The organism is Marinibacterium sp. SX1 (assembly GCF_050389775.1).
In the GTDB taxonomy this organism is placed as follows: domain Bacteria; phylum Pseudomonadota; class Alphaproteobacteria; order Rhodobacterales; family Rhodobacteraceae; genus Marinibacterium.
On record NZ_CP177144.1, the window covers coordinates 2007559 to 2062897 of the forward strand.

The window sequence follows — 55339 nt, forward strand, 5'->3', positions numbered from 1 at the left end:
GGCATCGGCGAAGGAAGCTCCCCCGCCGATGCCCATTAGGCTCTACTCCCCGTCGCCCGTCAGCAGCATCCGCGCCTGCGTGCCCCACTGGCCGATGAACAGATCGTCCACCCCGTCGCCATCCAGATCCCCTGCGTCCATGCTCCAGCTGCGGCCGATGGTTTCGGCGGGGATGACATCGGCGGTCACGTCCTCGAATGCGCCCGTTGCGTCGTTGCGCCATGCGCGAACCTGTTGCGGCACGAAGCCCGGCACATCGATTGCCCCGACGATCAGGTCCAGCGCACCGTCATCGTCGAAATCGATCACCTTGCCGCCCCAGCTGGAGAACCTGTGCTGCGGCAGGCTGTCCGTTTCATCGGTGAAATGGCCGGTGCCGTCGTTGATCAGCAGCCGCGTCTGCGGGTCCTTGTCCCAGTCGCGGTTGTTGCTGGTCAGGTTGAAGAAGACGATGTCGTTGTGGCCATTGCCCGTCGCGTCAAAGACGTGGACCTCGCGGGTCTCCATCTCGACGGGTTGCTCCATGCGATCGGTCGCGTCGGAGAACACCCCGGTGCCGTCGTTGAGCAGGATGCGGTTCGGCGGCGTCTGGTTGGCGACGACCATGTCCAGATGTCCATCGCCGTTCAGGTCGGCCAGGGCAATGTCCTGCGTGCCTTCGGAATGGTCCGGCAGGTTCGTCTGCGACACGTCGATGAAGGTGCCCGGCGCGTCGGGATCGTTGAGCCACAGGAAGTTGCGCGCCACCGAGCCGCGACGTTCAGCCGAGTTGCCCACGACGATATCCGGCAGGCCGTCCCCGTTCACGTCGCCGATCGCAAGGCCGTTGCCTTCGCTCCGCGCAGGCAGGCGGTCGCTGACATCCTGAAAGCCGCCGGTGCCGTCGCCCAGAAAGAACTGGTGGTTGAAATCATCCTCGGCCACGAACACCAGGTCGAGGATGCCATCCGCGTTCATATCCACTGCGAGCACATGTTCGCTGTCATAGGCGCCGCGGCCAAGGGCACCTTCGACATAGGTCAGCCGGCCGGTGCCGTCGTTGAGGTACAGCCGGTTGACCCCATGTTCGACGGCAAGGACGACATCGTTGATGCCGTCGCCGTTCGCGTCGAAGATCGCGACATCCAGCGCGTGCAGGTTCGGGGCTGCGGGTACATGCGTTGCGGTCGCGTCGGTATAGATGGTGTCTGCCAAGGCTGCGGATGCGCAGGCGAGCGAAGTAGCTGCGCAGAGGGGAATGGAGAGGTTCATCGTGAGATCCTTGTTGTCATCCCGACAAAAGATATGGCCGCTGACATACTGAACCGCCCCCTTGGACTATTGATGCGTCGATGAATGACGTTCATCATTCGGGCTGCGATGAAGACGTAAGAACTGTCTTTCTTCAACTTCAAGGCGTTGATTATCATGCGGAAGGTGTAGGGTTTCATGACGCCGAGGATGAGTGATTTCATGCCCTCGCAGCTACAGCCTATTGTGTGCAGATCGGCCCGGTACCGCGAGTTCCCCGCCCGTCGGTTTTGCGGAACTCGGAAGCCGTTCATGCCGTTCGAGAGGCCTTCAAGTGCGCAACAACCGATCTGACCTGCCGGATCTGACCTACTTTCTTGTCGTCGCGAAACATCAGAATTTCCGACAGGCCGGGGTCGAGCTGGGGATCACCGCCTCTGCCGTCAGCCATGCGATCAAGGGTCTCGAAGGACGTCTCGGCGTACGCCTGCTGAACCGGACCAACCGAAGCGTGACGCTGACGGTGGCCGGAGAGGAGCTGCGCCGCGACCTGGAGGAACCTTTTGGGGCGATTGGGCACGCGATGGAGCGTCTCAACCTCCATCGAGACGCGCCCACGGGCCACATTAGGCTGAACGTTCTGGTGGGGGCCGCCGACCTGCTGCTGGCGCCGGTCCTGCCCGAATTCATCCGGCGCTATCCCGACATCACGGTGGAACTGAGCGTCACGAACCAGATGCTGGACGTGGTGGGCGAAGGCTTCGATGCTGGTATCCGGTTCGGGGCCACGCTTCCCGCAGACATGATCGCGCGTCGCCTGTCCCCCGATGCTCGCTGGATCGTGGCTGGAGCACCCGATTATTTCGCCGAACATGGAACGCCCAAGACCCCGCATGATCTCAAGGCCCACCGGTGCATGCAGATCAGGCTGGGCAACCAGACGCTGTACCGTTGGGAATTCGAGCAGGATGGCAAGGATCTGGAGATCGATGTATCCGGGCCGATCATCCTCGATGAGGGTGCAACGGCCTTGAAGCTGGCTCTGCAGGGGGCCGGGCTGATCTACATGACCGAATGGGATGTCAAGCGCCATGTCGACGAGGGGCATCTCGTGACCGTCCTGGATGACTGGTCCGCCAGTGGAGAGGGCTTCCACATCTACTACCCCAGTCGCAGGCAGGTCCCCAACGGCGTGCGTCTTCTGGTCGATCTGATCCGGGAGCTGCGCCCGCTGGGATGACAGGGTGAACGCGCGGTTGTCTTGGGGTGCCGCTAGGGTGGTCAACGGGAGCAACTGCAAGTGCCAATGTCCGACGCCAAGAGCTGCCTGTGGTCATCCGCCTAGGTCAGTTATGGGTCGAGGATGTGTGAAAACGGGCCGCCAGGGGTTTTCAGCTGCTGGTTGGCCAGGCTGCTCGCTTTCAGCAGCCGCAGACATCGCCTGGTGCAGATGGCGACCCGCCAAGCCTTTGTAGGCAGTGCTGGGGCACCTAAACTCAAAACAGTAGTCCCCGATCAAGCGGCAATGGCCCGCATCAGGCCCTGGATGCCGACCAACGCGACCACCCGCTTGATGTCGTAGGCCAGTACATTCAGCGCCGATTTCGGTGCGGACGTTCTTCAGCCGCCGCGTCAGGAAATGGGTGTGCCCCATCCAGGCCTTGAGGCTGGGGAGCGGGTGTTCACCGGTGCAGCGGCGTAGGTCATCGGGTCCGCCTCCCCACCCCGGTCCTTTGCGCATCGCATCGACAAGGTGCTCATGCTCCCAGCGGGTGATCCCGCGCTCCTTGCTACTGGTGGGCCGGTGACGACCCGGACAATGCTGGCATTCATTGGTCCAGTAGCGGCCGGCCCGCAGCCCGTGCTCCTTGCACGTGTAGCGGCAGGTCAGCTCTGCTCCGGCCGGGCAGAGATAGGCATCGCTGGCCAGATCACGGGCGAAGTCAGCCTTCACATACATGCCCTATCCCCGGTTGCCCGATGTCTTTGGGCGCGGCACGGTCGTGCCGCGTTTGCCGCAGGACCTTGCCCGTTTGGCCCAGGTTCGGATCACGGGGCCGGACGATATCAACACGCTGCGGTTCCGAGGTGTCGGGGCGGTCGGGCATTCGCCGTCGGTGCATGCGGTCATTGGCGAGGCCGTGCGTGAGCTGGTGCTGGGGGATGGGCATCGTGGGGTCTTCGGATCGCAAGGTCGGCGGCGAGATCGGAGCAGGCCGGCTGGTGCCGCCGTTTCCCGACTGGCTGGAAGGACGCCGCACCGCTGTACATCAGGGCGCTCTACCTGACGCGGTCTTCGGGTCTGAGGCGGTTGAACGTGTTCCTCGACTGGCTGGGCGAGGTGCCGGGCCCGGGCGGTCATGCGGCAAGAGCGTTGATGGTGCGACCCGAGGCGGTAGGCGGGCCGGACACTTGGAGAACGAAAGAAGCAAGGTCTTGGCGCGATGATCAGCCGTATTGCGCCAGGAGCGCCTTCAGGTCGTCGAAATCGTTGGCCTCGGTCACGGGCTTGTCCCGGCGCCAGCGCGAGATGCGGGGGAAGCGCAGGGCGACGCCGGACTTGTGGCGCGGCGAGGGCTGGATGCCCTCGAAAGCAATTTCGAAGACATGATGGGGTGGCACCTGGCGGACCGGGCCGAAGCGGTTGAGGGTGTTCTTGCGCACCCAGGTCGTGATCTCGGCGAATTCGGCATCGGTCAGGCCGGAATAGGCCTTGGTGAACGGCACGAATTCATCGCCCCGGCGCACCGCAAAGGTGAAATCGGTGAACAGGTTGGCGCGGCGGCCATGGCCCGCCTGGGCATAGATCATCACCGCGTCGATGGTCAGCGGGTCCAGCTTCCATTTCCACCAATCGCCCTTGCGCCGGCCGGCGTGGTAGGGGCTGTCGCGGCGTTTCAGCATCAGCCCCTCGGCCTGGTGGTCGCGGGCGGTGGCGCGCAGGGTGGCCAGGTCGGACCAGTCGGCAAAGGCCAGGCCGGGCGACAGGCGCACCGGGGCATCGGCGGGCAGGTCGGCGGCCAGGGTTTCGAGCCGGGCGCGGCGCTCGGCAAAGGGCCGGTCGCGCAGGTCGTGGCCGTTGTCTTCCAACAGGTCATAGGCGCAGATCAGCACCGGCGCGCTGGCCAGCAGCGATTTCGGCACGCTCTTGCGGGTGATGCGTTTCTGCAGGGCCGAGAAGGGCAGGGGCCGGCCATCGGCCCAGGCCAGGATCTCGCCGTCGAGCACGGTGCCGGGGGGCAGGAAATCCACCGCCCGGGCCAGCTCGGGGAAGCGGTCGGTCATCAGCTCTTCGCCCCGCGACCAGGTGTAATGGGTGCCCCCGCGCAGGATCAGCTGGCCGCGGATGCCGTCCCATTTCCATTCGGCGTGCCAGTCGCCGGGCGGGCCGAGCGCCTCGGCCGGGCCGTCCAGCCCGTGGGCCAGACAGAACGGATAGGGGCGCGAGGCATCGGCGGCGGGGTTCTCGGCATGGACCAGCGCGTCCCAGGTCGTGGTGGTCGGTGTCCAGTCGCCCATCAGGCGGTGGGCCAGCTCGGCCTCGTCCCGGCCGGTGGCCCGGGCCAGGGCGCGGGTCATCAGCTTTTGGCTGATGCCGATGCGGAAGCCGCCGGTCAGGAGCTTGTTGAAGAGGAAGCGTTCGGTCGGGTCGAGCTGGTCCCAGGCGTCCAGCACGGCGGCGCGGCGCTGGTCCTCGGGACGGTCGGACAGGGCGGTCAGGGTTGTGATCCAGTGCGACAGCGACAGGTCGGAATGGCGCGAGGGCGGGGGCAGGATGAGGGCGATGGTCTCGGCCAGGTCTCCGACGACGGGGTAACATTCCTCGAAGAGCCAGAGGGGCAGGCCGGCCCGGGCGGCGGCCCATTCGCGCAGGCGGGTGGTGGTGACGCTGCGCCTGGGGCGGCGGCCGGAGAACAGCGCAACGGTCCAGAGCCGGTCGTCATCGGGTGCGGTGGCCAGGTAATCGGCCAGGGCGGCGACCTTGGCGGTGGTGCGCGTGGTCTGGTCGATGCGGGTGAAGAGCCGGGCGAAGTCCTTCATGAAACGGCCGGTGGTTTGGCGGCCCCGTGGGGGGAGGCGGCGGAGGTGTTGGTGTCGCCCGGGGCGGGGCCGTTGGTGTCGTCCCGGATGGGAGTGTCGGTGTCGCCGGCGGCGGGTGCGTCACTGTCGTGCGGGACGGGCGGGTCATTGTCGCCCGGGACGTGCGCATCAATGTCGCCCGGGACGTGCGCATCAATGTCGCCCGGGACGGGAGCGTTGGTGTCGCCCGGGACGGGAGCGTTGGTGTCGCCCTGGACACCTGCGGCCGGATCGACAGGCGCCGGCGCATCGCCATCTTCGTCCTGGCCGAACTCGGTGGGCAGGATGCGGGCGTCGTGGCCCTGGTCGACGAGCCAGCGGCTGAAGATCTCGGTATAGCCATGGGTGACATAGATCGTCTCGGCCCCGGTGGCCGTGATCGCCGCGTTCAGCCCGTCCCAATCGGCATGGTCCGAGATCACGAAGCCCCGGTCGGCCGCCCGCCGGCGGCGGATGCCCCGCAGCTGCATCCAGCCCGAGGCAAAGCCCGTCGAGACAGGGCCGAAGCGCCGGGACCAGCTTGTGCCCATGGCCGCCGGGGGGCAGAGAACCAGCGCGCCGGGGTGATCTGCCGGCCGGGTGTCGGGCGTGACGGGCACCGTCTCGGGCAGGTCATAACCCTGGTCGCGCAGGATGGCCGTCGTGGCCTCGACCGCGCCATGGGTCAGGATCGGGCCCTGGCCGGGGTCCAGCAGCGACAGCAGCCGCTGCGCCTTGCCCAGGGAATAGGCGCCCAGCACCGGGGTCTGGCCGGCCTCGCGGGCGGCCTGCCACCAGGCCGCGAGCTGGTCGGCGATCCGCGCCTGGTCCTGCCAGCGAAAGACCGGCAGGCCGAAGGTGCATTCGCTGATGAACGTGTGACAGGGCACCGGCTCAAAGGGCTCGGACAGCCCGTCGGGCGCGGTCTTGTAATCGCCGGAGACAACCCAAACCTCGCCGCCCACCTCGATGCGGATCTGGGCCGAGCCGGGCACATGGCCGGCGGGGTGGAAGGACACGCTTGCTCCGCCCAGACGGCGGGTCTCGCCATAGGCGATGGTATCAAGCGCGATGTCGCGGCCCAGCCGGTGGCGCAGCACCGGGGCGGCGGCACCGGTGGCCAGGTAGGCGCCCATGCCCGGGCGGGCGTGATCGGCATGGCCATGGGTGATCAGCGCCCGGGGCACCGGCCGCCAGGGATCGACGAAGAAATCGCCGGCCGGGCAATAGATCCCGCGATCGGTAAAGCTGAGGACAGGCGTGCGCATGGGGCGAAGCCTAGCGCCTTTGTCCGCCCGGTCCAGTGCGGGCCAAGGGGCCGGGTCAGGCCGTGCGCGCGGTGTCGGCCGGGGCCGGGGCGGAGTCGAAATGGGCGACCATGCGGTCAAAGATCATCCGGCGGGTGGCCGGGACTTCCATCATGACCTCGTGCTCGGCCTCGGGCACGACGACCAGCTCGCCGCCGGGCCAGGCGGCCATGCGCGTGCGGATGCGCTCGACGTCGACGATGCGCTCGGCCGCGCCGACGAAGGTCAGGCAGGGCAGGGCCGGGGCCGGGCGCGCGGCCATGGCCCGGGTGATGCTCAACGCCTCGCGCAGCCATGTCAGGGTTGGCCCGCCGATGGCCAGCTCGGGATGGGCGGCGATCTGGGCGCGCATCATGTCGTACATCTCGCGGTCCCGGGTCAGGGCATTGCCCTCGAAGGCCGTGTTGGTGACATAGTTTTCATAGCGCGTCGACGGCGGCAGCTTGTGGCCAAAGCCGACCTTGGGCGCCATGACGGCCAGGGTCCAGCCGATCTGGCGGACGACCGGCGCGATGGAAATGCCCCACATCGGCCCGGTGAAACAGGCCGTGGCCACGTCGAGCCCGTTCATCAGGGCGTTCAGCCCGATGGCCCCGCCCATGGAATGGCCGATCAGGTGAAACGGCCGGGGCAGGTCGAGATGGGCCAGGGCCTCGATCACGGCATCGGTGTCGATCTGGTAGTCGCTGAACCATTCCACGTGGCCCACGCGGGTGTCGGGCACCAGCCGGTCGGCCAGGCCCTGGCCGCGCCAGTCGATGGCCAGTGTGGCATAGCCCCGGGCGGCGAATTCACGGGCGGCATCGCCGTATTTCTCGACATATTCGGTGCGCCCGGGGAACAGCAGCACGGTGCCTTTTGCCCCGGCGCTTGTGCCGTTGTTCGGGGGGGTGTCGGCTGCGCCGACCGCCCCGTCCCTGGTTGCGCCGTCCGGCGTGATGTCGGCCGGGTCATCTGCCGCGCCATGCGCGGCATCGTCGGCTACGTCACAGGGCCAGGCGGCGATGCGGATGCGCACGCCGTCGGCCGTCTTGAGCCACCAGGCCGCCCCGCCCGCAGGTCCGGGGGCGATATCCTCGAAGAGCGGGGCGGCCTGGATCTGCATCAGCCCAGCACCGCGGCCAGCTGCATCGCCAGGCCCATGTCGCCGTCGATGGCCAGCTTGCCCGACATGAAGGCCGCGGTCGGGTCGAGTTCCTTGTTGAACATGGCCCGCACGGTGTCGGCATCGGTCGACATGGTCACGTCCGCATCGGCATCCGAGATCTCGGCACTGTCCGAGGTGAAGACGATGGCGCCTTCGTCCTCGATGGCCAGCTTGGCGCTGCCGTCAAAGCTGGCTTCTTCCAGGCGCGGTTTCAGCTCTTCCAGGATGTCCTGCAGGAATTCGCTCATGTTCAAGGGTCCCTCAAATTGACGCAGCCGTGTCTGGTAATCGCGGCGCGCTTGGTTACACTCAAATATGTTATGAAACCAACATATCCCAAACTCAAAGGAATCGTCACGGCATTTGCCACGGGCCTTGTTGCCCCGGCGCCGGCGATCCTTGTGGCCCTGGGTCCGGCTTTGCTGGTGGGGCAGGGGCCGGCGATGGCCCAGCAGGCCCCTGCAGAGATCCCGCCCGAGGCCCCCGGGGCCGGGCCGGACGGTGATCCGGGCAACGCGCCCTCGACCCGCCCGCAGGTGCCGGCCGAGCCGCAGATGGCCTTTCCCGAGGAAGACATCGCCGTGCCTTCGGGCCAGGCCGACGAATCCGCCCTGTTGCGCCGGCTGGCCCGGGCCGATGCGGCCGAGGCCATTGCCGTCGACCGCGAATTGCTGGCGCTCTGGCGCAAGAGCGGATCGCCGGCCATGGACCTGCTGTTCAAGCGTGGGCGCGACGCGCTTGAGGTCGCCGACCTGGACGGCGCCATCGAACACCTCACCGCCCTGACCGACCATGCGCCCGACTTCGCCGAAGGCTGGCATGCCCGGGCCACGGCCTATTTCCGCGCCGATCTCTACGGCCCGGCCGTGGCCGACCTGGAACGGGCATTGTCGCTCAATCCCAACAATTACCGGGCAATCTTTGGCCTCGGCACGATCCTTGAGACCTTCGGGGATGAAAAACGCGCCTACGAGGCCTATCTGCGTGCCAAGGCTATACATCCGCATTTCGAGGACGTAAGTGAAGCCCTGGACCGCCTCCGTCCCCGCGTCGAAGGCCAAACGCTCTAACCCGCCCGGCGCGGAGACGATGCGGAGACGATGAAGATGACCGGGTCATCCCGGGTTGTGGCCGTCCTCGGCCCGACCAACACAGGCAAGACCACCTACGCCATCGAGCGCATGCTCGGGCATCGGACCGGTGTGATCGGCCTTCCCCTGCGCCTGCTGGCCCGCGAGGTCTATGACCGCATCGTCGAGCTGCGCGGCCCGTCGGTCGTGGCGCTGGTCACCGGCGAGGAACGCATCGTGCCGCCGCGCACCCAGTACTGGGTCTGCACGGTCGAGGCCATGCCCGAGGGCATGGGCGTGGATTTTCTGGCCGTCGACGAGATCCAGCTGTGTGCCGATCCCGAGCGGGGCCATGTCTTTACCGACCGGCTGCTGCGCGCGCGGGGCCTGAGCGAAACGGTTTTCCTGGGCTCGGACACGATGCGCGGGCCGATCCGCGAACTGGTGCCCGAGGCCAGCTTTGTCTACCGTGAGCGGATGAGCCAGCTGCTCTATGCCGGGGCCAAGAAGATCAGCCGCATGCCCGCGCGCTCGGCGATCGTCGGGTTCTCGGTCGACAATGTCTATGCCATCGCCGAGCTGATCCGCCGCCAGAAGGGCGGGGCGGCCGTGGTGATGGGCGCGCTGTCGCCGCGCACGCGCAATGCCCAGGTGGCCCTCTATCAGAACGGCGAGGTCGATTACCTGGTGGCCACCGATGCCATCGGCATGGGCCTGAACCTCGATATCGACCACGTGGCCTTTTCGGCCCTGACCAAGTTCGACGGCCGGCGCATGCGCCCGCTGGCGCCCAACGAGCTGGCCCAGATCGCCGGCCGGGCCGGGCGGGGCATGAAGAACGGCACCTTCGGCGTGACCGGCGAGGCCTCGCCGCTGGACGATGGCGTGGCCGGGGCGATCATGGATCACCGGTTCACGCCTCTGAAGAAACTCAACTGGAGGAATGCGGCGCTGAGCTTCGGCTCGATCGAGCGGCTGATCGCCTCGCTCGAGGAATCACCCCCGGGCGAAACCCTGGTGCGGGCCCGCGAATCCGACGACCTGACCGCCCTGAAAATGCTGGGCAGCGTGGCCGAAGTGCAGGCCAGGGCGACCGACGGGCCGTCGGTCCGGCTGTTGTGGGATGTCTGCCGCATCCCCGATTTCCGGGGAATCAGCCATGCGGAACATGCCGGGCTGCTCGAGGTTATCTATGGTCATCTGCACGAACGCGGCGCGGTGCCCCATGATTTCATGGCCCGCCAGATCCGGCGCATCGATCGGACCGATGGCGACATAGACACACTGTCCAAACGGCTGGCCTTTATCCGCACATGGACCTACGTGGCCCAGCGGAAGGGCTGGGTCGAGGATGAAAGTCATTGGCGGGAGGAATCCCGCGCTGTAGAAGACAGGGTGTCCGATGCGCTGCATGAGCGCCTGACCCAGAGATTTGTGGACCGGCGTACATCCGTGTTGCTGCGCCGGCTCAAGCAGAAGGAGGCCCTTTTGGCCGAAGTGAACGACAAAGGGGAAGTGACGGTCGAGGGCGAATTCGTCGGCCGTCTTGATGGATTCCGGTTTGCGCCCGACAAGGCCGCCCAGGGACCCGAGGCAAAGACGCTCAAGGCGGCGTCGGTTCAGGCGCTGGTGCCGCATTTCCACCTGCGGGCGGATCGGTTCTACAACGCGCCCGACACCGAGATCGACTTTACCGAACAGGGCGGGCTGATGTGGGGCGATGCCGCCGTCGGCAAGCTGGTGGCCGGGGCGGAACCGCTCAAGCCGCAGGTCGAGGTCTTTGTCGACGAGGCCGCGGGCCCCGACGTGGCGGCCAAGGTCCAGCGCCGGTTGCAGCATTTCATCGACCGCAAGGTCGCCGCGCTGTTCGAACCGCTGCTGAACATGCAGAAGGACGAGGCGATGACCGGGCTGGCCCGGGGCTTTGCCTTCCGCATGGTCGAGAACCTGGGGATCATCCCGCGCGCCGATGTCGCGCAGGAGGTCAAGGACCTGGACCAGGATGCGCGCGGGCTGCTGCGCAAGCATGGCATCCGGTTCGGCCAGTTCACGATCTTCATGCCGCTCCTGCTCAAGCCCGCGCCGACCCGGCTGCGGCTGGTGCTGTGGGGCCTGGCGGGCGGTCTGTCCGAATTCCCCGAAGCACCGCCCCCGGGGCTGGTGACCGTGCCCGCCGACACCGGCGCGGCCGATGGCTATCACGCCATGGCCGGCTATCGCGCGGCGGGCGAACGGGCGATCCGCATCGACATGCTGGAACGGCTGGCCGACATGCTGCGCTCCGAAGACAGCCGCGGCGGTTTCGAGGCCAAGGCCGACATGCTGTCGATCACCGGCATGACGCTGGAGCAATTCGCCAACCTGATGGAAGGCCTGGGCTATCGCGCCGAGAAGGGCGAGCGGGTCAAGGTCAAGCCGGCCCCGGCGGCCGAAGCCCCCGCCGCTGCCGAAGGTGGCGAGACGGGCACGCAAGAGCCCGGCGAGCCGGCAGCCGCCGACGCCGCGCCTGACAACACCGAAACCCCGGCTGAAACCCCTGCCGCCGCCGCCGAGGCACCGGCAGAGGCAACCGAGGCCCCGGCAGATACCGCCGAAGCCCGGGCAGACGCCGCCGAAGTGCCCGCGGAAACGGCCGAGACCCCCGCGGAACCGGCCGAACCCCCGGCGGAACCCGCTGATGCGCCGGTGGAAACGCCCGAGCCCGCGGCCGAGCCCGTCGCAGAGCCGGCAGCCGAGGCCGCAGCAGATGCACCCGGCGACGCCACAGCCGAAGCAGCCCCCGAATCCGAGGTCTTCTATACCTTCACCTGGGGCCGTCAGCGCCCTTCCGGCCAGGGCCAGCGCGGCCAGCGCCGGGGTGGTGGTGACCGCGACCGGGATGCCTCGGGCGGCAAGCCGCAGGGCCGCAAGGGCGGGGGCAAACCTCGCCGCGACGGTGGCAAGCCCCAGGGCCGCAAGGGCCGCGACGGTCCGCGCGACCAGCAGAAGGGCGCCAAGACCTACAGCGCCCGCCCGCCGCGCCAGGAAAAGAAGATCGACCCCGACAACCCCTTCGCCGCCGCCCTGATGGCGCTGAAGGACGACAAGTCGGACAAGTGACCATGCGCGGGCGGGATCCTGCGGCTGGCCCCGGCCGGCCATGAGCGATCCCGCCCCGCATCCCCAGGATGGCACCCCGCCGACCGGCCCGACATTGCCCGGCGGCAAGCTGCGCATCGACAAGTGGCTCTGGCAGGCCCGTTTCTACAAGACCCGCAGCCTGGCCGCGCGCCAGGTCTCTGACGGCCATGTCCGGCTGAACGGCGACCGCGTGACCAAACCCGCCCAACCCGTCACCCCCGGCGATGTCCTGACCTTTCCCCAGGGCCGCGAAATCCGCGTCGTCCGCGTGCTGGCCCTGGGCCATCGTCGTGGCCCGGCCCCCGAAGCCCGGGCGCTCTATGACGATCTCACCCCCGAGTCGCCCCCCGCAGCCGAGCGTGTCGGCGCCCGGCCGACCAAACGAAATCGTCGTGCAATAGACGCCTTGAAGGACACAGGTTCCACGGATGAGGCTTTCTGAAGGTCAACGTTCCGACCGTGATTTTTCTGGCGGCCATTGCCTTGAACCCCCCCGAAACCTGTTCTAGCTACACTCCGTCAGCCGATACGGAAGCCCGAGCCAAATGACCTATGTCGTCACCGACAACTGCATCAACTGCAAGTACACCGATTGCGTGGAAGTCTGCCCCGTGGACTGTTTCTACGAAGGTGAAAACACGCTGGTGATCCATCCTGACGAATGCATCGACTGCGGTGTCTGCGAACCCGAATGCCCGGCCGACGCCATCCGCCCGGATACCGAGCCGGACATGGAAGAATGGGTCGAATTCAACCGCAAGTATTCGGAACTCTGGCCGGTGATCATCTCGAAGAAGGACCCGATGCCCGATTACGAAAAGCATGACGGCGAAGAGGGCAAGCTCGAGAAATACTTCTCCGAAGCCCCTGGCGAGGGCGGCTGAGCGATTCGCCCGCGGCGCCAGGTGCCGCAACGTTTCGGGCCCGGTTTGCCGCAAATCGGCGGTGAATCGCCCGTGGTTTGATCATATCCCGGCCTGCCGCCGGTCCACTCGCCTTTTCCGGGCGCCAATTTTGTGGTATAAGGCAGGTTCAACGAAGCCTACGGCCGGAGCTGTCCACATCTTGCTGCCACTCAGGGACGGCTAACATCGATCCATCAGAACCGCTGGACGGGATATCAAGTTTCCCGGCCTGCGGATCTTTGTCGCCTGCTCCGGCCGTCAAGCAAGGAAAAACTTGAATGAGTAAATCGAAGAAGCTCGAATTCCGCCCCAATGACTACGTGGTATACCCGGCGCATGGCGTTGGCCAGATCATGTCGATCGAGGAGCAGGAAGTCGCCGGCATCAAGCTGGAGCTTTTCGTTATTTCCTTCGAAAAGGACAAGATGACCCTGCGGGTGCCCACCGCCAAGGCCACCGAGATCGGGATGCGCTCGCTGTCCTCGCCGGACGTGATTTCCAAGGCCATGACCACGCTCAAGGGCAAGGCCAAGGTCAAGCGGGCCATGTGGTCGCGCCGGGCTCAGGAATACGAACAGAAGATCAATTCGGGCGATCTGATCTCGATCGCCGAGGTGGTCCGCGACCTGCACCGCACCGATGACCAGCGCGAGCAGAGCTATTCGGAACGCCAGCTCTACGAAGCCGCGCTCGAACGGCTGACCCGCGAAGTTGCCGCCGTGTCGGGCAGCGACGAGGTTGCCGCGGCCAAGAAGGTCGACGATGTGCTGATGTCGCGCGCGGCCTGATCCGCCCGCCGGCATAGCGCCGTCCGCAAAAACAAGGCCGCGCCCGGGCGCGGCCTTTGTCGTTTCTGCCCTGCTGTATTTCTGTCCTGCTGTGTCGCGCCGGCCCCGCCCTCAAGCCGCGATCAGCGCACCCAGCAACACGGCCAACGCGGTCAGCTGCTGAGTCGCCCCCAGGATGTCGCCGGTCTGGCCGCCCAGCCGGTGCATCGCGAGGCGCCCCAGCAAGGGGGCGACAAGCAGACCCGGCCCGATCAGCGCCCAGGCCAGCGCCGCCACCCCGCCCAGCCCGGCCGTCACCACCGCCGCCAGCCCCAGGGCCAGCCCCACCGGCCAGGCCGGCGGCTGGCCCACGTGGCGCGCCAGCCCGTCCTTGCGCGCATGGGGCAGGGCGGTCATCAGCACCGTCACCATCGCCCGCGAAACCACTTCGGCCAGAATCAGCGGCACGATCCCCATGGGCAGCAACACGGCCAGCGCCTGCCAGCGCAGCCCCACCGACAGCACGAGCGCCAGCAGCCCATAGGTGCCGATCCGGCTGTCGCGCATGATCTCCAGCCGCCGCTCAGGCGTCATCCCGCCCCAGAGCCCGTCCGCCGTGTCCGCCAGCCCGTCCTCGTGCATCGCCCCGGTGGCCATGACCTGCACCACCAGCACCAGCCCGGCGGCCACCCCGGCCGGCAGGCCGATGGCCAGCCCGGCCAGCCCGGCGCCCCCGGCCAGAAGCGCCACGACCAGCCCCACCAGCGGAAAGGCCCAGGCCGCCCGGGCCTGGCCGTCGAACGCTCCGTCGGGCAGGCGGGGCAGGGGCAGCCGGGTCAGCAGGGCCAGGGCCACGCCGATATCCATCAGGGGGCGAATTCTGCGCATGTTGCGGCTCGGCTCTTGTCGCGAGGATCTGGGCCGTTAAACACCTCGCACCGACAGGATGCAACGAGGTCCCCGATGACGGCTCCCTTCACCACGCTCGACGAATTCCGCACCCTGCTGTCCCGGGCCCCCGCGCCCGACCAGCCGGCCATCGATGGCGCCCGGGACCGCAACACCCAGCTGACCAAGCCCCCCGGCGCGCTCGGCCGTCTCGAGGACCTGGCCGCCTGGTATGCCGGCTGGCGGGCGGACCCGCGCCCGGTGATCACCGCGCCCCAGGTCATCGTCTTTGCCGGCAACCATGGCGTCGCCGCCCGCGGCGTCTCGGCCTTTCCGCCCGATGTCACCGTCCAGATGGTGGCCAATTTCCGGGCCGGCGGCGCGGCGATCAACCAACTCGCCCGCGAGGCCGGCGCCCGGATGGATGTCCATGCCTTGGACCTCGACCGCCCGACCGCCGATTTCACCGAAGGCCCGGCCATGACCGAGGCCGATTGCGTCGCCGCCCTGGCCCTGGGCTGGCAGGCCGTCGATCCTGCCAGCGACCTGCTGGTCGTGGGCGAGATGGGCATCGGCAACACCACTCCGGCCGCGGCCATCGCCCTGGCGCTCTTCGGCGGCGAGGCCGGTGACTGGACCGGCCGTGGCACCGGGGTGGACGATGCCGCCCTGGCGCTCAAGACACAGGTCGTGGCCGATGGCGTGGCCCGCCACGGTGCCGCCGGCGACGGGCTGGCCATCCTGGCTTGCCTCGGCGGGCGCGAACTGGCCGCCATGGCCGGCGCCATCGCCGCCGCCCGCGCCCATCGCATTCCCGTCATCCTCGATGGGTTCATCTGCTGCGCCGCGGCCGCCACGCTCGACGCTGCCGCGCCCGGCGCGCTCGATCATGCCATCGCCGGTCATTGCAGCGCCGAAGGCGCCCATGCCGCCGTGCTCGACCGGCTCGGCAAGACCCCTCTGCTGTCCCTGGGCCTGCGGCTGGGCGAGGGCTCGGGCGCGGCGCTGGCCATCCCGCTGCTCAAGGCCGCGCTGGCCTGCCATTCCGGCATGGCCACCTTCGCCGAAGCCGGCGTCTCGGCCGGCTGAACGGCCCAAAGCCCGGTCCGGCCCCCCTGATCGCGCTTGCCGGGCCTCCGGGCCCGGTTATGATCGGCCGGACTTCGAACACCACAATGGCCGGGGCAACGGCCGCGATCACGACAACGGGGCAGGCAACATGAAGATCAGAACCATCGCCTTGGCCTTGGGCCTGATGACCGCCCAGCTCCTGCCGGCGCCCACCCGCGCCGAAAGCCCGCTGCTCGACGTGCCCAATTTCCCCGATTTCGCCCTGCTGGGCGTAGGCCGCGGCCCGCGCTATCTCGGCTCGGACGAAGACACCGTTGCCGTGGCCCCTGCCGTCCAACTCGATCTCGGGTCGCAATATGTCAGCCTTCAGGCCAATTACCTCAGCATCAACCTGATGCACCATGGCCGCTGGCAGGCCGGCCCGGCCGGCATCCTGCGCTTCGGCCGGCGCAACGTCGACAACCCTCAGATCGACGCCCTGCCGGATGTCGACATGTCGGTCGATCTCGGCGGCTTCCTCGCCTATGAATTCGGAGGCCCCGATCCGCGCGACCGCTGGCGCTTCAACTTTGGCGCCCTTCAGGATGTCACCGGAGCCCATGGCGGGATGGTCGCCGATTTCGGCATCCGCCGCTGGCTGCCCGTCGGCCGCTACGGCGCCTTCGGCCTGGCCGCCGCCGCCTCATGGGGCTCCGAGGATTACATGGATACCTATTTCTCGGTCAGCCCCGCGGATGCCCTGCTCAGTGGCCTGCCGTCCTATTCCGCCGGCCCGGGCTGGCGCGATGCCCGCGCCATGGCCCTCTTCGTCCAGCCGGTCAGCCGGGAATGGGCCGTCGGCGCCGGGCTGCTCTATTCCTACCTGCTCCAGGATGCCGGCTCCAGCCCGGTCACCCTTTCGCGCGACCAGCTCTATTTCGGCATCGGCATCGCCCGCGCCTGGTAACCCTGCCAACCGCCTGGCACCCCGCCCTTTGCCCGGTTGCCCCCAACACGCCCCCCTCCGGCCAGAGCGCCACGCTCCTGCTTCTTTCTCTTCATAAATATCCGGCCGTCGGCCCGCCCTGGCGCGCAATATCCCAGAAAAGGGCGCTGCCCCTTTCGCCCCACGACGCAACACGCGGGACACGAGCGTAGCAATCCAGGACAGGGCGTGCCCACGGCGCAGAACCCCGGAAACGGGCGCCTCTGCCCACCACCGTGACGCAACAATCCAAAATGCGCGCTGCCCCGTCCGCTGCCGGGCACAGCACCCTGAACAGCGCGCCGCACCTACCGACCGTACCGCCAAGACAGCCTCTCGCCCCCTCAGGCCGATTTCTTCGTCGTCTCGCTGGCCCGCGACATCAGCGCCGTCTCCAGGTCCTTCTGCAACTCCCGCGCCCGCGCGATATAAGCCGCGTTCTGTGTTGTCGGCACCTCGGGGTCCCACAGGTCGGCCAGCTCGCGCACCGTCTGCCGGTCGTGGGTGTAGAACGTCTGTTCCGCCGTCGCCGCCTCGAACTCGGTCAACCCGGCGTTCTCCAGCACGTAACGCCCGGCCCGCAGGCTCGAATCGAACATCTCGCGCACGATGTCATTGGCCCCGGCCCGGTAGAGCTCGTAGACTTGGTTGCGGTCATAGGCCCGGGCGATGATATGCAGGTCGGGGCGCTCGCGCCGGGCATAGGTCACCAGCTGGGTCACCTTCTTGGGATCGTCCATCGCCGCGACCAGGATGCGCGCCTTGCCCAGCCCCGCCGCCCGCAACAGCTCGGGCCGGGTCGGATCGCCCAGGAACCCCTTGAAGCCGAACCGCCGCATCAGCTGGATCGTCTCCATGTCGTGGTCCAGAACCACCGTCTGGATCCCGCTGGCCTGCACCAGCCGGTTCACGATCTGGCCGAACCGCCCGATGCCGGCAATGATCACCGGGCCTTCGACGGTGATCGGATCGGGCTCCAGCACGGTCTTGGCCTCGGTCATCCGCCGCGACAGCCGGTCATACAGGATGAACAGCGCCGGCGTGATCAGCATCGACAGCGCCACGACCAGCAACAGCGTCTCGCCCACGGCATTTGTGATCACATTCTGCTGCAGCGAGAACGAGATCAGCACGAAACCGAATTCCCCGGCCTGGGCCAGCGACAGGGTGAACAGCCACAGGTCGCGCCGGCGCAGGCCAAAGGTGCGCCCCAGCAGGTAGAGGATCGCGCCCTTGGCCACCATCAGCAGCAGCGTCATGCCCAGGATGCGCAGCGGGTCTCCAAAGAGCACGCCGAACTGGATGCCCGCGCCCACGGTGATGAAAAACAGCCCCAGCAACAAGCCCTTGAACGGCTCCAGGTCGCTTTCCATCTCGTGCTTGAATTCGCTGTTGGCCAGCACGACACCGGCCAGGAATGTGCCAAGTGCCGGTGACAGGCCAACCAGCGTCATCAGGAAGGCAATGCCCACCACGATCAGCAGGGCCACGGCCGTATGCATCTCGCGCAGGCGCGAGACATAGATGAAATGAAACAGCGGCCGGACCAGGTAGATCCCGGCCAGGATCACCGCCGCCACCGCCGCCAGGGTCACCAGCGTCACGCCCCAGCCGGGCAGCCCTTCGACCAGCGACAGCTCGGCGCCATGACCCGCCCCATGGCCGGCGCCGTGTTCGGCGCCATTGGTCCCGGCCAGCTCGATCGTGCCGCTGTCGTTCACCCGCGCTCGCTGGGCCGGGCCCTGGTGCACGGCGGTGGCCGACAGCAGGGGCAGGAAGGCCAGGATCGGGATCACGGCCACGTCCTGGGTCAGCAGCACGGAAAACACGCTGCGCCCGCCCTGGGTCTGGGTCAGCCCCTTTTCCGACAGGGTCTGCAGCACGATGGCTGTCGAGGACAGCGCCAGGGTCAGCCCGATCGACAGCGCCGGCCCCCAGCCCTGGCCAAAGGCCATGGTCACGGCCATCAGCGCCAGCGCTGTCAGAATGACCTGCGGCGCGCCCAGCCCCATCAGCTTGGTCCGCATGTTCCACAGCGTGCGCGGGTCCAGTTCCAGCCCGATCAGGAACAGCATCATGACCACGCCGAACTCGGCCACGTGCTGGATGCTTTCTGTCTCGGACCCTACCAGCCCCAGCACCGGCCCGACGATGATGCCCGCCGCCAGGTAGCCCAGCACCGATCCCAGCCCCAGCCGCGCGGCGATCGGCACGGCCAGCACGGCCGTCGCCAGGTAGATCGTGGCCTGGTAGAGAAAGCTTTCCATGTCGTCGGGTCCTTTCGGGTCGGATGGGGCGGCGCGGGCAGGGGCCCGGGGTCAGGTCGGCAGGGGCGCGTCGCGCTTGAGCTGGTCCATGACGATCTGGCTCTGCACCCGGGCGACGGCCGGATGGGTCAGCAGGACCTCGTGCAGCAGCCGGTTCAGCCCGGCCAGGTCGGCGCAATAGACCCGCAGCAGGTAATCGGCCTCGCCGGTCATGGTCCAGGCGCTGGTGATCTCGGGCCGGGTGCTGACCAGCCGGGCAAAGCTTTTCGATTGTTCGGGCCCGTGGCGGGCCAGCTGGACCTGGACAAAGCCCTGCACCGTCAGCCCCAGCCGCGCCGGATCGAGCCGCGCGGCATATCCCTGGATGTAACCCTCGGCCTCCAGCCGCTGGCGTCGCCGGCCGGCCTGGCTGGGCGACAGGTTCAGCATCTCGCCCAGCTGGTGGGCGGTGAGGTGGGCATCGGTCTGCAGGGCGGCCAGCAGCCGCGTGTCGGTGGCATCAAGCATCTGCGCAAATTTCATCTGTCGCCCGGGTTTCATGCGGAGTTTAAGCGTAAATCCATGATCGTTGCATGAACAATGCGCAAAATACTCCCCGGCCATGACGTATTTTTGATCCAACCCGACGGTTGCCCGTCCGGCAAGGAGGATCAGGCCATGGGACCTTTCCCGCACGACGCCCCGAAATCGCAGATCACGGCCGACAACCCGGCCGGCACCGACGGGTTCGAATTCGTCGAATTCGCCCATCCCGACCCGCAGGCTTTGCGCGATCTCTTCAGCCGCATGGGCTATGTGCTGGTCGGCCGCCACAAGGCCAAGGAGGTCGAACTCTGGCAGCAGGGCGACATCACCTATGTGCTAAACGCCGATCCGCAATCCTTTGCCGCGCGCTTCGTGGCCGAACACGGGCCCTGTGCCCCGTCGATGGGCTGGCGGGTGGTCGATGCGCGCCATGCCTATGATCGGGCGATCTCCCTGGGGGCCGAGCCCTACGATGCGCCGGACAAGACGATGAACGTGCCGGCGATCAAGGGCATCGGGGGGTCGCTGATCTATTTCATCGACCAGTATTACGACACCTCGCCCTATAACGAGGAGTTCGACTGGCTGGCCCCGTCGAAGCCGCGCGGTGTCGGGTTTTTCTACCTCGATCACCTGACGCACAATGTCTTCAAGGGCAACATGGACACCTGGTTCCGGTTCTACGGCGACCTGTTCAATTTCCGCCAGATCCGCTTCTTCGACATCGAGGGCAAGTATTCCGGCCTGTTCAGCCGTGCGCTGACCTCGCCCTGCGGCCGCATCCGCATTCCGATCAACGAGGACCGGGGCGAGACCGGCCAGATCGTGGCCTACCTGAAGAAATACAAGGGCGAGGGCATCCAGCATATCGCCGTGGGGGCCGACGACATCTATGATTCGGTGGATGCGATTTCCGAGCGGGGGATCGCCTTCATGCCCGGGCCGAACGCGGCCTATTACGACGCTTCGCGCGAGCGGGTGCAGGGCCATGACGAGCCGCTGGAGCGGATGCGCCGCCATGGCATCCTGATCGACGGCGAAGGCGTGGTGGATGGCGGCGAAACCAGGATCCTGCTGCAGATCTTCTCCAAGACGGTGATCGGGCCGATCTTCTTCGAGTTCATCCAGCGCAAGGGCGATGACGGCTTCGGCGAGGGCAATTTCAAGGCGCTCTTCGAATCCATCGAGCAGGAACAGATCGCCAACGGAGAACTGGCCGCCGAATGACGCCGGCGCGTCCCCCTGCAAGGGGGGATGAGCCGACCACGGCTGTGGCCCTGCGGCCTGCGTCTTGGTGCCCTGTCCGAAGTCAGCAACGGCCCGACACCTTTCCCGATGTCATCTGTGCCGCGCCGCCTGTCTGCATGTAGACAGCATCCTTGCCGTGCGGCCTGTCCGCACGCAGGCAGGGCTATGCAATCAGCGATGCGCCGCCTTGTTCAAGACAACCGCACCGCGCCGCCCGTTCCCGTGTCAGCCGCGCGGCATCCGCAGCACCACGTTGCGCCCGCCCTTCTGGTAGCGCAACTCGCTGTCGCCGATGGCCACGATCTGGCCCCCGTCGATCCGGTCGCCAACCTTGACCTTCTTGTAGCGCCCCGACGACAGCCGGACCAGCGCCCGGCGGTTCGACGGCGTGCCATACACCCCGATCAGGTTGACCTGCCGCAGGTTGATCGCGTTCTTGATCGTCGCCTGCTTGGCCACGCTCGACGGGCTTGGTCCGGTCGGGCTGGCCGATTGGTTGCGCGGCACCGCCGGCGCATTGCGGCTGGCCGCCGGGGGCGGGGCCGTGGCCACCGGGGCCGCCGCGGCCAGGTTCGAGGCCGTTGACGCTGCCGCCGCCGGGCCGGCCGACGCGCTCTGGCTTCGCGGCGCCGGAGCCTGGGCTGCTTCCACCGTCGCGGCAAAGCCCGAGGGGCGTGCCTTGGGTGTCAGTCCGGCCAGGCGCTGATCGGCTTCGCTCAGCAGGATTTCCTCGACCGCATCGGCAATCGTCTCTGGCGGCGCCTGCTCGGGCAACTCGGGCTCGTAGGGCCGTTCGCGCGGGCGTACGCCGCCCAGTTCGGCCAGGGTCAGCCCGCCCAGGCGCGAGCGTTCGGCATTTTCAACCAGGTCGCCGGGCCGGCTGCGCGGCCGGCGGTCGGGCAGGGCCGGCTGCAGGGCCTCTTCGGTCTCGGCCGGCTCGACCCGTGCGGGCGTCGGCGGCGGCACCTTGCTGGGCTGGCCGAGGTAGACCAGCACCCCGTCCGGTGTCACCGCGCCTTCCGGCGTCGGCTCCACCAGCCCCAGCGCGTCGAGCTTGAAGGCAATCCCCGGGCCGGCCGGCGAGGCCACGCCCGAGGGGGAGACATCGGTCTCGAAACTGGCTGGGCGGGGCAGGGCCAGCGCGTCCTGGGTCAGCGTCGCGCCGTCGATGGCGGCGACAAAGAGATCGTCCAGCGTGATCACGCCCGGCGTGCGCGGGTGATCGGGGGCCGTGCTCCAGATGCCGGTCGCGGCGTAGGTCGCAGGGTCGGGTGCGGCCGCGGGTGCTGCGGGTGCGGCCGCCGGATCGGGTCCGAAATCCGCCAGCGGATCATCGGCCAGCGCTTCGAGATCGGTCGCTGCCCAGGCGTCCTCGTCCCCGGCCGTGGCAGACATCGCCGCGTCCCCGGCCAATGTGTCGGCCTCTGCGTCTGGCTCGTCGGGTGCCGCCAGCGCATCCAGCACCGCCGCATCGGTTTCCGACAGGCTGTCTTCGGTCAGCGCCGCCGGGCCGCTGCCATCCAGGGCCAGGTCGGTCTCGGGCAGCAGGTCGGGCGCGTTGTCGGCCCCGGTATCCGCCGCGCCCATCTCGGGCCCGTCGCTCAGCACATCGGCCTGCGGCTCGACCCTTTGCACGGGCATGGCCAGGACGCGCGGATCGACTGCCGCCTCGTCCAGGTTGGCCGCCGGTTCCTCGATCATGACATCGGCCACGACGGGCTCGCGGCTGAACAGCTTGCTGACCGGATTGTCCGTGAAGATCGCGGCAAAGGCCGCCACGCCGGCCAGCACGATCAACAGGATGACCGTCAGGAACAGGCCGAGGAAGCGCGGCTTGGATCGCTGCGGCGGGGTCTTCTGGCGCGCGCCAAAGACCGTCATGCGGGCGGTGTCGTTCTCGGGTTCGGGCAGCGGTTGGGCAGCCATCGCCGGGGCGAGCGCCGGATCGGCAACCACGGGCCGGGACGCGGGCGGGGGCGGCGCGGGCTGGGCCCTGCGCCGGCTCATGAACCCGGTGCGGGCCGTGCCGTCACCGTCGGCGGCCGGCGGGGCGGCGCGCAGGGTGGCGGCCGCGGCCTGGGGCGATACGCCCGGCGCGCTGGCCGGTGCCAGCCGCTGCGGGGCGGCGGCCGGGGCCAGCCCGGCCGAGCGTGGCCCGACCTGCGGAGCCGTGGCCCCGGGTGCCGCAACCGTCGGCGCGGGGCGCGACTGGCGCGGGGGAATGCGCTGATGGGCGGGGATCGGGATGATGTCGGCCGCCTCGGATGCGGGTGTCTCGTCAGGCCGGGCCCGGCGCGAGGTGAACCCGGCGGGGGCCTCGTCCGGTGTGGCCGGGGGCGGGGCGGGCGGCGTCGGGGCGGCGATCGGCGGATTGCCGCCGTCCGCGGCCCCCTCTGCGGTCTGGTCCTCGCCGTCCGGCTCCGCCGTGGCCGGGGTGGCGGCCGGATCGACCGTTTCGGCCGGCGGTTCCGGCGGCTGTGCCGCAGGGGCCGGCCGGGGCCCGCCGATGACCATGGTCGCACCGTCCGGCTCGACCGCGTCACCCGGTGCCAGGACCTTGGCCGCATGGGCCGCGGGGCCAAAGAACGGCTCGCCCGGGAACGCCGCCGGATCGGGCCGGGCGACAAAGGACACGGGGGCAAAGCCATGCTCCACGGCAAAACCCTCGGCCTCGGCCAGGGTCTCGCGGGCCACGGCCGCAACATGGGTCAGCGCGCCTTCGGCCGACACGTCAAAGGCCAGCTCGTCCACCGTGTAAGGCGTGGCGCCATCCAGCGCTCGCGCTGCCGCCTCACGGCGCGCGGCTGGGGGAATATCGCCCGTGTTTACAGTGATATAGCGGATCTGATCCTCGGGCAGCACGATCTTGCTGGCCAGGGCTTCGGCCGCCGGCGCCCCGGCCTGGGCACGCAGCCCGGCCATGGCCGCGGCCAGGTCGCCCGCGTCCAGACGCACCTCACCGACGGGGTGCCATTGGCCTTCCCCGCGCGACAACAACGTGATTCCCTCGAATGACAGAGAGAGTGCAAATCCCGGTTTCATACTGCTACGACTTCTGCATTCCGTCCGGCGGTTCTGGTCCCGGCGGCACCCATGATACCTCGTCCATCCAGTTTACTGGTTTCCGTCGCGGAGGAAAAGGAAAACGCGCGACCGCCCCTTGTCGGCGCCCCGTTGCCGGACCCATCTTTAGGGTCCAAATCTACGGAGGATTGGTATGCAGAGGATTAAGAGCGGGCTGAGAAATGGCACCTTCGCCCTGATGGTTGGCCTGGCCGCCGGATTGGCCGCCCAGGTGACCCCCGGCGAAGCCCGGGCCGACAGCCCCCTGCGCGAGATCACGGTGTCGGGCCAGGGCAGCGTGGCCGCCGGCCCGGACATGGCCACGATCACCATCGGCGTGACCGAACAGGCCGACGAGGCCCGCGACGCCATGCAGCAGGCCTCGGTCTCGGTCAGCGCGATCCTGGAACGGCTGGGCGAGATGGGCATCGACCCGTCCGACATCCAGACCCGCCGGCTGACCGTCAACCCGGTCTGGTCCAACCGCCGCAGCGGCGATGAACCGGCCCAGATCACCGGGTTCGTCGCGTCCAATGCCATCAGCCTGCGCATCCGCGACCTGTCGAGCCTGGGTGGCGTGCTGGACCAGATCCTGGCCGAAGGGGCCAATGATTTCGGCGGGCTGCAATTCTCGCTGCAGGATCCCGAACCGCTGGTCAACGATGCCCGCCGGGCCGCCGTGGCCGATGCCATGGCCAAGGCCCAGCTGTACGCCGAGGCCGCCGGCGTGACGCTGGGCCCGGTGCAAAGCCTGTCCGAACAGGGCGGCAACCCCCGGCCGATGATGATGGAAATGGCCGCTGCCCGGGATGTCTCGGTACCCGTGGCCCAGGGCGAGGTCACGGTCGAGTCCTCGGTCACCATGGTCTTCACCATCGCCGACTGACCCTTTCGGGCCGTGCCGGGCCGGCGGGGGCGATCCTCCGCCGGCCCGTTTCCCGTCAGGCCGTGGCCTTGGTCAGCGCCTGGTCCAGGTCGCCGATCAGGTCGTCGGCATCCTCGATCCCGATCGACACGCGCACCATGTCCGGCCCGGCCCCGGCCGCTTCCTGCTGCTCGGGCGTCAGCTGGCGGTGGGTGGTCGAGGCCGAGTGGATGATCAGCGAGCGGGTATCGCCCAGGTTGGCCACGTGGCTGAAGATCTCAAGCGCATTGACCAGCTTCACGCAGGCCTCGTAGCCGCCCTTGACCGAGAAGGTGAACAGCCCGCCGGCGCCCTTGGGGCAGATCCGCGCGACCCGGTCGTTGTAGGGCGACGAGGGCAGCCCGGCATAGGTCACCTTGCCGATGCGCGGATCGGCTTCCAGCCAGCGGGCGAGTTTCTCGGCATTGGCCACGTGGCGGTCCATCCGCAGCGACAGGGTCTCGATGCCCATCAGCGTGTAATGGGCGGCCTGGGGGTTCATCGTCATGCCCAGGTCGCGCAGGCCCACGGCGATGCCATGGAAGGTAAAGGCCAGGGGGCCGAAGGTCTCGTGGAAGGTCAGCCCGTGATAGGCCGGCTCGGGCGCCGAGAGCGAGGGGAACTTGTCCGAGGCCGACCAGTCGAACCGCCCGGAATCGACGATCGCCCCGCCGGTCACCGTGCCGTTGCCGGTCAGGTACTTGGTCGTCGAATGCACGACCAGCGTGGCCCCGTGGTCGATCGGCCGGCAGAGGTAGGGCGTGGCCGAGGTATTGTCGACGATCAGCGGCAGCCCGGCGGCATCGGCCACGGCGGAGACGGCATCGAGATCGGTGATGTAGCCGCCCGGGTTGGCGATGGATTCGCAGAACACCGCCCGGGTGTCATCGTCGATCGCCGCCTTCAGGGCATCGAGGTCGTCGAAATCGACGAACTTGGCCGACCAGCCGAACCGCTTGATGGTCTGGCTGAACTGGGTGACCGTGCCGCCGTACAGCCGGGTCGACACGACCACGTTGCGCCCGGGGCCCATCAGGGGGAACAGGGCCATGATCTGGGCGGCATGGCCCGACGAACAGCAAACCCCGCCGACCCCGCCTTCCAGCGTTGCGATGCGCTCCTGCAGCACGGCAACGGTCGGGTTGGTCAGGCGGGAATAGATGAAGCCCACTTCCTGCAGGTTGAACAGCGCCGCGGCGTGGTCGGCATCGCGAAAGACATAGGCCGTGGTCTGATAGATCGGCGTCTGCCGCGCGCCGGTGGCCGGGTCGGGCCGCGCGCCGGCATGGATCTGCAACGTGTCGAAGCCGTAGACGGGGGCGTCGGTCATGGTGTCCTCCCAAACTGGTTAGTCAGCGCCGAACCCCGGCGCCGCCCCTGTCTAGGCCCTTTGACGTGGCGGCACAACGCGCCCCGAAGCGCCCCGGCGTGACCCCGCGTGCGGCCCGTTCCCGCACGCCTGCCACCCTCGTCCCGGTCCCGTCCCGCGCTGCTTCTTCGACCCGGCTATCGGCCCATCGCCGCATTCTTGTTCCGGCCACCGCGATCCCGGCCCGTCCCCGGGCTCCCACCCCGGCGAACGTTGCCCTGGCCTTGCCGTCCCGCGGCCCACCCCGCCCGGGACCGGGCCGGCCCTGACCCCCGAAGCGCCCCGGCTGCTGCTTCTTTCTCTTTCCAAATATCCGGCCGGACATTGCCGCCCCCGCGCCCCGTCCGGGCAGGGGCCTCAGCGCATCCAGAACCCGTTGTCCTTGATCCGGTTGCGGATCGCCTGTTCCCGCCGGGGCAGGTCCTCGCGGTCGAACAGCGCCCGCACCTTCCGGCCGCGCCCCTGGAAGATCATCCGCTTCATCGGCTCGTGACCCTTCAGCACCTTCTTGATCCAGTTCGGCGCCGTCACCTCTTCCAGCACCTCGACCACCCGGTCGCTTTCGCGCGCGTAAAGCAGCGGCAACAGCCGGTAATGACAGCTCACCGCCCCGTCCAGCAGCCCCTCGGGCAGGGTCCGCTTGCCCCCGCCCAGCGACCGGATCACCAGCGGCAGCGCGACCTGGTCCAGCCAGGGATCCAGGCTCTGGCAGACCAGCGGGGCGGGCGGGTCGTCGCGGATCGACAGCGCATAGTCGAGGAACCGCTGGCCCATCACCCGCGGGCAGTGGTAAAAGAAGAACCCCGCGTTGAAATAGAGATAGCGCTGCCAGTATTCGCGCGGCCAGCCCGGGTCCTGGCTGGCCTCGAAATCCAGCCCGAACCGCGTGTAGAGCGCGCCCCAGATCTCTTCGTAGCCCGGCCCGTAAAGCTCGATCTTGGGCCAGGTCCCCTCGCGCCGCAGCGAGGCCGTGGGCCGGTCGAAATCAAAGGGCACGCGGGCCAGGTCGCCGGTGATCAGCGTGTCGCTGTCGAAGAACACGAACGGCTCGCCCTCGGGCAGGGCCAGCAGCGCCTCGATCTTGTTGCCATAGGGATAAGACGACCCGAAATGGTGGCTCTCGAAGGGCAGGATCTCGGCGCCCAGCCGGTCGTAGAGCGCCAGCATCCCGTCGTCCTTCACCGCCGGGTCGCTGCCCCAGAGCGGTCCCGCTTGCGGGACGGCGATGAACAGCCGGCCGGCGAAATCCGGCGCATTGGCCCGCAGCGACGCCGCAAAGACCGCCGCCTCATAGGACAGCCGGCCGGCCTGGGCCACGATCACCACGTTGAACACCGCCGGATCGGCGGCCAGTCCAGGCGGGGTCGGGCGGATTGGGGATTGGCTGGGACCCATGGGTTTTGCCATACTCGCGTCGCGGGCATTATCGCCCCGTTTGGTTCAGACTTATTAGCCCCGTCCGGCCGGGTCAAACCCCGCGCCCCGTGGCATCGCATTTCGATTGGATACCGCATGTTCCGCCAATTGTTTTCCCGGCATTCCGCCCGTCTCCTGCCCATCTTCTGCCTGCCCTTGCTGACCGCCCTGGCCTTGCCGGTCGCCGCGCAAGAGGCCAACACCGGCCGGTTCACCACCGCCGAAGAGGTCCGCCCTGTTCTCGACATCACCCGGACCTCCTGGGTGGCCATCGGCGAATATGACGGCAACGACTGGCTTTACGTCACCCAGGTCATGTCCTGGCGTTGCGGGCTGGAGGAAATGCGCGTGGCCGTCAACGATGCCCCGGCCGAGATCTGGCCGCTGATCGACTGCCATGTCGAGACCAACGCGCCCAATGCCATCCATTCCGACGATCCCACCCCGGCCCGGCGCTTTCCGCTGGACCATGTCCAGAAGGTGCGGGTCGAGCTGACGCTGGACGATGGCACGACGATGGCCCAGGTCTTCGAGCGCAAGGGCGTCAAAATCAACTGAGCGCCCGTCCGTGCGGGGCGGCCGCCCGCGCCCAAGGGCCTAACAATGCCATTAGGGGGCGGCCGATATCGGCGCGCCCCAGGCTTGGCGCTCCTCGCATGTCCTGCGCTTGCCAGCGCCGGAGTGGCCGACGCTGCCGGGACTCGGGCCTGTCCTGCGTCCGGTCCCTGTCGCAACAGGTGCGCCGGGCCCACGCCGAACCGGCCGCCTGGGTCCGTATCCCGCACAACGACACCCCTCGCTACCCGCTTCGGCCTCGCCGGCTGTGGGCGCGGCTGTCCCTTCAAGGGCGCGGCCATATCGCACGCGCCCCAGGTCACACTGCCCGGGCGGCCGTCTGCCCGGCCCCCCGGGAGGGGCCGGCGCGGTGATCAAGGCTTCAGCGTGCGGTCGAGGCAGGCCAGCCAGTTGTCGCAGGCCAGCTTGGACACCAGCTTGGGCCCGTAGCCGTGGGCGGCCATGGCCTCCAGCAGGCGCGGCACGCCGGTCACGTCGCCGATGGCCTCGGGGATCACCGCCCCGTCGAAATCCGACCCCAGCCCGACGTGATCCTCGCCCAGCTTCTCCATCAGGTAATCCAGATGGCGCAGCATCGGGTCAAAGCCCATGGCCGGGTCCGACACCCCGTCCTCGGCCAGGAAGAAGGTCGCAAAGTTCAGCCCGACCATGCCGCCGGAATCGCGGATCTGGCCCAGCTGGCGATCCGTCAGGTTGCGCGCCGAGGAGCAGACGGCATGGGCGTTGGAATGGCTGGCCACCAGCGGCGCATCCGACAGCCGGGCCACGTCGTCGACCCCGGCCGCGTTGAGGTGCGACAGGTCGATCAGGATGCCCAGCTCGTTGCACAGCCGCACCAGGTCCTTGCCTGCCTCGGTCAGGCCCGGGCCGGTGTCGGGATCGCCCGGGTAGCGCATCGGCACGCCATGGCCGAAGATCGTCGGCCGGCTCCAGACCGGGCCGAGCGAGCGCAGGCCCATCTCGTGGAAGAGGTAGAGCGCATCCAGGTCCGGCCCGATCGCCTCGGCGCCTTCCATGTGCAGCACCCCGGCAATGCGCCCCCAGTCGATCGCCGCGCGGATGTCGCGGGGCGTGCGGCAGATGGCGAAATCCTCGGGCGCGCTGCGTTCCATCCAGTGCAGCAGGCCGACCATGGTCATCGCCGTGGCCTGGCTGATGTCATGGGTCATCAGCGGCGGCAGCGGCAGGTCGTAGGGCGGGTTGGCCATCAGGGCCATGAAATCGGTGGCCTCGCCGGTCTGCACCGGCGGGACGAAGACGGCAAACAGCCCGCCGACAAAGCCCGCCTCCTTCATCCTCTTCAGGTCCAGGTGGCCCTGGCCGGTATCGCCCAGCCAGAGATCTTCGCGCGGGGTGTCCGAGGTCATCAGCCGCAGCAGATAGTCGTTATGTCCGTCGAAATAGGGAAGGGGGGAGGTCATGCGTCGGGATCTTTCCGGAAATGCAGGCAACGGGCCGGGTCTAGCATGGGCCGGAGCCGGGATCGAAGGGGGCGCGTGGGGGCCGGCGGGCAGGGGGTGTCGAATTTGTCCGGGCGCCGGGAGCAAACGCCGCAGCTTTGGGCGGGAACCGGCCCGGGCGGGCAGAAAGGCTTTGAACTTTGCCCCCGGCCTGACGTAACGCCACGGGCAAGACCCGGACCGTGCCGAGCCGCCGCCCGGGGCAACGTCACGTGCCGAGGTGCCCCATGTTCAACTTGTCCGACCCGTCCCGCCTGATCACGCCCTGGCGCGCGGTGGCCGCGTCCTTTGCGCTCAACGGGTTCCTGCTGGGCACCTGGGCCGCGCGCGTGCCGGCGGTGATGGAGCGCCACGGGCTGAGCGAGGGCGCATTGGGCCTGCAATTGCTGCTGATGGGCCTGGGCGCGCTGATTTCCTTTCCCGTCGCCGGGCGCCAGGCCGACCGGCTGGGCGCGGTGCGGGTGACGCGCTGGCTGGTGGCGGCCTACCTGGCCGTGCTGGTGCTGGTCGGGCTGGCGCCCGGGCCGGTGACGCTGGGTGCGGCGCTGTTCTTCTTCGGCATGTGCCACGGGGCGATGGACGTGACGATGAATGCCTGGGCCAGCGAGGTGGAAAAGCACCTGGGCCGCCCGGTGATGTCGTCGATCCATGCCATGTGGAGCTTTGGGGCCGGGGCCGGGCTGGGCTTTGTGGTGACCGGGGCGCAGATGGGCGTGCCGGCGCATTTCGCCCTGGCCGCCGCGCTGGCCACCGTGATCTTTGTGCCCTTCCTGACCCTGCGCTGGTCGTCCGAACTGCGCCCGGGCGCGGCGGGTGACCCGGTCTTTGCCCTGCCGCGCGGGCCGCTGATCCTGGTCGGCATCATCGCCATGTCGGCCGGCCTGGGCGAAGGCGCCATGGCCGATTGGAGCGCGGTGTTCCTGCGCGACGTGATGGGCACGTCGGATGCCCAGGCGGCCCTGGGCTATGCCGTGTTCTCGGTGGCCATGGTGGCCATGCGGCTCTGTGCCGACCGGCTGGTCGACCGGTTCGGCGCGCTGGCCGTGGCGCGCACCAGCGGGCTTGTCGCGGCGGTGGGGATCTTCTGCGTCACCGGCCTGTCGAGCCTGGGCTTTGCCCTGGCAGGGTTCGCGCTGATGGGGCTGGGCTATGCCGCGCTGGTGCCGCTGGCCTTCAGCCGGGCGGCCCGCGATCCGCATGTGCCGCCGGGCCAGGGCATCGCGGCGGTGGCCACGCTGGGCTATGGCGCGATGCTGATGGGCCCGCCGGCCATCGGCCAGATCGCCGAGCTGGCTTCGTTGCGGCTGGCCTTTGTCCTGCTGGGCGGCTTTGCCCTGGCCATTGCCGTGCTGGCCCCGGTGCTGGCCCGCCGCCCGGCGGCCGACGCGGCGGCCAAAGGCGACGCGCCGGCCTGCTGAGGCCGGCGCAGCCGATGGCCCCGGGCGCCGTGCCCGGCGGTCAGTGGGCGATCATGACGTGGCGCGGGACGGTGTAATCCTCGAGCGCATACATCGACATGTCCTTGCCATAGCCCGATTGTTTCAGCCCGCCGTGGGGCATTTCGTTGACCAGCATGAAATGCGTGTTCACCCAGGTGCAGCCGTATTGCAGCCGGGCCGACATATCCAGCGCCCGGCCGATGTCGGTGGTCCAGACCGACGAGGCCAGGCCGTACTGGCTGTCATTGGCCCAGGCCACGGCGGTGTCGGCATCGTCGAACCGGGTGACCGACACGACCGGGCCAAAGACCTCGCGCTGGACGATCTCGTCGGTCTGCAGCGCCCCGGCCACGACGGTCGGCTGGTAGTAGAACCCGGTGCCCCCGGCCAGGTCGCCGCCGGTGGTGACCTCGACATGTTTCAGCTCTGACGCCCGCTGGACAAAGCTGGCCACCCGGTCGCGCTGGCGCTGCGAGATCAGCGGCGGGATCTCGTTCAGGGTGTCGTCGGCATTGTCGTAGACGATCGAGGACACGGCGCTGCTGAGATCGGCCACCAGGTTGTCATAGATCTTCGGCCCCGCGTAGATCCGGCAGGCGGCGGTGCAATCCTGGCCGGCGTTGTAATAGCCGAAGGCCTTCAGCCCCTCGACCACGCGGCCCAGGTCGGCGTCGTCCATCACGATGACGGGCGCCTTGCCGCCCAGTTCCAGGTGCGTGCGCTTGACCGATTTCGACGCGGCCTGCAGCACCTTCTTGCCGGTTGCCACGTCGCCGGTGATCGACACCATGTTGATGTCGGGATGGTTGATCAGCGCGTTGCCCACCGTCGCGCCCTGGCCCAGGATCACGTTGACCACGCCTTCGGGCAGGATGCCGGCCAGGACCTCGGCCATCAGCAGGGCGGTCAGCGGCGTCTGTTCGGATGGCTTCATGACGATCGTGTTGCCGCCTGCCAGGGCGGGGGCCAGTTTCCAGGCCATCATCATCAGCGGATAGTTCCACGGCGCGATCGAGGCCACGACACCCACCGGATCGCGCCGGATCATTGAGGTATGGCCTTCCATGTATTCCCCGGCCACCGGCCCGTGCATGTTGCGCACGGCCCCCGCGAAGAAGCGGAAGCAATCGGCCACGGCGGGGATTTCCTCGTTGCGGACCTCGTTGATCGGCTTGCCGCAGTTCAGGGCCTCCAGCTGGGCGAACTCCTCAAGCCGGGCCTCGACCGCATCGGCAATGGCCAGCAGCAGGGCCGACCGGGCCGAGGGCGTGGTGCGCGCCCAGCCGGGAAAGGCGGCCTTGGCCGCGGCCACGGCCCGGGCGACCTGGTCAAGGCTGGCCTCGGGCATCGGCACGATCAGCGCGCCGGTGCGCGGGTTCAGGACCTGTTCCTCGGTCTCGGTGCCGGCTTCCATGGCCGCGCCGATCAGCATCTTGGTCTGCATGGGGATATCCTCCGGTTATTTGCCCTGGCCGGCGACCGTGTCGGTCCCGCGGGTCAGGTAATAGGCGCCCAGGATGGGCAGAAGGGTGACCAGCACGACGACCATGGCAACCACGTTGGTCACGGGCCGTTCGCGCGGGCGGACAAGTTCTTCGAGCATCCAGATCGGCAGGGTCTGCTGCTGGCCGGCGGTGAAGGTGGTGACGATGACCTCGTCGAAGCTGAGCGCAAAGGCCAGCATGCCGCCGACCACCAGCGCCGTGCCGATATTGGGCAGGATCACGTGGCGCAGGGTCTGGAACATGTTGGCGCCCAGGTCCATCGAGGCCTCGATCAGGCTGCCAGAGGTGCGGCGGAACCGGGCAACGGCGTTGTTGTAGACGATCACCACGCAGAAGGTCGCGTGGCCCAGGACGATGGTCCAGGTGCTGAAGGGGATCTCGGCCAGGGAAAAGGCCGAGCGCAGGGCGATGCCGGTGACGACGCCGGGCAGGGCGATGGGCAGGATGACCAGCAGCGAGATGGTTTCGCGCCCGAAGAACCGGGTCCGGCTGACGGCGGCGGCGCAGAGCGTGCCCAGGATCATGGCGATCACCGTCGAGATCGCCGCGACCTTGACCGACAGCTGCAGGGCCTCCCAGACGTCCGGCCTGTTCCAGGTCACGGCGAACCATTTCAGGGTCAGGCCGGGGGGCGGCCAGGCAAAGGATTTCTCTTCGGTGGTGAAGGCATAGACGAAGATCAGCAGGATCGGCAGGTGCAGGAACAGCAAGCCCGCTCCGGCGGCGAGTTTCAGCGACAGGGGCGCGCGGTCAGAGTGCATCGAAGGCCCCCATGCGCCGGGCAATGGTCAGGTAGATGCCCATGATCACGATAGGCACGACGGCAAAGGCCGCGGCCAGCGGGATGTTCCCGGCGATGCCCTGGTGCTGATAGACGGCCTGGCCGATGAACAGCCGCGAGGTGCCGATGATCTGGGGAATGATGTAGTCCCCCAGCGTCAGCGAGAAGGTAAAGATCGACCCGGCCACCACCCCCGGCAGGGCCAGGGGCAGCAGCACGTGGCGAAAGGTCTGGCCGGGTTTCGCGCCCAGGTCGCCCGAGGCTTCGAGCATCGAGGCGGGCACCCGTTCCAAGGCGGCCTGGATCGGCAGGATCATGAAGGGCATCCAGACATAGACGAAGACGATGAAGGTGCCGGTGGGGCTGACCGACAGCGAATTGCCGCCCACCACGGGCAGCGACAGGTAGGCATCGAGCAGCCACAGCAGGTGCAGCTTGTCCAGCGCCCAGGTCAGGATGCCTTCCTTGGCCAGGATCAGTTTCCAGGCGTAGATCTTGACCAGGTAGCTCGACCAGAGCGGCATCATCACCCCGATGTAGAACACCGCGCGCCAGCGGCCGCGGGCAAAGCGGGCGGCGTAATAGGCGATGGGAAAGGCGATGACCGCCGAGGCCAGGGTGGCACAGGCGGCCATGGTCACCGTGCGCAGGATGATGTCGAAATTGGTGGGGGTGAAGAGCTCGGCATAGGTGCGCAGGGTGAATTCGTAATTGATCAGCCCGGTGAAGTGGTCGATCGAGAAGAAGCTTTGCAGCAGCAGCGCGAAAAGCGAGCCCAGGTAGATGATGCCCAGCCACAGGACCGGGGGCGTCAGCAGCAGGATCAGCAGCAGGGTCGGCCGGCGCCACAGCATGTCGGACACCCGCGTGGCGGTGCTGTCGGCGCGGGGCAGGGTGGCCCGGGGGTCTGCCATGGTCATGCCCCGCGCGCCATCAGGTGCAGGTTCTCGGGCGCCCAGGCCAGGGCCAGCTCGTCGCCCGTTTCCGGGCGCCGCGCATCCTGCGGCAGGAGGGCGGTGAACCGGTTGCCCTCGGCCTCGACGCTGACACGGGTGGTCAGGCCGAGAAAGCTGAGCCCGGTGACGCGGGCCTTCAGCGGACCATCGGCGGCCAGGCGCAGGTGTTCGGGCCGGATGGCGGCGGGGCAGGCGGTGCCGGTCAGTCGGGCGACGATCTCGGCCGGCAACACGTTCGAGGACCCAACGAAATCGGCCACGAAGGGCACGTCGGGGCGGAAATAGATGTCTTCGGGCGTGCCGACCTGTTCGATCCGGCCCTGGTTGAACACGGCCACGCGGTCGGCCATCGACAGGGCCTCGCCCTGGTCGTGGGTGACGAAGACGAAGGTGATGCCCAGCTGGCGCTGCAGGCCCTTGAGCTCCTCCTGCATCTGCTCGCGCAGCTTGAGGTCCAGCGCGCCCAGCGGTTCGTCCAGCAGCAGGACGCGGGGCTTGTTGACCAGCGCGCGGGCCAGGGCGACCCTCTGGCGCTGACCGCCCGACAGTTCCGACGGCTTGCGCTTGCCGTAGCCGCCCAGGCGGACCATCTCCAAGGCGGCCTCGGCGGCCGCGTGGCGGGCCCGCCGGGGCTGGCCGGCGATCATCAGCCCGTAGGCCACGTTGTCGATCACGTTGAGATGCGGGAACAGGGCGTAATCCTGGAACACCGTGTTCACCTGGCGCTTGTAGGGCGGCAGCTCGGCCACGGGGGCGCCAAAGATGCGGATGTCGCCCTGGCTTGGCCGTTCGAACCCGGCGATCAGGCGCAGGCAGGTGGTCTTGCCCGAGCCGGACGGGCCCAGCATGGCAAAGAACTCGCCTTCGGCAATGTCGAGGTCAACGCCATCCACCGCCTTCACGTCACCGAAATGACGCGAGACGTGGTCGAAACACACGGCTGTCATGGGAAGTCTCCGGTCGTGGTCCGCGCCACCCCGGGGGCAGCGCGGAGGAAGGGGATCAGCGGCCGCCGATCACGCCGATATAGTCGGACACCCAGCGGTAATAGGGCACGCATTCGCCCTGGCTTTCGCATTGGGTGACGGGGGTTTTCCAGAAGCGGATCTTGTCGAACTGGGACAGGCCGTTGGCGTCGCAGCCGTCCTGGGTCTGCATGCCCCGCCCGTCGGAACAGGCTGCCGGCACCGAGGGCACCGCGCCGAACCAGACCGAGAGGTCGGATTGCAGGTTGGAACTCAGCTGGTGTTCGAACCACATGTAGGCGCAGTTGGGATGTTCGCTGTCGGCATGCAGCATGGTCGTGTCGGCCCAGCCGGTGGCGCCTTCGACCGGGATGACCGAGGCCACCGGCACGCTGTCGGCCTTGAGCAGGTTGACCTGGAAGGGCCAGGAGCCCGAGGCCATCATGCCTTCGTTCTTGAAATCGTCGATCTGGATGAAGGCGTCGTGCCAATAGCGGCTGACCAGTTCACGCTGCTGGCGCAGCAGGTCGAGGGCCGCGTTGTACTGGTCCTGGTTCAGCTCGTAGGGGTCCTCGATGCCCAGCTCGGGCTGGTGGTACATCAGGTACATGGCCGCATCGGCAATGTGGATCGGCCCGTCATAGGCCTGCACCCGGCCGGCATTGCTTTCGCCATCGCCCAGGGTGGTTTCCTCGAAGACGACCGACCACGAGGTCGGCGGCTCGGCAAAGGCCTCGGTGTTGTACATCAGCACGTTCGGCCCCCACATGTAGGGCACGCCGTAATGCACGCCGTCGACCGTGTGCCAGGGCGCGTCCTTGAGCCGGTCGTCGACCGTGGACCAGGACGGCACCAGGTCGGTGTTGATCGGCTGCACGCGCTTGCCGGCGATCATCCGCAGGCTGGCATCGCCCGAGGCGGTGACGAGGTCGAAGCCGCCTTCGTTCATCAGCGCGACCATCTCGTCCGAGGTATTGGCCGTCTTGACCGACACCATGCAGCCGGTGGCCTCTTCGAAGCCGGTCACCCAGTCGAAGGCCGGGTCGGTTTCGCCGCGTTCGACATAACCGGCCCAGGCCACGATCGACAGCGCACCTTCGCCTTCGCCGATCTCGGTCATCTGGGCCATGCTCGCCGTTGCCACCGAGGCAGCGGTGAACGAGGCCACCACGGCGGTGAGGAATTGGGTCTTCATTGCGGTCTCCCTGTCGGCGGGCCAGCCGATGCCGTTGGCCGGACGGGCTCCGGCCCCGGGTCGCGACCCTGATCATTGTCCTGTTGGTTCCCCGGCCGCGTGGTCACGCGGGGGGCTGCGGTTCCGGTTCATGCCGAAGGGCACGGTCCTGCCGCCGTGGGAAAACTATGCGAAGCCCGTGCTGCATTCGCAAATTCATTAATCAGAAAGTGGCATTCGGAAAAACCGATAGCTCAGATCCGCAGGTGGCGCCCGGCCTGGCCCGTCTGGCCCATCCGCGCCAGCGAGATGAAATCGCGCACGGCATCCGACAGGGGCAGGCCGCGGCGCCAGACCACGCCGACCTGCACGATGGGCAGCGCGCCCGACACGTCGCGGCTTTCGATCCGGTCGCCGTCCAGCGACCAGGGCCGATAGACCAGGTCGGGCAGCAGGGCGACGCCCGCGCCTGTGGCCACCAGGGACCGCACCGCTTCGACCGACCGGGTGCGAAAGGCGATCTGGGGCCGTTTGCCGAAGGCCGACAGCAGCTTGACGGCCTCTTCCTCCATCTCGTCGACGTTGAGCATGATCAGCGGTTCGCGGGCGACATCGTCCAGCCCGATGCTTTCGCGGCCGGTCAGCTTGTGTTCCAGCGGCAGCCAGAGCCGGAAGGCCGAGACATCGAGGATTTCGGATTGCAGGGCCATCCGGTCGCGCAGGTTGGAAATGACCATGACGGCCACGTCCAGCTCGCCCCCGATCAGCAGGTGTTCGAGGTATTCGCCGGTATCTTCCAGGGCCGAAACATCGACCATCGGGTTCATCCGGCGATAGCGGGCCAGCAGATCGGACATGACATAGCCGGCCATCAGCGAGGTCACCCCGATGTTCAGCCGTCCCGAGATCCGGCCCGGCTGGCTCTGGAAGGCGCGCCTGGCGCCCGAGACATCGGACAGGATCTTTGTGGCATGGCGCAGGAACTGGTGGCCGGAATGGGTGATGGCCAGCCCCCGGGCATGGCGGTCGAAGAGGCTGACGCCCAGGTCCGCTTCGAGGTTCTTGAGCGCTTCGGTGACCGAGGATTGCGAGATCGACAGGGTCTGCGCCGCACCGATGACCGAGCCCTTTTCGGCCACGGCCACGAAATAGCGCAATTGCTTGAGGGTGAACGACATGCGAGCCTCCGGCTGGTTGTCGCAGTGGACAGGGCCGGGGGGCGGGACGCAAGGGTGTCGAGCCGTCGGAGAGCAGGTCGGATGGGGCGCGAATCAATCGCTGCGCTGTGCTGGGCAAAGGCCGACACTGGCCCCGAAACCCGGCGCGGGGCCCGGTGCGTTCACATCAACCTTGGAAGGGGGGAGATGGTGGGCGACCCTGGAATCGAACCAGGCGTGCGTCTCCGCGAGGGAGTTACAGTCCCCTGCCACACCTTGCGGCCTGTCGCCCATCTCCGGGCGTTGCGCCCGACGTGGAGGCGTGATTACAAGCGCGTCTCAGGGGCGTCAACCGGAAAATCCCAGCTTCCCGGACGTCAGTTGCACATGCGAGGCCGAAGATGAAAAAGCCGAAATGGGTCGTGGAAAAGGAACAGGCCAAAAAGGCCGCCCGGGCGGAGACCGTATGGCTGTTTGGCCTGCATGCGGTGCGCGACGCGCTGGTCAATCCGCGGCGCGAGAAACTGCGCCTGATCGTGACGCCGAATGCCCAGGCCAAGCTGGCCGAGGCGATTGCCGAAGCGGGGATGGAGCCCGAGCTGGCCGACCCGCGCAAGTTCACCGCGCCGATTGATCCGGCCTCGGTGCACCAGGGCGCGGCGCTGGAGGTCAAGCCGCTGGATTGGGGGCAATTGGTCGATGTCTGCATCGGCGAGACATCCAACCCCCGGGTGCTGCTGCTGGACCGGGTGACCGATCCGCACAATGTCGGCGCGATCCTGCGGTCGGCCGAGGTGCTGGGCGCCAGCGCTGTGATCGCCCCGCGCCACCATTCCGCGCCCGAGACCGGCGCCCTGGCCAAGACGGCCAGCGGAGCGCTGGAGCGTCAGCCCTACCTGCGGGTGCGCAACCTGGCCGATGCGATCGTCGAGCTGAAGAACATGGGCTACCTGACGCTGGGCCTGGACGGCGAAGGCGAGGTGACGCTGGAAGAGGCGCTTGAGGGGCATCGCGACCGGCCGGTGGCGCTGGTGCTGGGGGCCGAGGGGCCGGGCCTGCGCGAGCGCACCCGCGAGACGGTGGATCGGCTGGTGCGGATCGATGCGGCGGGGGGATTCGGCTCGCTCAACGTGTCGAACGCGGCGGCCATCGCGCTTTATGCCAGCCAGAGGGGCTGAGCGGCGGGCAGGGCGGTGATGCACCCCTGTGTGCCGGGGCAGCCGGTTGGGCGTCCTGTGGGCACGGAGGCGTGAACGGCCTTGCAACACCGCTCACATCTGCGTTGCCGGGCTTGGCGGAACGGGGACGGTCGGCCAGTTTAGGGGGGTGTTCAACGATCGAGAGAATCCCTGTCCCATGGATCGCCGCCAGTTCCTTGTTTCCGGTTTGGCCACGGGTCTGGCCGCCGGCCTGACCTCGGGCCTGACCCTTGCGGCGGGCCCGGCCCGGGCGGGCGGGGCGATGTTCTGTTCCACCGGGGGCGTGGCCATCGGGGGCTATGACAGTGTCAGCTATTTCGCCGGGGAAGGCCCGCGCAAGGGCCGGCGCGACATCGGGCTGATGTGGAAAGGGGCGGTCTGGTACTTTGCCACCGCCGCCCATCGCGACATGTTCGAATCGAATCCCTGGGCGCTGGCCCCGCGATACGGGGCCTATTGCGCCTTTGCCATGTCGCAGGGGCGCCTGGCCAAGGGGGATCCGCGGTCCTGGATGCTGGCCGGCGGGCGGTTGTACCTGACCGTCGATCCCCAGGCGCTGGTGGCCTGGGAGGCCGACATGGACCGCAACGTGACCCTGGCCAATGGCAATTGGCCGGGCATCCTGCGCCGGCAGGGCAGCTGAGTCTGGGGGCGGCTTCAGATCACATGAACGAGAGCAAGCCTTCACCGTTCAGATAAATCGCTTATGTCACTCTCAGGACACGGTTCGGAACCACCGTGATCCACTTCACTGTCCCTCGTTCCGACACTGGCGCCCAGGCCGATCCTGGGCGCTTTTTTCTTGCCCGGTCATTTTTCCCGATTTGCCTGACCATCGGGCGACCGATGGCCCGCCGATCTGCGCGACGGCCGCCCTTGGCGGCCATTGGCGGGGCGGACCGGGCCGGATAGGGTCGGCCCATGGCTGAATACGATGATTCCTTCCTCAAAGACATCCTGACACGCAGCAAGGTGATTGCCATGGTCGGCCTGTCGCCCGACCCGCTGCGGGCCAGCTATTTCGTCGGGCGCTACCTGTCGTTGCGCGGCTACCGGGTGATTCCGGTCAATCCGCGGGCGGTCGGCCAGGTGCTGTTCGGCGAGCCGGTCGTGGGGTCGCTGGCCGAGGCCGGACCGGGGGTCGACATGGTCGACATCTTCCGCCGGTCCGAGGCCGTGCCGGGCATTGTCGACGAGGCGATCGAGGTGCTGCCCGACCTGCGCACGATCTGGATGCAGATCGGGGTGGAGCACGAAGGCGCGGCGGGGGTGGCCCGGGCGGCGGGGATCGACGTGGTGCAGGATCGCTGCCCCAAGATCGAACACCAGAGGCTCTTTGGCGAGCTGCGCAAGGCGGGCTTTGCCACCGGGGTGATTTCGTCGAAGCTGTGAACGGCAGGGCGCCGGGCCTCGCGGGCCGAGAAAATGTGTCCACATGTTCTGGTGCGGCGGACAGCGTCCGATCAGACCGCCGCGGCGGTTCAGCGGCTGGCCTTCTCCGCGATGCCGCTCAGCCCCTGTCGCCGGGCCAGTTCGTCCATCACGTCGGAAAGGGCCACGTCGCGGGCGGCCAGCATGACCAGCAGGTGATAGAGCACGTCCGCCGCTTCCGAGGTCAGCCGTTCGCGATCACCCTTCACCGCTTCGATGATGGCTTCGACGGCCTCTTCGCCGAATTTCTCGGCGCATTTCTCGGGGCCCTTCGACAGGAGCTTGGCAGTCCAGCTGCTGTCGGGATCGGCCTGGCGGCGGTCCTCGATCGTGGCAAAGAGGGTGTCGAGCACGTTCATGCCGGCCTCACGGGAATGCCGGCGGCGGCCATGTGAGCCTTGGCCTGGCCGATGGTGAAGGTGCCGAAATGGAAGATCGAGGCGGCCAGCACGGCGCTGGCATGGCCTTCGGTCACGCCTTCGACCAGGTGGTCCAGCGTGCCGACCCCGCCCGAGGCAATGACCGGGATGCGGACGGTGTCGGAAATCGTGCGGGTCAGGGGCAGGTTGAAGCCCGACTTGGTGCCATCGCGGTCCATCGAGGTCAGCAGGATCTCGCCGGCGCCCTTGGCGGCCATGGTGGTGGCGAATTCGACGGCATCGATGCCCGTGGGGCGGCGGCCGCCATGGGTGAAGATCTCCCATCTGCCGGGGGCCACGGTCTTGGCGTCGATGGCCACGACGATGCACTGGCTGCCAAAGAGGTCGGCGGCCTCGGCCACGACATCGGGGTTGGCCACGGCGGCCGAGTTGAAGCTGACCTTGTCGGCCCCGGCGAGCAGCAGCTTGCGCACGTCGTCGCGGCTGCGCACGCCGCCGCCGACGGTGAGCGGGATGTAACATTGCTCGGCCGTGCGGGTGACGACATCGTACATCGTGCCGCGGTTTTCGTGGGTGGCATGGATGTCGAGAAAGCAGATCTCGTCGGCGCCGGCGGCATCATAGGCCCGGGCGCTTTCGACGGGGTCGCCGGCATCGATGAGGTCGACGAAATTGACGCCCTTGACCACGCGGCCGTCGGCGACATCGAGACAGGGGATCACGCGGGTCTTGAGCATGGGCGCGTTATAGAGGGTTGGCCCGGCCGGGCAAGTGGCAGTCGCCGGGGCTGTGCGTTTTGGGCTGTGCGTTTTGGCCTGGAGACGTGCGGGGCTGGTTGGGGTGGAGGCGAGTACCGGAATCGAACCGGTGTACACGGATTTGCAATCCGCTGCGTCACCACTCCGCCAACTCGCCGCCGGTAGGTCCCAGGACGGGCGCGGGGCCCGCCTGTGGTGACAGTGACGCAGTACATGCCCCGTTTCGCGGGGCACTGCAAGGGCTTCCGCTCTACTTCTGGCCCGAAATCTTGACCGTGTAGCTGGCCGTGCGGCCGTTCGGCGGAGCAGGGAAGGGCGCGGCCCGGCGGATCTGGGCCACGGCGATCTGGTCCAGCTTGCCCGACCCCGAACTGCGCGCCACGCTGACGCCGGCCAGCTGGCCCGACGGCGCGATGGTCAGCGACACCAGCGTTGCCCCGGGGATGTTGACCCGGCCGCGCTTGGCCCGGGCGATCCGCCGGAAGACCTTGCCGCGGTAATTCGACATCGCCGCGTTGCCGGCCTCGGAACTGTTGGAATTGGACGTGGCCGTCCGGGCTGCCGTGCCCTGGCCGCCGGTCTCGGCGCCCTTGCGGGCGTTGCGGTCGGCATTGTTGCCCTGGGGCGCCGCGGCCGTCTTGGGCTTGGGCGGAGTCTCACGCGGGGGTTCGGGCCGGGCCTGTTGACGCGGTTCCGGCTCGGGCGGGCGGATGCTGTCGGGCCGGTTCGGCGGCTTGCGCGAGATCAGGGGCGCGGTGCTGTCGGGCTCCGCATTCTCGGGCGTGACATTGGGCGTGGGCGTCAGGGCCGCGGTGGCCACCGGCGGGGTAGGGGAGACCGGCTCGGCCGGGGCGGCCTCCTGCGGGGGGGTGTCCTGCGGCTCGGTCGGGGTGGGGGCCAGCGGCAGGGCGGTCTGTTGCGGGGCCTCGGCCGGGGCGGTGGCCGTTGTCGCGGGCTGCGACGGCATCACGGCCAGGCCGGGCGTCGGCGCGGTGGTCACGACCTCGGCCGGGGCGGCATCGGCCGGCGCGGCAGGTTCGCTGGGCACGGGCATCTGCGGCGCGGCGGGGGCCTGGGCCAGCGGCGGTGTCTCGGTCGGCGTGGTCTCGGCCGGCGGGGCAGGGGTCTCGGTGACCTGGGTGGGCTCTGTCCGGGCGGTTTCGGGCGGAGGCGTCTCGGCCGTTTCCGTCGGTGGGGTTTCGGCCGTCTCCTGCGGCGGTTCCGGCGGGGTCGTCTCGGGCTCGGCCTCGGGGGTGATGTCGTCGGGCGTGACCGGCTCGTCGCGGCCGGCCACGAGGTCTTCGAAGGAACTGCCCAGGGCGGCCGAAGCGCCGCCGGCGCCGCCTTCCATCTGGATCTCGTCGCGGGGTTCGTTGCGCACGAGGGCGGTGGCATGGGCCGCCACGGCCAGCAGCACGGCCAGGCAGCCGGCCATGCGTGACCGGGGAATGCGCCGGCGCGCGGGGCCGGGCGCCGGGGTCGGCGCGGGGGTGTCGCCCGTCACGGGCGGGCGCGGGGCGGTGGACGGCGCGGTCATTGCAGCCCCCTTTCCGAGACCAGCAGGATGCGTTCGGCCCCGCCGCGGCGCAGCTCGTCGGAGATTTCGATCAGCTGCACGGCGGGCAGGTCGCGGTCGGGCACGATGCGCACGACCGACCGGTCGTCATCGGGCAGCCGTTCCATGAAGGCGCTGGCCGAGGTCAGCTCGACCCCGCGCAGCCACAGCCGGCCGTCGGCATGGACGACCAGCGTGTCGGGCGGGGCGCGGCCGTCGAGGTCTTCGGCCTTGATCAGCGACAGGTCGGGGTCCAGCGGCGGGGCGAGCGTGCCGGCGATCATGAAGAACACGAGCATCAGGAAAACCACGTTGATCAGGGCGATCGTGGGTTCCTTGGGGCGGGCAAGGCTGGGGGCGATTTTCATCTCAGCACCACGGGGGTCAGCCCGGGCAGGCCCCGGGCGAGGGTCAGCACGTCGACCAGCTGTTGCGAGCTGGTCTCGGCGGCCAGGCTGATGAGCAGCAGGCGCGGGTCGCTGCCTTCGGGCGCTTCCAGCCGGGCGGGCAGGTCTTCGGGCGTGACGGGCGTGCCGTTCAGCATCAGCCCGGCGGGCCGCAGGGTCAGGAACAGCCGTTCGGCCTGGCTGGCCTCGGGGCCGGGCGTGCCCTGGCCGCCCGAGATCAGCTCGATCTCGCCGTACTTGGTGAACGTCGAGGTCAGCATGAAGAACAGCAGAAGCAGGAAGATGACGTCGATCAACGACGTCATCGACAGGCGTGACCTGGGGCGGGGAGCGGTCTTAAGTGCCATGGGCACGCAGCCGGGCGGTGCCTTCGGGGGTGCCCGCTTCGGGGGCAAAGACCACCCGCAGGGCGCGGTTGGCAAAGACCCGGTCCCGGCGCATGCGCGCTTCGAACCAGTTGAGGATGAGCGAGGTCGGCATGGCCACGGCCAGGCCGGCGGCGGTGGTCAGCAGGGCGACCCAGATGCCGCCGGCCAGCAGCGAGGGGTCGACCGACGTGCCGGCGTTCTGCAGGGCGCGGAAGGCATCGATCATGCCCAGGACGGTGCCGAAGAGGCCCAGCAGCGGGGCCAGCTGGGAAATGATGTCCAGCGCCGACAGCCCGCGTTCAAGCCGGGCAAAGCGGTCTTCGGCCTCGGCATCGGCGCGCTCGGCGCGAAAGCTCTCGGGATCGCCGCAGGCCTGGCGGATCACCGGGGCCAGGTAGCTGCGGCTCTGGTCGATCAGCATGGCCGCGCGGGCGCGATCGCCCAGGTCCCAGGCATCGACAGCCTGGGCCAGGACCTTGTGGCGGCCGACGCCGGCGGCGCGGAACTGCCAGATCTTGTAGAGCACGAGGCTGGCCGTGACGACCGAGGTGGCCAGCAGCACGGCGACCACCGGGCCGCCGAGGTCATAGACGGCAACCAGCGCGTCCTGAAGGCGTTGGACGAGGTTCATCCGATCAGCTCCGTCTTGGTGCGCGTGCTCAGGTCCAGCCCGTCGATGCAGGCGCCGGCATCGCCGCCTTCACAGGTCTGGGCGCCGTTGATCAGCACGCGGGAAATGTCGTCGCAGGCCAGTCCTTCGAATTGGAACTGGCGCACGCGGGGACGGCCCATGGGCAGGTCCTGGAAGTCGAGAAGGGTCATGAGCGCGACCTGTCCCTCGCGCCCGAAGAGCACCATCTCGTAGACTGCCTGGGCGATGTCGCCCCCGGTGCCGTTCTGGACCAGAAAGCTCATCCGGCAGGCGCTGCCGACATCGTCGGCGGCGCTGAGCTCGATGGCAAGGAAGGGGGCCTCGGCCGCTTCCTGGTCAGACGATTGGCCCTGGGCGGCAAGCGGGAACATGCCCGCCGCGCAGAGCGCGATCACGTGGCTGAATTTCGTGGCTGGCGTGAAGTTCATGTCTTGGGTCCCTTGGTCGATCGGGTTGGATCAGGCTGGTTCAGGTCGCTTGGCGCGGATCAGAAGGTCTTGGCCAGCGACACCTTGAAGTTCCGGCCCGGTGCGGGGCGGGTCGACAGGTAGGGCGTGTATTCGTGGTCGAAGATGTTCTCGACGCTCACGCGCACTTCGGTGTCTTCCCAGATCCCGCCGCCCTGCGGCCGGTAGGTCGTGCGCAGGTTGTTGACCCCAAAGCCCGGGGTGTGGTCGCCGGCCGAGGTGGTCACACCCTGGTTGCCGACCAGTTCCCAGCTGACGTCGAAGGCCTCGCCGAACCGCTTGCCCAGGGTGATCCGGGCGCTGTCGGCCGGGGCGTTGCGCCAGCGGCTTTCGACACCGGTGTCCGAGATCTCGTTGCCGTCCACCAGGTTGGCGTTGAAATCGACATAGACGCCGCTGAGATGGGCATAGGAGGCTTCCAGCTCGATGCCTTCCATCTCGATGTTGCCGACCGAGCTGTAGGACGTCACGTCCCAGATGCGGGTCTGGTAGACATTGACCTTGGCCCGCACCGCGTCGCCTTCGGAGAACAGCGAGCCGCGGGCATAGGACACGCCGCCTTCATAGGTCGTCGCCTTCTCGGGCTGGGTCATGTAGAACGGCGTGCCGAGGTCGTCGAGGATCGGCAGGCTTTCGGTATAGGCCACCGAGCCGAAGACCGCGAAGCCGCTGGCGAATTCATAGCGCAGCGACAGCCCGCCCATCAGCGCGTCATTGTTCGACGTCGTGTCGAGATAGGTGCCCGACCCTTCGATGTGCTGGGTTTCATAGCGCACCGCCGGGGTGACCGTCAGGCCGCCGAACTGCATGTCGTCCACGGCAAAGATCGCGAAACGGTCATCGGTGCCGCCGGGGGCCGAGCTGGCTTCCAGCCGGTCCTTGCGGATCAGCTCGATGCCCGCGCGCAGGTCGTGGCTGACCGCGCCGGTGCTGAAATAGGCCACGTTCTTCAGGGTCAGCTTGGTGGTTTCGTAACGCTGGTCCGCGTTCACCACGTCATAGCCGCCGATCGGCGCATAGGGCGAGCTGCCCTCGACATATTCCTGGTCGATGGTCTGGTCGGAATAGGTCAGGTTGGCCGAAAAGTTGATCAGGTCGTTGCCGATGGGGTTGTATTCGTATTTCAGCCCGGCCACCCGCGTGTGGATGTCGCGGTCGACATTGCCAAAGGCCCCGCCGGTCGTGCCGAAGCTGTCATAGGGCACGTCCTTTTCCGACGAATAGCTGTCGTTGTAGGAGGCCGTGATCGAATGTTCGAGATCGTCGCCGAAGCTGTACTTGCCCTTGATCAGGTAGGAAGGCAGGCGGAAGGCCGAGTTGTTGATCTCGTTGCCGGCACCGTCTTCCTGGTTGTTCTGGTCGCGCAGGGTGTAGTTCAGCAGGAACTCGGCCTGTTCGGTGGGCTGCCAGGCCAGGGTCGACGAGGTCACGAAGCCTTCGCCGTTGGACGAGCCTTCCAGCACCTGGCGGAAGCGGAAGCCGACCTCGCCGCCGGTGTAATCCGACGCGTCCTTGGTTTCCAGCTGGACCACGCCGCCGATCACGCCCGAGCCGTATTCGAACGAACCGATGGTGCCGCGGTTGACCGACACTTCCTTGTAGAGCTGCGGATCGGTGAACAGCTGGTTGCCGATGCGGTACAGCTCTTCGGCCCCGGTCGTCGCGCCGTCGATCAGCACCAGGACCTTCTGGTCGGTGCCATAGGTCGAGTTCGAGCCGAAGCCGCGGATGTTGATGCCCGAGCCCTGGGGCGTCGAGCCGTTGACCAGGGTCACGCCGGGGACCGAATCGATCAGCTCGGCCACGGTGCCGGCCTGCCGGTCGTTGATCTCTTCCTGGTTGATCGTCGTCAGGGCTTCGGCGGTCTGGGTCTGGACCTCGCGCTTGGAGGTGCCCAGCTGGATCTCGCCGAGGTAATCGTCATCCTGGGGGATGATCTCCTCGACATCTGAATCGGTGCCCGTGGCCACAAAGACGTCCTCGGCCTCCTGGGCGAGAACTTGGCCGTTGAAGGCGGTCAGGGCCAGGACGGAGGCCGTTCCCGTCAGGAGTGATCGGAGCGCTTTGCCACGCATGAGTGTTCCTTCATGTCAGATCTTGTGACCGGAAGGCTTGCGCATCTCTGGCTGGCACGGGTCAGTATGGATTGGGTTTTTTGCCGGATCCCCACCGGCTTATGGCTTGAGATCCCTAATTTAGGTGACTAAAACAGTCAACAAACAAGTTGCACGGCAACATGGCAAGCCAACGCGTTCCCGGACCACGTGATTATCCGGTGCGCTCAGCCAGTCATCTCACCCACCTCAACAACGTCCCGAGGCACAGATGACCGATACCCAAATCCTAACCGCAGAAGAGATTCGCGCCCAGTCCGCGGCGATCACGAACATGCGCGCCCGCGAGAAGGCGGAACACCTGGGCCTGACCGAAGGCCAGCTGGTCGCGGCGGGCGTAGGCCATGGCACGACGCGCATCGATGCCCATCCCGACCGGATCATGCCGGCCCTGACCGCCCTGGGTGAGGTCATGGCCCTGACGCGCAACGACAGCTGCGTCATCGAGAAGGTCGGCGTCTATGACAACTTCCGCTCCGGGCCCCATGCCTCGATGATTCTCAACGGCGAGATCGACACGCGGATGTTCCCGTCGCACTGGGTCTCGGCCTTTGCCGTGGAAACGCCCACCGAGGATGGCGGGATGCGCCGGTCGGTCCAGGTCTTCGATGCCGCCGGCGATGCGGTGCACAAGGTGCACATGCGCGAAGGCTCCAGCCTCGAAGGCTGGGCCACGCTGGTCGAGACGCTGAAGACCGAAGAGCAGCCGGACCTGCTTGAGGTCGCCCCGCGCGAGCCCAAGGAAGCGCCCAAGTCGAACCCCGACAAGCTGGACATCCTGCGCAGCGAATGGGCCAAGATGACCGACACCCACCAGTTCCTGCGGCTGACGTCCAAGCTGCGGATGAACCGGCTGGGCGCCTATCGCATCGCCGGCGCGCCGATGGCCCGGCGCATCACCACCGATTCGGTGGCCCAGGCCTTCGAGGCGGTCTCGGCCGCGGGGATCGAGGTCATGGTCTTCGTGGGCAACCGCGGCTGCATCGAGATCCACGGCGGGCGTTGCGACACGCTCAAGGTCATGGGGCCCTGGTTCAACGTGCTGGACCCCGGGTTCAATCTGCACCTGCGGGCCGATCACATCGCCGAGGTCTGGGCCGTGACCAAGCCGACCCAGCGCGGCGATGCCGTGTCGATCGAGGCTTTCGACGCCGAGGGCGGGCTGATCACCCAGATCTTCGGGCGCAAGACCGAAGAGAACGACAGCCGCCCGGCCTGGAACGACATTGTCGCCGGCCTGCCGTCGCTCGAAGCCGAGGAGGCCGCCTGATGCGCCGTTTTGCCTTTGCCCTGGGCCTGGCCGCCGGCCTGGCCGGTCCGGCCGTGGCCGCCGATACCCGCGCCGAGAGCATCGTGTCGATCGGCGGGGCGATCACCGAGGTGATCTATGCCCTGGGTCAGCAGGACCGCATCGTCGCCCGCGACACCACGTCCACCTATCCGGCCGAGGTCACCGACCTGCCCGACGTGGGCTATGCCCGGGCGCTGTCGCCCGAAGGCGTGCTGTCGGTGAAACCCGACATGATCATCGCCTCCGACAGCTCGGGCCCGCCCGAAACCATCGAGGTGCTGGAAGAGGCGGGCATTCCCTTCATCCGCGTGCCCGAGGTCTATACGGCCGAGGGCGTGACCGACAAGATCATGATCGTGGGCAAGGCCCTGGGCGAAGAGGCCGCGGCCCGGGCCCTGGCCGATGACGTCGCCACGCGCCTGGCCGCGGCCATGCGCCCGGTGACCGAGGATTCGCCCGGTGTGCTGTTCATCATCTCGGCCGCCGACGGCCGGATCATGGCAGCGGGGCAGGGCAGCTCGGCCGATGGCATCATCGCCATGGCCGGCGGGCGCAATGTCATGACCGACATCACCGGCTACAAGCAGGTCTCGGACGAGGCGGTGGCCACGGCCAACCCCGATGTCATCCTGATGATGGACCGGGTGGGCGACCACGGGCTGACCGATGACGCGCTCTTTGCCATGCCGGCCATTGCCACCACGTCGGCGGCGGAAACGCGCAGCGTGATCCGCATGGACGGCATGCTGATGCTGGGCTTCGGCCCGCGCGTGGCCGAGGCCGTCGAGGCCCTGAGCGCGGCGCTGCACGAATGAGCCTCGCCGACGGCCTTGCCCCGCCCGCCGTGGCCCCGGCCCGCGACCGGGTCCAGACCGCCCGGCGGCTGAGCCTGGTGCTGGCCCTGCTGCTGGTCGTGGTCTCGGTGGCCTCGCTGTCGTCGGGGGCCACGGGCACGGCGCTCTGGCCCGCGCTCAAGGCGCTGGCCACGGGGCAGGAGCTGTCGGCACTCGACCGCATCGTGCTGGTCGACATTCGTCTGCCGAGGCTGATCCTCGGCCTGCTCGTCGGCGCGGCCCTGGCCGTGTCCGGCGCGCTGATGCAGGGGCTGTTCCGCAACCCGCTGGCCGATCCCGGCATCGTGGGCGTCAGCGCCGGCGCCGGGCTGGGCGCCATCCTGGCCATCGTGCTGGGCGGGCTGCTGCCCCTGGCCCTGCGCGAAACGCTGGGGTCCTACCTGATTTCCATCGCGGCCTTTGTCGGCGGCTGGATCTCGACCATCCTTCTCTATCGCGTGGCCACACATGGCGGCCGCACCTCGGTGGCCACCATGCTGCTGGCCGGCATCGCCCTGGCCGCGCTGGTGGGGGCCTTTTCCGGCGTGCTGGTCTACATGGCCGACGATGCCCAGCTGCGCGACCTGACGTTCTGGGGGCTGGGCTCGCTGGCCGGGGCGACCTGGACCAAGGTGGCCGCCGCCGCGCCGATCATCCTGCTGGCCCTGGCCGTCGCGCCGTCGCTGGGGCGCGGGCTGAACGGGCTGGCGCTTGGCGAGGCCACGGCCATGCACCTGGGCATTTCGGTCCAGCATGTGAAACGCGTGGCCATCCTGGTCGTGGCCGCCGCGACCGGCGCGGCCGTGGCCGTGTCGGGGGGCATCGGGTTCATCGGCATCGTCGTGCCGCATCTCTTGCGCCTGGCCACCGGGCCGGACCACCGCGCGCTGCTGCCCAATGCCGCCCTGCTGGGCGCGACCCTGCTGGTCGGGGCCGACATGATCAGCCGGTCCATCGTGGCCCCGGCCGAGCTGCCCATCGGCATCGTCACCGCCGTGATCGGCGCGCCGGTCTTCCTGGCCATCCTGCTGAAACGCCGCAACACGCTGGGGCTGTGAGACCATGATCGGCAAGAACATCCGCGTCACCCTGGGCCGCCGCGAAATCCTGCACGGGCTCGATTTCGAGGCCCGCGACGGCCGGGTCACCGCCATCGTCGGGCCCAACGGTTCGGGCAAGTCGACCCTGCTGAAGGCCATGACCGGCGAGATCCCGGCCACCGGGGACATGTCGCTGAACGGCCGCGACATCGACGCCATGCAACCCTGGGAACTAGCCTCGGTCCGGGCGGTGCAGTCGCAGAGCACGACCGTGGCCTTTCCCTTCACGGTGATCGAGGTCGTCCGCCTGGGTCATTCCGCAGGCCCCTGGGCGGCCGAGCCGGGCATTCCCGAGGCCGCCCTGTCGCGGCTGGGGCTGGATGGCTATGCCCACCGCTATTACCACGAATTGTCCGGCGGCGAGCAGCAGCGCGCCCAGCTGGCCCGCGTGCTGGCCCAGGTCTGGCACCCGGTGCAGGCTTTCCAGCCGTCCTGGGTCTTTCTCGACGAGCCGGTGTCCAGCCTGGATATCGGCCACCAGTTCGTCGTGATGGACCTGCTGGCCGATTATGCCCGCCAGGGGGGCGGGGTCATCACGGTGATGCATGATCTCAACCTTACGGCCATCTATGCCGATCATGTCGTGCTGATGAAGGACGGCCAGGTTCTGGCCCGGGGCACCCCGGCCGAGGTGCTGACCGACGAGCGCCTGAGCCAGGCCTATGACCATCCGCTGCGCGTCAACCGCCCCGCGCCCTCGGGCGTGCCCTACCTGCTGCCCCAGGCCTGCCGCGACGCCTCGTGACGGGGCCGGTCGCGGCGGCCAGCCGGGGGTGAGGGGCGCGCAAGCCCGGCCACATGCGGTGCAAGCCCGGCTGCACGGGGCGCAAATCACGCCTTGTCCGTCCCGGGCTGAACTGCCCGGGGATCGGGCGGCGTCAATGATCTCTCAACTTCGGGACGTTATGCCCGGGGCCGGGGGCACCGCCGCCCGTTGCCCGTGCCCGAGCGATATGCGACAAGCCGGGAATACGTCGCCAACGACAAGAGCCAGGCCATGACAGATTTCGAAGCCCGCCGCCGCACGATGGTCGATACCCAGGTCCGTCCCGCCGATGTGACCCGTTTCCCGATCATCGACGCCATGCTGACCGTCCCGCGCGAGGATTTCGTGCCCGACGCCTATCGCGAAACGGCCTATGTGGGCGAACATGTCCCGATCTCGCCGGGCCGCGTGGTGCTGGAACCGCGCCTGCTGGGCAAGATCCTGGATGCGCTGGACCTGACCGGCGAGGACCTCGTGCTGGATATCGGCTCTGCCTATGGCTACTCGGCCGCCGTCATCGCCCATATCGCCCAGGCCGTCATTGCCGTCGAAGGTGATGAAACCCTGGCCGCCGAGTCGATGCCGCTGCTGAGCGAGGCCGGGGCCGACAACGTGATCGTCGAGGAAGGCGCGATGACCGAAGGCGCGGCCGAACACGGGCCCTATGACGTCATCATCATCGAAGGCGGGGTCGAAACCATGCCCGCGGCGCTGATCGACCAGCTCAAGGAAGGCGGGCGCATGGCCGCGGTCTTCTGCGAAGGCGCGCTTGGCACCCTGCGCGTCGGTCACAAGCACAATGGCAAGATGACATGGCGCGACGAGTTCAACGCCCATGTGCCCGTCATGCCCGGTTTTGCCCGCGAATCCGCCTTCACGTTGTAATTCCGCACCAGACGCCGACGACATGCCCGCCGTCACGCTTGCGTGATACAGAAACTGTACCGACTGGTTTAGGCTTTGCGCCAAAACACGTCAAAGACGTTGCGAAAAGGCGAGTTGGGCATGTCAAGATTTCTGAACCGTATCCGCAGCGGCGGGGCCGCGATCATAGTGGCCTGCGTGGTGGGCCAGGCGCCCGCCCGGGCCGAAGTGCTGTCCGACGCCATGGCCAGCGCCTATGTCAACAGCGGCCTGCTTGAGCAGAACCGCGCCCTGCTGCGGGCCGCCGACGAAGACGTGGCCATCGCCCTGGCCGCCCTGCGCCCGGTGATCAGCTGGTCGGCCGATTACAATCGCAACTGGGTCGACCGCAACCAGGGCTTTGGCCGGGTCGGGGTCAACACCGACACCGGGTCGGCGGCCATCAGCGGCACCCAGCTGCTGTATGATGCCGGCGCCTCGCGGATGAGCATCCAGGCCGCCCAGCAGACCGTCCTGGCCTCGCGCGAGACCCTGCGCTCGATCGAGCAGACCGTGCTCTTCAACGCCGTCCAGGCCTATATGAACCTGGTGCGGGCCAATGAATTCCTGCGCCTGGCCCAGAACAACCGCCGCGTCCTCGAAGAGGAACTGCGGGCCTCGCGCGACCGGTTCGAAGTTGGCGAGGTGACGCGCACCGACGTGGCCCTCTCGGAATCGCGGCTGGCCAATGCCGACAGCAACGTGGCCATCGCCCGCGGGGACGTGGTTTCGGCCCAGGCGATCTTTGTCCAGGTCGTCGGCCGTCCGGCGGGCAACCTGTCGTCCACGCCGTCGATCCCCGGCAAGCCCGCGTCGATCGATCAGGCCCAGGCCATCGCCGTGCAGAACCATCCCGACATCGCCTCGCTGCAAAAGCAGATCTCGGCCGCCGACATCACGGTCAACGTGGCACGGGCCAGCCTGAAGCCGACCGTCAGCCTGGGGCTGAGCGCGGGGATCAACAATACCTTCGACAACGAGGTCTATTCCGACACGGTCACGGCTTCGGTCGGTGTCAGCCAGCGCATCTACCAGGGCGGCGCGCTGACCGCCCAGGTGCGCCGGTCGATCGCCTCGCGCGATGCCCTGCGGGGCAACCTGCTGACCACCCAGCGGTCGGTCGAACAGGAAGTCGCGGCGTCTTATGTCGAGCTGGAAGTCGCCCGGGCGACGATCACCTCGACCCAGGAACGGGTGCGCGCGGCGCAGGTCGCCTTTGACGGCATCCGCGAAGAGGCCCGGCTGGGCTCGCGCACGACGCTGGACGTGCTGACCGCCGAGCAGGAGCTGCTGGATGCCGAGGCCGCGCTGATCTCGGCCCAGGCCGATCGCTACGTGGCGGCCTATCGGCTGGTCGCGGCCCAGGGCCTGCTCAGCGCCGAACGGCTGGGGCTGAACGTGCCGCTCTACGACGTGTCGGCCTATTACAATGCGGTCAAGTCGGGGCCGAGCCTGTACAGCAAGCAGGGCCAGGAACTGGACCGCGTGCTGCGCGCCATCGGGAAAGAGTGACAATTTTCCCTTTCTGTTGTGTGACGATTTGGGACGGGTTATCCTTTCTCTCGGGGCAGAACGGTAGCAGTGAATGACAGATCCGGTCACGAATGTAGAGATCGAGGATGTGCTGTCCTCGATCAGGCGGCTGGTTTCCGAAGAATCGCGCAAGCCTCTTGTGGCCGGGTCGGCCAAGGCGCCGGAGTCGCAGGATGATTCCACGGCGCGGACCGACAAGGCCGGAGGGCTGGCCGAGACCGGGACCAGGGACAAGCTGCAGGACCGGCTGGTCCTGACGCCGGCCCTGCGCGTGACCGATCCGGTGACGCCGCCGGCCGAGGCGGAAACGCCGATTGCAGCGGAAACGTCGTTTGAAGCGGAAACGCCGGATGAGGGCGCGGCCGAAGCGCCGGCTGATCCGCTGGCCCGGGATACGGCCGGGGAAGATGCGCCTTTCGCCGGTGATGACGAAGTGACGGCCGGCGATGACGAGCCCACGACCGACGAGGAAACCGTCAACCGGCCCAACCCGGCAATGTCCTACGACCTGTCGATGCAGGAGCGCATGGCCGATACGCCGGAGGCCCCCGAGGCCCCCGAGGCCCTGCCGCTGAGGGCCTACGAACTGACCCCTCGTGAGCGCATGCCCGAGAGGGAGACCCGGGACGACGCGGATACCGTACGTGATTCCGCGCCCATCGTCCTGCATCCCGCGCCGCTGCGTTTGGATGCCGCCGAGGCTCCCGCGCCGCAACGCCCTGAGGCCGCGTCCGATGCGGTGGATACGGCGCCTGAAGTGGCGGATGCCGACCGAGCGCGTGCCGAAGAGCTGAATGTCGAAGAGCTGATCGCCGAGGAATTTCCTGCCGACGGAGCAGCCGCCGACACAGCGGTTTCGGATGATGTTCCGACCGAAGACCTCTCGATTGACGAAGCGCTGGCCGGCGAAATGCTGGTTGACGATGGCCTGGCTGGCGTCCCCCCGGGCGACGAAGCTCAGGCCGATGCCCCCCCGGCCGATGGCGACCTGACCGATAACGACCTGACCGACGAGGCGGCTGCCGACGCGGCCATGGCCTCGGCCGAACGGCTGGCTGCCGAAGAGGAAGAGCTGGATCGCTATTGCCGCCTGGCCGGTGACGATGAGCCCGACGAGGACGATTGGGCCGGGTCCGGCTTGCCGTCCCCGACCGGGGACGTCGCGCAGCCCACGGACGCCGCCACGGCCGAGGTCCTGGGCCCGCAGGAGCCGCGCCATGTCACGCCCAGCCGGGTGACCCGCGAGGAACGCGGCCCGGCACCGTCGCAGCTTTACACGCCCTTCGCCGCATCCGTGGCCCGGCCCGACCCCACCGCTGAAACGGCGGACAGCGGGGCAGGGGCCGAACCGATGGTCCTGCGCCCGGACCTGCCCGATCCTTCGGCCGAATTGGTCAGCGATGCGGCGCTTGCAAACGCGCCCGACATGTCGGCCGATGACCTGCCCGATGCCGAGCCGGGCGCCGAAAGCTGGACCCCGGCCGAGGCCCGCGCCTTTGTAGTGGCCGCCTCCAGCGAAGCCTCTGCGACCACCGACACCGAGGCCGATGTGCCCACCGCCGGTGCTCCGGCGATGCAGGGCGCCCCCCTGGCCCCGGACGAAACCGATGCCCTTCTGGCCAGCGCCGCCGATGCGATCGACGCGCTGCAGGCCAAGATCGCCGCGCTTGAGGCCCAGCTGGCCGCCGGTCAGCCCGCGCCGATGCCGGCCGCGGTGGATGACACCGAAGACGAACCCGAACTGCCCGAAAGCAACGTGACCCAGGGCCATTGGCAGCCCCGGGCGGACGAGGTCAGCGACGAAGAGGCTGCGGCCGAGGCGGCGGACGCCCTGCGCGAGGCACAGGCGGCCAATGCCGACATCTTTGGCACCGAAGAGGCTGTGCTGGACGAGGACAGCCTGCGGGAGCTGGTGATCGACATGGTGCGCGAGGAATTGCAGGGCGCCCTCGGCGAGCGGATCACCCGCAACGTGCGCAAGCTGGTCCGGCGCGAGATCCATCGCGCCCTGGCCGCCCAGGACCTGGATTGATCCTCGGGGCAGGGGCTGTTGCAGGCCCTGCCATTTGGCCCGGTCACCCGGTCATAACCGACCAACGTACATCACGCGCAGACCGATGGGCTGCGGCGGATATCCTGCCGCTTTGATATGGCGAATGGCCCCGCAACGGGCGGATGGTTCGGATGATGTCAGGAAGCGCCCCGCAACGGGCGGATGGTCCGGTTGATGTCAGGAAACGCCCCGCAAA

Annotated in this window: 48 protein-coding genes, 2 tRNA genes and 2 pseudogenes (1 of these 52 cut by a window edge); 23 read left to right on the forward strand and 29 right to left on the reverse strand. The window is 68.2% G+C overall.

The annotated features are described in order from the left end of the window. Positions 1-39, forward strand: the end of a protein-coding gene (locus ACK3BB_RS08870) for a multidrug effflux MFS transporter (protein ID WP_428928362.1). It extends 1200 nt beyond the left edge of the window; the window shows 39 of its 1239 coding nt (coding positions 1201-1239); its start codon lies off the left edge, out of view; the stop codon is at positions 37-39. A 3-nt stretch (positions 40-42) separates the two neighbouring features. On the opposite strand, the gene ACK3BB_RS08875 is transcribed toward ACK3BB_RS08870, so the two are convergent. Then, positions 43-1194 (reverse strand): FG-GAP repeat domain-containing protein, encoded by a 1152-nt coding sequence (locus ACK3BB_RS08875; protein ID WP_428928363.1) that lies wholly within the window; start codon positions 1192-1194, stop codon positions 43-45. 370 nt (positions 1195-1564) lie between these two features. On the opposite strand from ACK3BB_RS08875, the gene ACK3BB_RS08880 reads away from it, so the two are divergent. Beyond that, positions 1565-2470 (forward strand): LysR family transcriptional regulator, encoded by a 906-nt coding sequence (locus tag ACK3BB_RS08880; protein ID WP_428928364.1) that lies wholly within the window; start codon positions 1565-1567, stop codon positions 2468-2470. Positions 2471-2745: 275 nt separating this feature from the next. Here ACK3BB_RS08880 and ACK3BB_RS08885 read toward each other — a convergent pair. From ACK3BB_RS08885 to ACK3BB_RS08905, 5 genes and pseudogenes are all read right to left on the reverse strand, one after another. Next, positions 2746-3238, reverse strand: a pseudogene (locus ACK3BB_RS08885) (transposase); the annotation flags it as partial. A 440-nt stretch (positions 3239-3678) separates the two neighbouring features. Beyond that, positions 3679-5271: an ATP-dependent DNA ligase gene (locus tag ACK3BB_RS08890; protein WP_428928365.1), complete on the reverse strand. Its 1593-nt coding sequence runs from the start codon at positions 5269-5271 to the stop codon at positions 3679-3681. Positions 5272-5468: 197 nt separating this feature from the next. Next, a pseudogene (locus tag ACK3BB_RS08895) lies at positions 5469-6557 on the reverse strand (ligase-associated DNA damage response exonuclease); the annotation flags it as partial. A gap of 55 nt (positions 6558-6612) precedes the next feature. Further along, positions 6613-7701 carry an alpha/beta fold hydrolase gene (locus tag ACK3BB_RS08900; protein ID WP_428928366.1) on the reverse strand — a complete coding sequence of 363 codons (1089 nt, stop codon included), beginning with the start codon at positions 7699-7701 and terminating at the stop codon, positions 6613-6615. Next, positions 7701-7991, reverse strand: a complete 291-nt coding sequence (locus ACK3BB_RS08905) for an SCP2 sterol-binding domain-containing protein (protein ID WP_428928367.1) — start codon at positions 7989-7991, stop codon at positions 7701-7703. Before ACK3BB_RS08905 ends, ACK3BB_RS08900 begins: the two co-directional genes overlap by 1 nt. 306 nt (positions 7992-8297) lie before the next feature. On the opposite strand from ACK3BB_RS08905, the gene ACK3BB_RS08910 reads away from it, so the two are divergent. From ACK3BB_RS08910 to ACK3BB_RS08930, 5 genes are all read left to right on the forward strand, one after another. Then, the gene (locus tag ACK3BB_RS08910; protein ID WP_428928705.1) at positions 8298-8813 is read left to right on the forward strand and encodes a tetratricopeptide repeat protein; all 516 of its coding nucleotides are present in this window, start codon (positions 8298-8300) and stop codon (positions 8811-8813) included. Positions 8814-8849: 36 nt separating this feature from the next. Beyond that, a complete protein-coding gene (locus ACK3BB_RS08915; RefSeq protein WP_428928368.1) occupies positions 8850-11912 on the forward strand; it encodes a helicase-related protein in 3063 nt (1020 codons plus the stop codon). A gap of 40 nt (positions 11913-11952) precedes the next feature. Next, a complete protein-coding gene (locus tag ACK3BB_RS08920) occupies positions 11953-12375 on the forward strand; it encodes an RNA-binding S4 domain-containing protein (RefSeq protein WP_428928369.1) in 423 nt (140 codons plus the stop codon). A 103-nt stretch (positions 12376-12478) separates the two neighbouring features. Further along, positions 12479-12817 carry a ferredoxin FdxA gene (gene fdxA, locus ACK3BB_RS08925; RefSeq protein WP_428928370.1) on the forward strand — a complete coding sequence of 113 codons (339 nt, stop codon included), beginning with the start codon at positions 12479-12481 and terminating at the stop codon, positions 12815-12817. Between the two features lie 299 nt (positions 12818-13116). Beyond that, positions 13117-13626: a CarD family transcriptional regulator gene (locus tag ACK3BB_RS08930; protein WP_428928371.1), complete on the forward strand. Its 510-nt coding sequence runs from the start codon at positions 13117-13119 to the stop codon at positions 13624-13626. Positions 13627-13737: 111 nt separating this feature from the next. Here the strand turns inward: ACK3BB_RS08930 and cobS are convergent, their stop codons facing one another. Further along, positions 13738-14493, reverse strand: coding sequence for an adenosylcobinamide-GDP ribazoletransferase (cobS, locus tag ACK3BB_RS08935; RefSeq protein WP_428928372.1), 756 nt, complete (start codon positions 14491-14493; stop codon positions 13738-13740). A gap of 75 nt (positions 14494-14568) precedes the next feature. Between cobS and cobT the strand changes: the two genes are divergently transcribed. Together cobT and ACK3BB_RS08945 are read left to right on the forward strand one after the other, a co-directional pair. Continuing rightward, entirely contained in the window at positions 14569-15582 is a 1014-nt protein-coding gene (cobT, locus tag ACK3BB_RS08940; protein WP_428928373.1) for a nicotinate-nucleotide--dimethylbenzimidazole phosphoribosyltransferase, read from the forward strand. A gap of 130 nt (positions 15583-15712) precedes the next feature. After that, positions 15713-16510 (forward strand): MipA/OmpV family protein, encoded by a 798-nt coding sequence (locus ACK3BB_RS08945; protein WP_428928374.1) that lies wholly within the window; start codon positions 15713-15715, stop codon positions 16508-16510. A 362-nt stretch (positions 16511-16872) separates the two neighbouring features. On the opposite strand, the gene ACK3BB_RS08950 is transcribed toward ACK3BB_RS08945, so the two are convergent. Together ACK3BB_RS08950 and ACK3BB_RS08955 are read right to left on the reverse strand one after the other, a co-directional pair. Next, positions 16873-18795 (reverse strand): cation:proton antiporter, encoded by a 1923-nt coding sequence (locus ACK3BB_RS08950; protein ID WP_428928375.1) that lies wholly within the window; start codon positions 18793-18795, stop codon positions 16873-16875. A gap of 51 nt (positions 18796-18846) precedes the next feature. Beyond that, entirely contained in the window at positions 18847-19302 is a 456-nt protein-coding gene (locus ACK3BB_RS08955; RefSeq protein WP_428928706.1) for an Lrp/AsnC family transcriptional regulator, read from the reverse strand. 150 nt (positions 19303-19452) lie between these two features. Here ACK3BB_RS08955 and hppD point away from each other — a divergent pair, with 150 nt between their 5' ends. Continuing rightward, complete coding sequence (hppD, locus tag ACK3BB_RS08960) at positions 19453-20547, forward strand: 4-hydroxyphenylpyruvate dioxygenase (RefSeq protein WP_428928376.1); 1095 nt, start codon at positions 19453-19455, stop codon at positions 20545-20547. Positions 20548-20793: 246 nt separating this feature from the next. On the opposite strand, the gene ACK3BB_RS08965 is transcribed toward hppD, so the two are convergent. Further along, positions 20794-23562, reverse strand: a complete 2769-nt coding sequence (locus ACK3BB_RS08965; protein ID WP_428928377.1) for a hypothetical protein — start codon at positions 23560-23562, stop codon at positions 20794-20796. Positions 23563-23785: 223 nt separating this feature from the next. On the opposite strand from ACK3BB_RS08965, the gene ACK3BB_RS08970 reads away from it, so the two are divergent. Beyond that, entirely contained in the window at positions 23786-24517 is a 732-nt protein-coding gene (locus ACK3BB_RS08970) for an SIMPL domain-containing protein (protein WP_428928378.1), read from the forward strand. Positions 24518-24572: 55 nt separating this feature from the next. Here the strand turns inward: ACK3BB_RS08970 and ACK3BB_RS08975 are convergent, their stop codons facing one another. Both ACK3BB_RS08975 and ACK3BB_RS08980 read right to left on the reverse strand, forming a co-directional pair. Beyond that, on the reverse strand, positions 24573-25865 hold the full coding sequence (locus ACK3BB_RS08975; protein WP_428928379.1) for an O-acetylhomoserine aminocarboxypropyltransferase/cysteine synthase family protein: 1293 nt from the start codon (positions 25863-25865) through the stop codon (positions 24573-24575). A 396-nt stretch (positions 25866-26261) separates the two neighbouring features. Then, complete coding sequence (locus ACK3BB_RS08980) at positions 26262-27299, reverse strand: hypothetical protein (RefSeq protein WP_428928380.1); 1038 nt, start codon at positions 27297-27299, stop codon at positions 26262-26264. Between the two features lie 117 nt (positions 27300-27416). Between ACK3BB_RS08980 and ACK3BB_RS08985 the strand changes: the two genes are divergently transcribed. Continuing rightward, positions 27417-27878, forward strand: coding sequence for a hypothetical protein (locus ACK3BB_RS08985; RefSeq protein WP_428928381.1), 462 nt, complete (start codon positions 27417-27419; stop codon positions 27876-27878). Positions 27879-28249: 371 nt separating this feature from the next. Here the strand turns inward: ACK3BB_RS08985 and ACK3BB_RS08990 are convergent, their stop codons facing one another. After that, the gene (locus tag ACK3BB_RS08990) at positions 28250-29317 is read right to left on the reverse strand and encodes a dipeptidase (RefSeq protein WP_428928382.1); all 1068 of its coding nucleotides are present in this window, start codon (positions 29315-29317) and stop codon (positions 28250-28252) included. Between the two features lie 266 nt (positions 29318-29583). On the opposite strand from ACK3BB_RS08990, the gene ACK3BB_RS08995 reads away from it, so the two are divergent. Next, a complete protein-coding gene (locus ACK3BB_RS08995) occupies positions 29584-30774 on the forward strand; it encodes an MFS transporter (RefSeq protein WP_428928383.1) in 1191 nt (396 codons plus the stop codon). Between the two features lie 40 nt (positions 30775-30814). On the opposite strand, the gene ACK3BB_RS09000 is transcribed toward ACK3BB_RS08995, so the two are convergent. The 7 genes from ACK3BB_RS09000 to ACK3BB_RS09030 all read right to left on the reverse strand — a co-directional run bounded on the left by ACK3BB_RS09000 (position 30815) and on the right by ACK3BB_RS09030 (position 37625). After that, the gene (locus tag ACK3BB_RS09000; protein WP_428928384.1) at positions 30815-32239 is read right to left on the reverse strand and encodes a gamma-aminobutyraldehyde dehydrogenase; all 1425 of its coding nucleotides are present in this window, start codon (positions 32237-32239) and stop codon (positions 30815-30817) included. 15 nt (positions 32240-32254) lie between these two features. Then, a complete protein-coding gene (locus ACK3BB_RS09005) occupies positions 32255-33061 on the reverse strand; it encodes an ABC transporter permease (RefSeq protein WP_428928385.1) in 807 nt (268 codons plus the stop codon). After that, the gene (locus tag ACK3BB_RS09010) at positions 33051-34001 is read right to left on the reverse strand and encodes an ABC transporter permease (protein ID WP_428928386.1); all 951 of its coding nucleotides are present in this window, start codon (positions 33999-34001) and stop codon (positions 33051-33053) included. Before ACK3BB_RS09010 ends, ACK3BB_RS09005 begins: the two co-directional genes overlap by 11 nt. Then, positions 33998-34984 carry an ABC transporter ATP-binding protein gene (locus ACK3BB_RS09015; protein WP_428928387.1) on the reverse strand — a complete coding sequence of 329 codons (987 nt, stop codon included), beginning with the start codon at positions 34982-34984 and terminating at the stop codon, positions 33998-34000. The genes ACK3BB_RS09010 and ACK3BB_RS09015 overlap by 4 nt, the downstream gene beginning before the upstream one ends. 55 nt (positions 34985-35039) lie before the next feature. Beyond that, the gene (locus tag ACK3BB_RS09020; RefSeq protein ID WP_428928388.1) at positions 35040-36197 is read right to left on the reverse strand and encodes an ABC transporter substrate-binding protein; all 1158 of its coding nucleotides are present in this window, start codon (positions 36195-36197) and stop codon (positions 35040-35042) included. Positions 36198-36430: 233 nt separating this feature from the next. Further along, positions 36431-37354, reverse strand: coding sequence for a LysR family transcriptional regulator (locus tag ACK3BB_RS09025; RefSeq protein WP_428928389.1), 924 nt, complete (start codon positions 37352-37354; stop codon positions 36431-36433). A gap of 187 nt (positions 37355-37541) precedes the next feature. Next, positions 37542-37625, reverse strand: a tRNA-Tyr gene (locus ACK3BB_RS09030). Positions 37626-37734: 109 nt separating this feature from the next. On the opposite strand from ACK3BB_RS09030, the gene rlmB reads away from it, so the two are divergent. From rlmB to ACK3BB_RS09045, 3 genes are all read left to right on the forward strand, one after another. Further along, the gene (gene rlmB / locus ACK3BB_RS09035) at positions 37735-38511 is read left to right on the forward strand and encodes a 23S rRNA (guanosine(2251)-2'-O)-methyltransferase RlmB (RefSeq protein ID WP_428928390.1); all 777 of its coding nucleotides are present in this window, start codon (positions 37735-37737) and stop codon (positions 38509-38511) included. Positions 38512-38689: 178 nt separating this feature from the next. Next, positions 38690-39175: a YHS domain-containing (seleno)protein gene (locus ACK3BB_RS09040; RefSeq protein WP_428928391.1), complete on the forward strand. Its 486-nt coding sequence runs from the start codon at positions 38690-38692 to the stop codon at positions 39173-39175. 278 nt (positions 39176-39453) lie between these two features. Further along, the gene (locus tag ACK3BB_RS09045) at positions 39454-39924 is read left to right on the forward strand and encodes a CoA-binding protein (RefSeq protein WP_428928392.1); all 471 of its coding nucleotides are present in this window, start codon (positions 39454-39456) and stop codon (positions 39922-39924) included. An 89-nt stretch (positions 39925-40013) separates the two neighbouring features. Here the strand turns inward: ACK3BB_RS09045 and ACK3BB_RS09050 are convergent, their stop codons facing one another. The 9 genes from ACK3BB_RS09050 to ACK3BB_RS09090 all read right to left on the reverse strand — a co-directional run bounded on the left by ACK3BB_RS09050 (position 40014) and on the right by ACK3BB_RS09090 (position 46625). Further along, a complete protein-coding gene (locus tag ACK3BB_RS09050; RefSeq protein WP_428928393.1) occupies positions 40014-40322 on the reverse strand; it encodes a phosphoribosyl-ATP diphosphatase in 309 nt (102 codons plus the stop codon). After that, positions 40319-41080, reverse strand: a complete 762-nt coding sequence (gene hisF, locus ACK3BB_RS09055) for an imidazole glycerol phosphate synthase subunit HisF (RefSeq protein WP_428928394.1) — start codon at positions 41078-41080, stop codon at positions 40319-40321. The genes ACK3BB_RS09050 and hisF overlap by 4 nt, the downstream gene beginning before the upstream one ends. Before the next feature lie 104 nt (positions 41081-41184). Beyond that, positions 41185-41258, reverse strand: a tRNA-Cys gene (locus ACK3BB_RS09060). Between the two features lie 93 nt (positions 41259-41351). Next, complete coding sequence (locus ACK3BB_RS09065) at positions 41352-42638, reverse strand: TonB family protein (RefSeq protein ID WP_428928395.1); 1287 nt, start codon at positions 42636-42638, stop codon at positions 41352-41354. Further along, a complete protein-coding gene (locus tag ACK3BB_RS09070; protein ID WP_428928396.1) occupies positions 42635-43024 on the reverse strand; it encodes an ExbD/TolR family protein in 390 nt (129 codons plus the stop codon). Before ACK3BB_RS09070 ends, ACK3BB_RS09065 begins: the two co-directional genes overlap by 4 nt. Then, positions 43021-43410, reverse strand: a complete 390-nt coding sequence (locus ACK3BB_RS09075) for an ExbD/TolR family protein (RefSeq protein ID WP_428928397.1) — start codon at positions 43408-43410, stop codon at positions 43021-43023. Before ACK3BB_RS09075 ends, ACK3BB_RS09070 begins: the two co-directional genes overlap by 4 nt. Next, positions 43400-44062: a MotA/TolQ/ExbB proton channel family protein gene (locus ACK3BB_RS09080; protein ID WP_428928398.1), complete on the reverse strand. Its 663-nt coding sequence runs from the start codon at positions 44060-44062 to the stop codon at positions 43400-43402. Before ACK3BB_RS09080 ends, ACK3BB_RS09075 begins: the two co-directional genes overlap by 11 nt. After that, on the reverse strand, positions 44059-44511 hold the full coding sequence (locus ACK3BB_RS09085) for a hypothetical protein (RefSeq protein ID WP_428928399.1): 453 nt from the start codon (positions 44509-44511) through the stop codon (positions 44059-44061). The genes ACK3BB_RS09080 and ACK3BB_RS09085 overlap by 4 nt, the downstream gene beginning before the upstream one ends. A 59-nt stretch (positions 44512-44570) precedes the next feature. Then, complete coding sequence (locus tag ACK3BB_RS09090) at positions 44571-46625, reverse strand: TonB-dependent receptor plug domain-containing protein (RefSeq protein ID WP_428928400.1); 2055 nt, start codon at positions 46623-46625, stop codon at positions 44571-44573. 250 nt (positions 46626-46875) lie between these two features. Here ACK3BB_RS09090 and ACK3BB_RS09095 point away from each other — a divergent pair, with 250 nt between their 5' ends. From ACK3BB_RS09095 to ACK3BB_RS09125, 7 genes are all read left to right on the forward strand, one after another. Continuing rightward, positions 46876-47934, forward strand: coding sequence for a hemin-degrading factor (locus tag ACK3BB_RS09095; protein ID WP_428928401.1), 1059 nt, complete (start codon positions 46876-46878; stop codon positions 47932-47934). Beyond that, on the forward strand, positions 47934-48770 hold the full coding sequence (locus tag ACK3BB_RS09100) for a heme/hemin ABC transporter substrate-binding protein (RefSeq protein WP_428928402.1): 837 nt from the start codon (positions 47934-47936) through the stop codon (positions 48768-48770). The genes ACK3BB_RS09095 and ACK3BB_RS09100 overlap by 1 nt, the downstream gene beginning before the upstream one ends. Continuing rightward, positions 48767-49846 (forward strand): FecCD family ABC transporter permease, encoded by a 1080-nt coding sequence (locus tag ACK3BB_RS09105; protein ID WP_428928403.1) that lies wholly within the window; start codon positions 48767-48769, stop codon positions 49844-49846. The genes ACK3BB_RS09100 and ACK3BB_RS09105 overlap by 4 nt, the downstream gene beginning before the upstream one ends. A gap of 4 nt (positions 49847-49850) precedes the next feature. After that, positions 49851-50633: a heme ABC transporter ATP-binding protein gene (locus ACK3BB_RS09110; protein ID WP_428928404.1), complete on the forward strand. Its 783-nt coding sequence runs from the start codon at positions 49851-49853 to the stop codon at positions 50631-50633. 252 nt (positions 50634-50885) lie between these two features. Continuing rightward, positions 50886-51539: a protein-L-isoaspartate O-methyltransferase family protein gene (locus ACK3BB_RS09115; RefSeq protein WP_428928405.1), complete on the forward strand. Its 654-nt coding sequence runs from the start codon at positions 50886-50888 to the stop codon at positions 51537-51539. A 120-nt stretch (positions 51540-51659) separates the two neighbouring features. Continuing rightward, the gene (locus ACK3BB_RS09120; RefSeq protein ID WP_428928406.1) at positions 51660-53069 is read left to right on the forward strand and encodes a TolC family outer membrane protein; all 1410 of its coding nucleotides are present in this window, start codon (positions 51660-51662) and stop codon (positions 53067-53069) included. 73 nt (positions 53070-53142) lie between these two features. Continuing rightward, complete coding sequence (locus ACK3BB_RS09125) at positions 53143-55122, forward strand: hypothetical protein (protein WP_428928407.1); 1980 nt, start codon at positions 53143-53145, stop codon at positions 55120-55122. Positions 55123-55339: the final 217 nt, after the last annotated feature.

What these genes read in the sequence shown, in the direction of transcription:
- ACK3BB_RS08890 (WP_428928365.1), bottom strand. Translation starts at nt 5,271, where the DNA reads ATGAAGGACTTCGCCCGGCTCTTCACCCGCATCGACCAGACCACGCGC.
- ACK3BB_RS08900 (WP_428928366.1), bottom strand. Translation starts at nt 7,701, where the DNA reads ATGCAGATCCAGGCCGCCCCGCTCTTCGAGGATATCGCCCCCGGACCT.
- ACK3BB_RS08905 (WP_428928367.1), bottom strand. Translation starts at nt 7,991, where the DNA reads ATGAGCGAATTCCTGCAGGACATCCTGGAAGAGCTGAAACCGCGCCTG.
- ACK3BB_RS08910 (WP_428928705.1), top strand. Translation starts at nt 8,298, where the DNA reads ATGGCCTTTCCCGAGGAAGACATCGCCGTGCCTTCGGGCCAGGCCGAC.
- ACK3BB_RS08915 (WP_428928368.1), top strand. Translation starts at nt 8,850, where the DNA reads ATGACCGGGTCATCCCGGGTTGTGGCCGTCCTCGGCCCGACCAACACA.
- ACK3BB_RS08920 (WP_428928369.1), top strand. Translation starts at nt 11,953, where the DNA reads ATGAGCGATCCCGCCCCGCATCCCCAGGATGGCACCCCGCCGACCGGC.
- fdxA (WP_428928370.1), top strand. Translation starts at nt 12,479, where the DNA reads ATGACCTATGTCGTCACCGACAACTGCATCAACTGCAAGTACACCGAT.
- ACK3BB_RS08930 (WP_428928371.1), top strand. Translation starts at nt 13,117, where the DNA reads ATGAGTAAATCGAAGAAGCTCGAATTCCGCCCCAATGACTACGTGGTA.
- cobS (WP_428928372.1), bottom strand. Translation starts at nt 14,493, where the DNA reads ATGCGCAGAATTCGCCCCCTGATGGATATCGGCGTGGCCCTGGCCCTG.
- cobT (WP_428928373.1), top strand. Translation starts at nt 14,569, where the DNA reads ATGACGGCTCCCTTCACCACGCTCGACGAATTCCGCACCCTGCTGTCC.
- ACK3BB_RS08945 (WP_428928374.1), top strand. Translation starts at nt 15,713, where the DNA reads ATGAAGATCAGAACCATCGCCTTGGCCTTGGGCCTGATGACCGCCCAG.
- ACK3BB_RS08950 (WP_428928375.1), bottom strand. Translation starts at nt 18,795, where the DNA reads ATGGAAAGCTTTCTCTACCAGGCCACGATCTACCTGGCGACGGCCGTG.
- ACK3BB_RS08955 (WP_428928706.1), bottom strand. Translation starts at nt 19,302, where the DNA reads ATGCTTGATGCCACCGACACGCGGCTGCTGGCCGCCCTGCAGACCGAT.
- hppD (WP_428928376.1), top strand. Translation starts at nt 19,453, where the DNA reads ATGGGACCTTTCCCGCACGACGCCCCGAAATCGCAGATCACGGCCGAC.
- ACK3BB_RS08970 (WP_428928378.1), top strand. Translation starts at nt 23,786, where the DNA reads ATGCAGAGGATTAAGAGCGGGCTGAGAAATGGCACCTTCGCCCTGATG.
- ACK3BB_RS08975 (WP_428928379.1), bottom strand. Translation starts at nt 25,865, where the DNA reads ATGACCGACGCCCCCGTCTACGGCTTCGACACGTTGCAGATCCATGCC.
- ACK3BB_RS08980 (WP_428928380.1), bottom strand. Translation starts at nt 27,299, where the DNA reads ATGGGTCCCAGCCAATCCCCAATCCGCCCGACCCCGCCTGGACTGGCC.
- ACK3BB_RS08985 (WP_428928381.1), top strand. Translation starts at nt 27,417, where the DNA reads ATGTTCCGCCAATTGTTTTCCCGGCATTCCGCCCGTCTCCTGCCCATC.
- ACK3BB_RS08990 (WP_428928382.1), bottom strand. Translation starts at nt 29,317, where the DNA reads ATGACCTCCCCCCTTCCCTATTTCGACGGACATAACGACTATCTGCTG.
- ACK3BB_RS08995 (WP_428928383.1), top strand. Translation starts at nt 29,584, where the DNA reads ATGTTCAACTTGTCCGACCCGTCCCGCCTGATCACGCCCTGGCGCGCG.
- ACK3BB_RS09000 (WP_428928384.1), bottom strand. Translation starts at nt 32,239, where the DNA reads ATGCAGACCAAGATGCTGATCGGCGCGGCCATGGAAGCCGGCACCGAG.
- ACK3BB_RS09005 (WP_428928385.1), bottom strand. Translation starts at nt 33,061, where the DNA reads ATGCACTCTGACCGCGCGCCCCTGTCGCTGAAACTCGCCGCCGGAGCG.
- ACK3BB_RS09010 (WP_428928386.1), bottom strand. Translation starts at nt 34,001, where the DNA reads ATGACCATGGCAGACCCCCGGGCCACCCTGCCCCGCGCCGACAGCACC.
- ACK3BB_RS09015 (WP_428928387.1), bottom strand. Translation starts at nt 34,984, where the DNA reads ATGACAGCCGTGTGTTTCGACCACGTCTCGCGTCATTTCGGTGACGTG.
- ACK3BB_RS09020 (WP_428928388.1), bottom strand. Translation starts at nt 36,197, where the DNA reads ATGAAGACCCAATTCCTCACCGCCGTGGTGGCCTCGTTCACCGCTGCC.
- ACK3BB_RS09025 (WP_428928389.1), bottom strand. Translation starts at nt 37,354, where the DNA reads ATGTCGTTCACCCTCAAGCAATTGCGCTATTTCGTGGCCGTGGCCGAA.
- rlmB (WP_428928390.1), top strand. Translation starts at nt 37,735, where the DNA reads ATGAAAAAGCCGAAATGGGTCGTGGAAAAGGAACAGGCCAAAAAGGCC.
- ACK3BB_RS09040 (WP_428928391.1), top strand. Translation starts at nt 38,690, where the DNA reads ATGGATCGCCGCCAGTTCCTTGTTTCCGGTTTGGCCACGGGTCTGGCC.
- ACK3BB_RS09045 (WP_428928392.1), top strand. Translation starts at nt 39,454, where the DNA reads ATGGCTGAATACGATGATTCCTTCCTCAAAGACATCCTGACACGCAGC.
- ACK3BB_RS09050 (WP_428928393.1), bottom strand. Translation starts at nt 40,322, where the DNA reads ATGAACGTGCTCGACACCCTCTTTGCCACGATCGAGGACCGCCGCCAG.
- hisF (WP_428928394.1), bottom strand. Translation starts at nt 41,080, where the DNA reads ATGCTCAAGACCCGCGTGATCCCCTGTCTCGATGTCGCCGACGGCCGC.
- ACK3BB_RS09065 (WP_428928395.1), bottom strand. Translation starts at nt 42,638, where the DNA reads ATGACCGCGCCGTCCACCGCCCCGCGCCCGCCCGTGACGGGCGACACC.
- ACK3BB_RS09070 (WP_428928396.1), bottom strand. Translation starts at nt 43,024, where the DNA reads ATGAAAATCGCCCCCAGCCTTGCCCGCCCCAAGGAACCCACGATCGCC.
- ACK3BB_RS09075 (WP_428928397.1), bottom strand. Translation starts at nt 43,410, where the DNA reads ATGGCACTTAAGACCGCTCCCCGCCCCAGGTCACGCCTGTCGATGACG.
- ACK3BB_RS09080 (WP_428928398.1), bottom strand. Translation starts at nt 44,062, where the DNA reads ATGAACCTCGTCCAACGCCTTCAGGACGCGCTGGTTGCCGTCTATGAC.
- ACK3BB_RS09085 (WP_428928399.1), bottom strand. Translation starts at nt 44,511, where the DNA reads ATGAACTTCACGCCAGCCACGAAATTCAGCCACGTGATCGCGCTCTGC.
- ACK3BB_RS09090 (WP_428928400.1), bottom strand. Translation starts at nt 46,625, where the DNA reads ATGCGTGGCAAAGCGCTCCGATCACTCCTGACGGGAACGGCCTCCGTC.
- ACK3BB_RS09095 (WP_428928401.1), top strand. Translation starts at nt 46,876, where the DNA reads ATGACCGATACCCAAATCCTAACCGCAGAAGAGATTCGCGCCCAGTCC.
- ACK3BB_RS09100 (WP_428928402.1), top strand. Translation starts at nt 47,934, where the DNA reads ATGCGCCGTTTTGCCTTTGCCCTGGGCCTGGCCGCCGGCCTGGCCGGT.
- ACK3BB_RS09105 (WP_428928403.1), top strand. Translation starts at nt 48,767, where the DNA reads ATGAGCCTCGCCGACGGCCTTGCCCCGCCCGCCGTGGCCCCGGCCCGC.
- ACK3BB_RS09110 (WP_428928404.1), top strand. Translation starts at nt 49,851, where the DNA reads ATGATCGGCAAGAACATCCGCGTCACCCTGGGCCGCCGCGAAATCCTG.
- ACK3BB_RS09115 (WP_428928405.1), top strand. Translation starts at nt 50,886, where the DNA reads ATGACAGATTTCGAAGCCCGCCGCCGCACGATGGTCGATACCCAGGTC.
- ACK3BB_RS09120 (WP_428928406.1), top strand. Translation starts at nt 51,660, where the DNA reads ATGTCAAGATTTCTGAACCGTATCCGCAGCGGCGGGGCCGCGATCATA.
- ACK3BB_RS09125 (WP_428928407.1), top strand. Translation starts at nt 53,143, where the DNA reads ATGACAGATCCGGTCACGAATGTAGAGATCGAGGATGTGCTGTCCTCG.